The 57,671-nt window shown below is 31.4% G+C and carries 54 protein-coding genes and 1 riboswitch; of the genes, 32 read left to right on the forward strand and 22 right to left on the reverse strand.

Features of this window, described 5'->3' with window-relative positions:
• Positions 1 to 190 precede the first annotated feature (190 nt).
• The 7 genes from uxaC to Q0V67_RS02005 all read left to right on the forward strand — a co-directional run bounded on the left by uxaC (position 191) and on the right by Q0V67_RS02005 (position 7,779).
• Entirely contained in the window at positions 191 to 1,597 is a 1,407-nt protein-coding gene (gene uxaC, locus Q0V67_RS01975; protein ID WP_297596527.1) for a glucuronate isomerase, read from the forward strand.
• A gap of 9 nt (positions 1,598 to 1,606) precedes the next feature.
• Positions 1,607 to 2,653: a mannonate dehydratase gene (gene uxuA / locus Q0V67_RS01980; protein WP_297596529.1), complete on the forward strand. Its 1,047-nt coding sequence runs from the start codon at positions 1,607 to 1,609 to the stop codon at positions 2,651 to 2,653.
• A gap of 24 nt (positions 2,654 to 2,677) precedes the next feature.
• Positions 2,678 to 4,168, forward strand: coding sequence for a mannitol dehydrogenase family protein (locus Q0V67_RS01985; protein ID WP_297596531.1), 1,491 nt, complete (start codon positions 2,678 to 2,680; stop codon positions 4,166 to 4,168).
• 17 nt (positions 4,169 to 4,185) lie between these two features.
• On the forward strand, positions 4,186 to 5,202 hold the full coding sequence (locus Q0V67_RS01990) for a TRAP transporter substrate-binding protein (protein WP_297596533.1): 1,017 nt from the start codon (positions 4,186 to 4,188) through the stop codon (positions 5,200 to 5,202).
• Complete coding sequence (locus Q0V67_RS01995; RefSeq protein WP_297596535.1) at positions 5,199 to 5,678, forward strand: TRAP transporter small permease; 480 nt, start codon at positions 5,199 to 5,201, stop codon at positions 5,676 to 5,678. The genes Q0V67_RS01990 and Q0V67_RS01995 overlap by 4 nt, the downstream gene beginning before the upstream one ends.
• Position 5,679: 1 nt before the next feature.
• Positions 5,680 to 6,984, forward strand: coding sequence for a TRAP transporter large permease (locus Q0V67_RS02000; RefSeq protein WP_297596537.1), 1,305 nt, complete (start codon positions 5,680 to 5,682; stop codon positions 6,982 to 6,984).
• A gap of 99 nt (positions 6,985 to 7,083) precedes the next feature.
• Positions 7,084 to 7,779 carry a GntR family transcriptional regulator gene (locus Q0V67_RS02005; RefSeq protein ID WP_297596539.1) on the forward strand — a complete coding sequence of 232 codons (696 nt, stop codon included), beginning with the start codon at positions 7,084 to 7,086 and terminating at the stop codon, positions 7,777 to 7,779.
• A 57-nt stretch (positions 7,780 to 7,836) separates the two neighbouring features.
• On the opposite strand, the gene Q0V67_RS02010 is transcribed toward Q0V67_RS02005, so the two are convergent.
• Positions 7,837 to 8,214, reverse strand: coding sequence for a RidA family protein (locus Q0V67_RS02010; RefSeq protein ID WP_297596541.1), 378 nt, complete (start codon positions 8,212 to 8,214; stop codon positions 7,837 to 7,839).
• A gap of 14 nt (positions 8,215 to 8,228) precedes the next feature.
• Entirely contained in the window at positions 8,229 to 9,203 is a 975-nt protein-coding gene (locus tag Q0V67_RS02015; protein WP_297596543.1) for a sugar phosphate isomerase/epimerase, read from the reverse strand.
• A gap of 141 nt (positions 9,204 to 9,344) precedes the next feature.
• Here Q0V67_RS02015 and Q0V67_RS02020 point away from each other — a divergent pair, with 141 nt between their 5' ends.
• From Q0V67_RS02020 to Q0V67_RS02040, 5 genes are all read left to right on the forward strand, one after another.
• Entirely contained in the window at positions 9,345 to 10,598 is a 1,254-nt protein-coding gene (locus Q0V67_RS02020) for an MFS transporter (protein ID WP_297596545.1), read from the forward strand.
• Between the two features lie 24 nt (positions 10,599 to 10,622).
• Positions 10,623 to 11,909 (forward strand): sodium:alanine symporter family protein, encoded by a 1,287-nt coding sequence (locus tag Q0V67_RS02025; protein ID WP_297596546.1) that lies wholly within the window; start codon positions 10,623 to 10,625, stop codon positions 11,907 to 11,909.
• 9 nt (positions 11,910 to 11,918) lie between these two features.
• On the forward strand, positions 11,919 to 12,677 hold the full coding sequence (locus Q0V67_RS02030; protein ID WP_297596548.1) for a DeoR/GlpR family DNA-binding transcription regulator: 759 nt from the start codon (positions 11,919 to 11,921) through the stop codon (positions 12,675 to 12,677).
• Between the two features lie 37 nt (positions 12,678 to 12,714).
• On the forward strand, positions 12,715 to 13,569 hold the full coding sequence (locus Q0V67_RS02035; protein ID WP_297596550.1) for a YitT family protein: 855 nt from the start codon (positions 12,715 to 12,717) through the stop codon (positions 13,567 to 13,569).
• Between the two features lie 82 nt (positions 13,570 to 13,651).
• A complete protein-coding gene (locus tag Q0V67_RS02040; protein WP_297596552.1) occupies positions 13,652 to 14,854 on the forward strand; it encodes a M14 family zinc carboxypeptidase in 1,203 nt (400 codons plus the stop codon).
• Positions 14,855 to 14,910: 56 nt separating this feature from the next.
• On the opposite strand, the gene Q0V67_RS02045 is transcribed toward Q0V67_RS02040, so the two are convergent.
• The 4 genes from Q0V67_RS02045 to Q0V67_RS02060 form a co-directional block, all read right to left on the reverse strand.
• Positions 14,911 to 15,702, reverse strand: coding sequence for a mechanosensitive ion channel domain-containing protein (locus Q0V67_RS02045; RefSeq protein WP_297596554.1), 792 nt, complete (start codon positions 15,700 to 15,702; stop codon positions 14,911 to 14,913).
• Positions 15,703 to 15,738: 36 nt separating this feature from the next.
• Positions 15,739 to 16,029 (reverse strand): DUF2769 domain-containing protein, encoded by a 291-nt coding sequence (locus tag Q0V67_RS02050; protein ID WP_297596556.1) that lies wholly within the window; start codon positions 16,027 to 16,029, stop codon positions 15,739 to 15,741.
• Between the two features lie 94 nt (positions 16,030 to 16,123).
• Positions 16,124 to 16,726, reverse strand: a complete 603-nt coding sequence (locus Q0V67_RS02055; protein WP_297596558.1) for a lysine exporter LysO family protein — start codon at positions 16,724 to 16,726, stop codon at positions 16,124 to 16,126.
• Positions 16,723 to 17,010, reverse strand: a complete 288-nt coding sequence (locus Q0V67_RS02060; RefSeq protein WP_297596568.1) for a LysO family transporter — start codon at positions 17,008 to 17,010, stop codon at positions 16,723 to 16,725. The genes Q0V67_RS02055 and Q0V67_RS02060 overlap by 4 nt, the downstream gene beginning before the upstream one ends.
• Before the next feature lie 440 nt (positions 17,011 to 17,450).
• Between Q0V67_RS02060 and Q0V67_RS02065 the strand changes: the two genes are divergently transcribed.
• From Q0V67_RS02065 to Q0V67_RS02090, 6 genes are all read left to right on the forward strand, one after another.
• Positions 17,451 to 18,827 carry a tyrosine phenol-lyase gene (locus Q0V67_RS02065; RefSeq protein ID WP_297596570.1) on the forward strand — a complete coding sequence of 459 codons (1,377 nt, stop codon included), beginning with the start codon at positions 17,451 to 17,453 and terminating at the stop codon, positions 18,825 to 18,827.
• Between the two features lie 109 nt (positions 18,828 to 18,936).
• Entirely contained in the window at positions 18,937 to 20,469 is a 1,533-nt protein-coding gene (locus Q0V67_RS02070; protein WP_297596572.1) for a sodium:alanine symporter family protein, read from the forward strand.
• A 109-nt stretch (positions 20,470 to 20,578) separates the two neighbouring features.
• Positions 20,579 to 21,823 carry a hypothetical protein gene (locus Q0V67_RS02075; protein WP_297596574.1) on the forward strand — a complete coding sequence of 415 codons (1,245 nt, stop codon included), beginning with the start codon at positions 20,579 to 20,581 and terminating at the stop codon, positions 21,821 to 21,823.
• Between the two features lie 21 nt (positions 21,824 to 21,844).
• Positions 21,845 to 22,690 (forward strand): S1-like domain-containing RNA-binding protein, encoded by an 846-nt coding sequence (locus Q0V67_RS02080; protein WP_297596576.1) that lies wholly within the window; start codon positions 21,845 to 21,847, stop codon positions 22,688 to 22,690.
• Between the two features lie 12 nt (positions 22,691 to 22,702).
• Positions 22,703 to 23,467: an IclR family transcriptional regulator gene (locus Q0V67_RS02085; RefSeq protein ID WP_297596577.1), complete on the forward strand. Its 765-nt coding sequence runs from the start codon at positions 22,703 to 22,705 to the stop codon at positions 23,465 to 23,467.
• Positions 23,468 to 23,609: 142 nt separating this feature from the next.
• Positions 23,610 to 25,721, forward strand: a complete 2,112-nt coding sequence (locus Q0V67_RS02090; protein WP_297596579.1) for a glutamine synthetase III — start codon at positions 23,610 to 23,612, stop codon at positions 25,719 to 25,721.
• A gap of 50 nt (positions 25,722 to 25,771) precedes the next feature.
• Here Q0V67_RS02090 and Q0V67_RS02095 read toward each other — a convergent pair whose 3' ends face one another.
• The 6 genes from Q0V67_RS02095 to Q0V67_RS02120 form a co-directional block, all read right to left on the reverse strand.
• Positions 25,772 to 26,701 (reverse strand): NAD(P)/FAD-dependent oxidoreductase, encoded by a 930-nt coding sequence (locus tag Q0V67_RS02095; protein WP_297596581.1) that lies wholly within the window; start codon positions 26,699 to 26,701, stop codon positions 25,772 to 25,774.
• Positions 26,702 to 26,711: 10 nt separating this feature from the next.
• Positions 26,712 to 27,338 carry an MBL fold metallo-hydrolase gene (locus Q0V67_RS02100; protein ID WP_297596583.1) on the reverse strand — a complete coding sequence of 209 codons (627 nt, stop codon included), beginning with the start codon at positions 27,336 to 27,338 and terminating at the stop codon, positions 26,712 to 26,714.
• 27 nt (positions 27,339 to 27,365) lie between these two features.
• A complete protein-coding gene (locus tag Q0V67_RS02105) occupies positions 27,366 to 28,007 on the reverse strand; it encodes an O-methyltransferase (RefSeq protein WP_297596585.1) in 642 nt (213 codons plus the stop codon).
• On the reverse strand, positions 28,007 to 29,308 hold the full coding sequence (gene rsmB / locus Q0V67_RS02110) for a 16S rRNA (cytosine(967)-C(5))-methyltransferase RsmB (RefSeq protein ID WP_297596587.1): 1,302 nt from the start codon (positions 29,306 to 29,308) through the stop codon (positions 28,007 to 28,009). The genes Q0V67_RS02105 and rsmB overlap by 1 nt, the downstream gene beginning before the upstream one ends.
• 24 nt (positions 29,309 to 29,332) lie before the next feature.
• Entirely contained in the window at positions 29,333 to 30,316 is a 984-nt protein-coding gene (locus tag Q0V67_RS02115) for an AIR synthase family protein (RefSeq protein ID WP_297596589.1), read from the reverse strand.
• Positions 30,317 to 30,412: 96 nt separating this feature from the next.
• Positions 30,413 to 32,077 carry a formate--tetrahydrofolate ligase gene (locus Q0V67_RS02120; RefSeq protein WP_297596591.1) on the reverse strand — a complete coding sequence of 555 codons (1,665 nt, stop codon included), beginning with the start codon at positions 32,075 to 32,077 and terminating at the stop codon, positions 30,413 to 30,415.
• Between the two features lie 186 nt (positions 32,078 to 32,263).
• Between Q0V67_RS02120 and Q0V67_RS02125 the strand changes: the two genes are divergently transcribed.
• The 3 genes from Q0V67_RS02125 to Q0V67_RS02135 all read left to right on the forward strand — a co-directional run bounded on the left by Q0V67_RS02125 (position 32,264) and on the right by Q0V67_RS02135 (position 35,254).
• Positions 32,264 to 32,857 carry a sigma-70 family RNA polymerase sigma factor gene (locus Q0V67_RS02125; protein WP_297596593.1) on the forward strand — a complete coding sequence of 198 codons (594 nt, stop codon included), beginning with the start codon at positions 32,264 to 32,266 and terminating at the stop codon, positions 32,855 to 32,857.
• 62 nt (positions 32,858 to 32,919) lie between these two features.
• A complete protein-coding gene (locus Q0V67_RS02130; protein ID WP_297596595.1) occupies positions 32,920 to 34,407 on the forward strand; it encodes a YjjI family glycine radical enzyme in 1,488 nt (495 codons plus the stop codon).
• Between the two features lies 1 nt (position 34,408).
• Complete coding sequence (locus tag Q0V67_RS02135) at positions 34,409 to 35,254, forward strand: YjjW family glycine radical enzyme activase (RefSeq protein ID WP_297596597.1); 846 nt, start codon at positions 34,409 to 34,411, stop codon at positions 35,252 to 35,254.
• Positions 35,255 to 35,266: 12 nt separating this feature from the next.
• Here the strand turns inward: Q0V67_RS02135 and Q0V67_RS02140 are convergent, their stop codons facing one another.
• The gene (locus Q0V67_RS02140; RefSeq protein WP_297596599.1) at positions 35,267 to 37,549 is read right to left on the reverse strand and encodes a patatin-like phospholipase family protein; all 2,283 of its coding nucleotides are present in this window, start codon (positions 37,547 to 37,549) and stop codon (positions 35,267 to 35,269) included.
• On the reverse strand, positions 37,546 to 38,835 hold the full coding sequence (aroA, locus tag Q0V67_RS02145) for a 3-phosphoshikimate 1-carboxyvinyltransferase (RefSeq protein WP_297596601.1): 1,290 nt from the start codon (positions 38,833 to 38,835) through the stop codon (positions 37,546 to 37,548). Before aroA ends, Q0V67_RS02140 begins: the two co-directional genes overlap by 4 nt.
• A 180-nt stretch (positions 38,836 to 39,015) precedes the next feature.
• Here aroA and Q0V67_RS02150 point away from each other — a divergent pair, with 180 nt between their 5' ends.
• From Q0V67_RS02150 to Q0V67_RS02165, 4 genes are read left to right on the forward strand one after another with little or no spacing between them, the layout of a single operon-like run.
• On the forward strand, positions 39,016 to 39,201 hold the full coding sequence (locus Q0V67_RS02150) for a DUF896 domain-containing protein (protein WP_297596603.1): 186 nt from the start codon (positions 39,016 to 39,018) through the stop codon (positions 39,199 to 39,201).
• 14 nt (positions 39,202 to 39,215) lie between these two features.
• Entirely contained in the window at positions 39,216 to 40,604 is a 1,389-nt protein-coding gene (gene asnS / locus Q0V67_RS02155; RefSeq protein ID WP_297596757.1) for an asparagine--tRNA ligase, read from the forward strand.
• A 19-nt stretch (positions 40,605 to 40,623) separates the two neighbouring features.
• Positions 40,624 to 41,652 (forward strand): alpha/beta hydrolase-fold protein, encoded by a 1,029-nt coding sequence (locus tag Q0V67_RS02160; protein ID WP_297596605.1) that lies wholly within the window; start codon positions 40,624 to 40,626, stop codon positions 41,650 to 41,652.
• A 2-nt stretch (positions 41,653 to 41,654) separates the two neighbouring features.
• Positions 41,655 to 41,921, forward strand: coding sequence for a hypothetical protein (locus tag Q0V67_RS02165; RefSeq protein ID WP_297596606.1), 267 nt, complete (start codon positions 41,655 to 41,657; stop codon positions 41,919 to 41,921).
• 41 nt (positions 41,922 to 41,962) lie between these two features.
• Here the strand turns inward: Q0V67_RS02165 and Q0V67_RS02170 are convergent, their stop codons facing one another.
• The 5 genes from Q0V67_RS02170 to Q0V67_RS02190 all read right to left on the reverse strand — a co-directional run bounded on the left by Q0V67_RS02170 (position 41,963) and on the right by Q0V67_RS02190 (position 46,483).
• The gene (locus Q0V67_RS02170; RefSeq protein WP_297596608.1) at positions 41,963 to 43,162 is read right to left on the reverse strand and encodes a bifunctional 3,4-dihydroxy-2-butanone-4-phosphate synthase/GTP cyclohydrolase II; all 1,200 of its coding nucleotides are present in this window, start codon (positions 43,160 to 43,162) and stop codon (positions 41,963 to 41,965) included.
• 16 nt (positions 43,163 to 43,178) lie between these two features.
• A complete protein-coding gene (locus tag Q0V67_RS02175; RefSeq protein WP_297596610.1) occupies positions 43,179 to 43,835 on the reverse strand; it encodes a riboflavin synthase in 657 nt (218 codons plus the stop codon).
• Positions 43,820 to 44,917 (reverse strand): bifunctional diaminohydroxyphosphoribosylaminopyrimidine deaminase/5-amino-6-(5-phosphoribosylamino)uracil reductase RibD, encoded by a 1,098-nt coding sequence (ribD, locus tag Q0V67_RS02180; RefSeq protein ID WP_297596612.1) that lies wholly within the window; start codon positions 44,915 to 44,917, stop codon positions 43,820 to 43,822. The genes Q0V67_RS02175 and ribD overlap by 16 nt, the downstream gene beginning before the upstream one ends.
• 1 nt (position 44,918) lies before the next feature.
• The gene (gene ribE / locus Q0V67_RS02185; RefSeq protein ID WP_297596614.1) at positions 44,919 to 45,392 is read right to left on the reverse strand and encodes a 6,7-dimethyl-8-ribityllumazine synthase; all 474 of its coding nucleotides are present in this window, start codon (positions 45,390 to 45,392) and stop codon (positions 44,919 to 44,921) included.
• 70 nt (positions 45,393 to 45,462) lie between these two features.
• Positions 45,463 to 45,589: riboswitch (FMN riboswitch) on the reverse strand.
• Between the two features lie 63 nt (positions 45,590 to 45,652).
• Positions 45,653 to 46,483 (reverse strand): N-acetylmuramoyl-L-alanine amidase, encoded by an 831-nt coding sequence (locus tag Q0V67_RS02190; protein ID WP_297596618.1) that lies wholly within the window; start codon positions 46,481 to 46,483, stop codon positions 45,653 to 45,655.
• Between the two features lie 156 nt (positions 46,484 to 46,639).
• On the opposite strand from Q0V67_RS02190, the gene Q0V67_RS02195 reads away from it, so the two are divergent.
• Both Q0V67_RS02195 and fusA read left to right on the forward strand, forming a co-directional pair.
• A complete protein-coding gene (locus tag Q0V67_RS02195; RefSeq protein WP_185875956.1) occupies positions 46,640 to 46,915 on the forward strand; it encodes an HU family DNA-binding protein in 276 nt (91 codons plus the stop codon).
• Between the two features lie 120 nt (positions 46,916 to 47,035).
• The gene (gene fusA, locus Q0V67_RS02200) at positions 47,036 to 49,096 is read left to right on the forward strand and encodes an elongation factor G (RefSeq protein WP_297596621.1); all 2,061 of its coding nucleotides are present in this window, start codon (positions 47,036 to 47,038) and stop codon (positions 49,094 to 49,096) included.
• A gap of 58 nt (positions 49,097 to 49,154) precedes the next feature.
• Here the strand turns inward: fusA and Q0V67_RS02205 are convergent, their stop codons facing one another.
• From Q0V67_RS02205 to Q0V67_RS02215, 3 genes are all read right to left on the reverse strand, one after another.
• The gene (locus Q0V67_RS02205) at positions 49,155 to 50,120 is read right to left on the reverse strand and encodes a magnesium transporter CorA family protein (protein ID WP_297596623.1); all 966 of its coding nucleotides are present in this window, start codon (positions 50,118 to 50,120) and stop codon (positions 49,155 to 49,157) included.
• Positions 50,121 to 50,140: 20 nt separating this feature from the next.
• Positions 50,141 to 51,235: a DNA polymerase III subunit beta gene (locus Q0V67_RS02210; RefSeq protein ID WP_297596626.1), complete on the reverse strand. Its 1,095-nt coding sequence runs from the start codon at positions 51,233 to 51,235 to the stop codon at positions 50,141 to 50,143.
• A gap of 111 nt (positions 51,236 to 51,346) precedes the next feature.
• A complete protein-coding gene (locus Q0V67_RS02215) occupies positions 51,347 to 52,375 on the reverse strand; it encodes an extracellular solute-binding protein (RefSeq protein WP_297596628.1) in 1,029 nt (342 codons plus the stop codon).
• 158 nt (positions 52,376 to 52,533) lie between these two features.
• Here Q0V67_RS02215 and Q0V67_RS02220 point away from each other — a divergent pair, with 158 nt between their 5' ends.
• The 5 genes from Q0V67_RS02220 to pepV are packed head-to-tail and all read left to right on the forward strand — an operon-like array spanning position 52,534 to position 57,661.
• On the forward strand, positions 52,534 to 53,298 hold the full coding sequence (locus Q0V67_RS02220) for an RNA methyltransferase (protein WP_297596630.1): 765 nt from the start codon (positions 52,534 to 52,536) through the stop codon (positions 53,296 to 53,298).
• Positions 53,299 to 53,315: 17 nt separating this feature from the next.
• Positions 53,316 to 54,095: a Cof-type HAD-IIB family hydrolase gene (locus Q0V67_RS02225; protein WP_297596632.1), complete on the forward strand. Its 780-nt coding sequence runs from the start codon at positions 53,316 to 53,318 to the stop codon at positions 54,093 to 54,095.
• A gap of 26 nt (positions 54,096 to 54,121) precedes the next feature.
• The gene (locus Q0V67_RS02230; protein WP_297596634.1) at positions 54,122 to 55,402 is read left to right on the forward strand and encodes a serine/threonine protein kinase; all 1,281 of its coding nucleotides are present in this window, start codon (positions 54,122 to 54,124) and stop codon (positions 55,400 to 55,402) included.
• The gene (locus Q0V67_RS02235; protein WP_297596636.1) at positions 55,392 to 56,267 is read left to right on the forward strand and encodes a VacJ family lipoprotein; all 876 of its coding nucleotides are present in this window, start codon (positions 55,392 to 55,394) and stop codon (positions 56,265 to 56,267) included. The genes Q0V67_RS02230 and Q0V67_RS02235 overlap by 11 nt, the downstream gene beginning before the upstream one ends.
• A 2-nt stretch (positions 56,268 to 56,269) precedes the next feature.
• Entirely contained in the window at positions 56,270 to 57,661 is a 1,392-nt protein-coding gene (gene pepV, locus Q0V67_RS02240) for a dipeptidase PepV (RefSeq protein ID WP_297596638.1), read from the forward strand.
• Positions 57,662 to 57,671: the final 10 nt, after the last annotated feature.

Raw genomic sequence — 57,671 nt, forward strand, 5'->3', positions numbered from 1 at the left:
AATTGAAAAGTATTGTTTTATCAATGAGTTCATAAATTTTATGGGCTCATTTTTTTACGATTACAAGACATAAAATGCTATAATTGTTTTAAAAACATAAAAAATATACAATAAAAACTATTGACAAAAATAAAAAAAAGTAATATTATTCTTGTATACAAGTAATACAAATTAAATTATTGGAGGGAATATGAAGCCTTTTATGGATAAAAATTTTCTACTGAAAAATGATATAAGTAAAAAATTATATTTTGATTTTGCTAAAGAAAGTCCGATATTTGATTATCATTGCCATCTTAATCCAAAGGATATAGCTGAGAATGTAGGGTATGATAATTTAACTCAAATCTGGTTATATGGGGATCACTATAAGTGGAGAGCTATGAGATCAAATGGAGTTGATGAAAAATATATAACTGGAGACGGGACAGACTATGAGAAATTTTTAGCATTCGCAGAAACGATGGAGTATGCTTATGGAAATCCTATTTTTCATTGGTCGCATTTAGAGCTAAAAAGATTTTTTGGAATAGAAGAGGTTTTAAATAGAAAAAATGCTAAAATTATTTGGGATAAAGCTAATGAACTCTTGAAAACAGAAGCGTTTAGAGCCAAGAAACTGATAGAAAATTCAAGAGTTAAAGCTCTTTGTACAACAGATGATCCAGTAGATTCTTTAGAGTATCATCTAGAAATTTTAAAAGATGGAGATTTCCATGTGAAAGTATTACCAACTTTTAGACCAGATAAAGCTGTTTTTATAGAAAAAGATGGGTATCTAGATTGGATATTTAAATTGGAGAAAGTATCTGAGATAAAAATAGATAGTTTTTCAAAACTAATGAAGGCTTTAGAATATAGAGTAGAATTTTTTAAAAGTGTTGGTTGTGTTGTGACAGACCATAGCATAGAGGAACCGTTTTTTATTTTAGATAGAGAAAATCAGATTGAAACTATATTTAAGAAGGTTTTATGTGGAGAAAAAATTTCAAAAATAGAGATTGATATATATAAAACAAAGCTTTTTATCGAACTGGGAAAAATATATCATAAGAATGAACTGGCAATTCAAATTCATATGGGAGCTTTAAGAAATAATAATGATAGAATGTTTGATAAATTAGGAGCGGATGTGGGGTTTGATTCGATAGCAGACTATAACTATGCAGCCAGTTTATCTAAAATTTTAAATGAACTGGAAAGAGAGAATAAGCTTTCAAAAGCAATAATATATTGTCTAAATCCTAAGGACAATGAAGTGCTAGGGACTATGATTGGAAATTTTCAAAACAGTGATGCTCCAGGTAAGATTCAATTTGGCTCTGGCTGGTGGTTTAATGATCAAAAGGACGGAATGATTCGCCAGATGACAGCATTGTCACAACTAGGATTACTTAGAAGGTTTGTAGGAATGCTTACAGATTCGAGAAGTTTTTTATCGTATACAAGACACGAATATTTTAGAAGAATTCTTTGTAATTTAATTGGAACTTGGGTTGAAGAGGGAGAAATCCCTTATGACGAAGAGATACTTGGGGATATGATAAAAGAGATTTGTTATGAGAACGCAAAAAATTATTTTAAGTTAGATATATAGGGAGGAAAAGTGAAGTTATCGTTTAGATGGTATGGAGAATCAGACCCAGTTACTCTGGAGTATATAAGACAGATACCGACTATGGACAGCATAGTAACAGCAATATATGATGTTCCAGTAGGTCAGGTATGGGGTCTTGAAAAAGTGTTGAAATTGAAGAGAACTGTTGAAAAAGCAGGATTAAAATTTGATGTTATTGAAAGTGTTCCTGTGCACGAGGATATAAAATTAGGAATAGGAAATAGAGATGAATATATAGAGAACTATAAGGAGAACATTAGAAATCTTTCAAAGGCAGGAGTAAAAGTTATATGTTATAATTTTATGCCGGTATTTGATTGGACTAGATCTCAATTGGACAAAGAGTTAGAGGATGGATCTACGGCACTTGTGTACTATAAGGATCAAGTGGATAAACTAGACCCATTAAATAGCAATCTTTCACTCCCTGGATGGGATTCAAGCTATACAAAAGAGGAATTAGCAGAACTGTTTGCTCAGTATAAAAAACTTGGAGAGGAAGGTCTTTGGGAAAACTTAGAGCATTTTTTAAGAGAAATAATTCCTGTTGCTGAGGAGGAGGGTGTAAAAATGGCAATTCATCCGGATGATCCACCTTGGCCAATATTTGGACTTCCTAGAATAATAACAAAGGAAGAGAATATAGATAGATTTTTAAATCTTGTGGATAGTGAGTATAATGGATTGACTCTTTGTACAGGATCTCTAGGGTGTGCCAACTTTAATAATATGGAAAGATTAGTTGATAAGTATAGCGCTATGAATAGAGTTCATTTTATGCATGTGAGAAATGTAAAGTTGTTGGAGGATGGAGTTAGTTTTGAAGAATCAGCTCACTATTCTGGTTGTGGATCTTTGGATATTGTAAAAATTCTGCAAATTCTTCACAAAAATAAATTTATAGGATATCTTCGTCCAGATCATGGAAGAATGATATGGGGAGAGACTGGAAAACCAGGGTATGGTCTATATGATAGAGCTTTAGGAGCTAGTTATATCACAGGTATATGGGAAACTTTGTCTAAATTAAGTTAAAATAGATAAGCTAAAGGGAGATATATGTTAAAAAATATAGATGTTATAAAAGAAAATACAGAGAAAACTCCAAAATGGTTACATTTTGGAGCTGGAAATTTATTTAGAGCTTATATGGGAAAGATTCAAAATGATCTGCTAGAAAAAGGGTATGAAGATACTGGAATAATTGTTGCTGAGAGTTTTGATACTGAGATTATAGACAAAGTTTATACACCATATAACAATGTGACTATTCTGACAACACTGGATAAAAGTGGGGAGTTTAAAAACGAAGTTATAGAGAGTATTGTTAAATCCATAAAAGCAACAGATGAAAATTTATCTGTACTGGAGGAGATTGTAAAAAATTCATCTTTACAGATGATAAGTTTTACAATAACTGAAAAAGGGTATAACTTGGCGGGGATAGAGTCGCCAAAACATGTTATGAATCTAATAGCACATCTGCTTTACAAAAGATATAAAAATGGAAAATTCCCAATAAGTTTAGTTAGTATGGATAACTGTTCTGGAAATGGGGATAAAGTAAAAGAGGCTGTTCTTACAATAGCTAAGATATGGAATAGTGCTGGAGTTGTTGAGAATGACTTTATCGCTTATTTAGAGGATGAAACAAAGGTTGCATACCCAATAAGTATGATAGATAAAATAACTCCGAGACCATCTGAAGTTGTAAAAAATCAGCTTGAAAACTTAGGATATAGCGACATGGAGATTGTTGTAACTGGTAGAAATAGCTATGTGGCACCATTTGTAAATGCTGAGATTCCAGAATATTTTATAGTTGAAGATAAATTCCCAAATGGGAGACCAGCTTTTGAACATACGGGTATATTTTTGACAGATAGAGAAACAGTTGAAAAAACTGAAAGAATGAAGGTTACAACTTGTTTGAATCCGCTTCATACAACACTTGCAATATTTGGATGTATATTAAACTGTAAATCAATATACGAAGCTGCAAGTGATGAAGATTTAAATAGAATTATAAAAAATGTTGGATACAACGAGGGGCTAAAAGTTGTTGAAAATCCAGGGATAATTGATCCTAAAGCATTTATAGATGAAGTTATAAATGAAAGGTTTTTAAATCCATTTATACCAGATCAACCAGAAAGAATAGCTACAGATACTTCACAGAAAATGGGGATAAGATTTGGTGAGACAATAAAAGCTTATAGAGATAGTGATACATTGGATGTAAAAGATTTAAAATATATTCCTTTAGTTATAGCTGGATGGTTTAGATATCTATTGGGTGTTGATGATTGTGGAGAGTTGAGATCGATAAGCAGTGATCCGATGTTAGATATGCTCACAAAAGAGTTAGTGGGAATAAAATTTGGTGAGAAAGAGAGTTACTCAAAAGGGCAGTTAAAAAATCTTATGAAAAATAAGGAGATATTTGGTGTTGATTTAGAGGAGGTTGGACTCTCAGATCTAGTAGAGATGTATTTTATTGAGATGTTATCGGGAAAGAATGCAGTTAGAAATTTATTAAAAAATAGCTAACACGGAGGGAGTGTAAAGTGAAAAAGTTTTTATTAAGTTTTATAATTTTATCGAGCAGTTCATTTTTATTAAGTTCTTGTGGGAAGGGTGAATCCAAAGAGATAGTGAGAATCTCTCACAATCAATCAGCAACTCACCCAACAAACATTGGGCTTATCGCATTTGAAAAATATATTGAAGAAAATTTAGGGGATAAATATGACGTTCAAATATTTCCAAATGAACTCTTAGGTTCTCAAGTAAATACTGTGGAATTGACACAGACAGGTGCAATAAATTTTACTGTAGCAAGTAATGCAATACTAGAAAGTTTTGATGATATATATCAAGTTTTTAATCTGCCGTACCTATTTACTAGTAAAGAACACTATCATACTGTAATGGATGACAGTAGCATAATAGATCCAATATTTAAATCTACAGCTAAATCAGGTTTTGAAGCTGTTGCTTGGTTGGATGCTGGGACGCGAAACTTTTATACAGTTAAAAAACCAATTGAATCTCCAAAAGATTTAGAGGGATTAAAGATAAGGGTTCAGCAGAGTGCTTCAAATATAAGAATGATGGAATTATTTGGAGGATCAGCAACACCTATGGGATTTGGAGAAGTTTACACGGCTCTTCAACAAAGTGTTATCGATGGAGCAGAAAATAATGAACTGGCATTGACAAGCAATAAACATGGAGAGGTATGTAAATATTATTCTTATAATATGCACCAAATGGTTCCAGACATTGTGATAGGAAACCTTAAATTTTTAGAGGGATTATCTTCAAATGAAAGAGATATTTTCAACCAAGGTTTTCAAATAATATCAAAAGTTCAAAGAGAGGCTTGGGGAAGCTCAGTTGAAAAGGCTATCGAACAAGCCAAAGAGATGAATGTAACGTTTATCTATCCGGATGTTTTGGCTTTCCAAGAAAAAGTATTGCCTCTTCACAATGAAGTTCTTGCGGGAACTCCCAAGCTTAAACCAATATATGATAGTATTCAAAAGGTTGGGAAAAATCTTATTGTGGAGGAGAGCAAATGATAAAAATAAGAGAAAATTTGGACAAGATTTTGATGTCAATATGTGTTACGTTGTTTATGTTTATGACTGTGGTTGGAACTTATCAGATAACGTCAAGATATGTATTTAAATCTCCAAGTACGGTATCGGAAGAGTTAATTTCTTACTCTTTTGCTTGGACTGCGATGTTAGCAGCAGCGTACATTTTTGGAAAAAGAGATCATATGAGAATGGGATTTTTTGTGGAGAGATTCAGCAAAACAAATCAAATATACGTATCTATTTTGGCTGAGATAGCAGTGTTTTTATTTGCAGTGGGAGTTTTGTTAAAGGGTGGAATCTCAATAACAATTTTAACTATGACACAAACAACTCCAGCATTGAGAATCTCCATGGGATATGTATACAGTATAATTCCAATATGTGGAGTAATAATTTGTATCTATAGTGTATTGAATGCAGGGGATCTTTTTAAAAAGTTGAAAGGGGAGATGTAGGATGGTATTAACAACAGCATTAATTATGTTCACAGTATTGATAATAACACTGTTATTAGGGTTTCCTATAGCTATAAGTATAGGGTTGTCATCAATTTTAGCAATACTTCCATCATTGGCATTGGACAATACATTGATAACAGGTGCTCAAAGAATATTTTCAGGGATATCAAATTTTACTCTAATAGCGATTCCTTTCTTTATCTTAGCTGGAAACATTATGAATCAAGGTGGAATAGCTAAAAAATTGGTTGCTTTTGCCCAATCTTTAACAGGGAAAATACCGGGATCTTTAATGCAGACAAATATTCTTGCAAATATGATGTTTGGAGCCATATCTGGGTCATCAGTAGCGGCTTGTGCAGCTATGGGTGGGATTCTTTTACCTATGGAGGAAGAGGAAGGGTATGATAAAAAATTAGGTGCTACTGTAAATATAGCAACGGCTCCAACTGGGCTTTTAATACCGCCTTCGAACTCTTTAATTGTATACTCTTTGGTGAGTGGTGGAACATCAGTAGCAGCTCTTTTTATGGCTGGCTATATCCCGGGAGTTTTATGGGGGCTAGGATGTATGCTGTTGACGTTTGTTTTAGCTAAACAAAGGGGCATGAAAGGGAATGCCGGTTTGAAGTTGAAAGTTATTTTAACAACATTCATAGATGCAATACCATCTTTGGCTTTAATTGTTATTGTAATAGGTGGAATTATAAAGGGGATATTTACACCTACTGAGGGTTCGATAGTAGCTGTTGTGTATAGTTTATTACTCTCTATGTTTTTCTATAAAACTATCACTTTTAAAAGTTTAGTAAAAATATTTGAAGAGAGTTCAAAAATGACAGGAATTATAGTTTTTTTAATAGGAGTTTCTACAATTATGTCATGGGTTATGGCATTTACAGGTGTTCCTCAAGCAATATCAAATTTGATACTTGGAATTACAGATAACAAATACTTAATTTTGCTTTTGATGAATATCCTTTTGCTATTTGTTGGAACTTTTATGGATGTAACTCCAGCAATACTGATATTTACACCGATATTTTTACCAATAGTAAAATCTTTTGGTATGAGCTCGGTGCAATTTGGAATAATTATAGTATTTAACCTATGTATAGGAAATATAACTCCACCTGTTGGAAACACTCTGTTTGTAGGGGTAAAAGTAGGAAAGTTAAAAATAGAAGATGTGATGAAAGAGTTAATGAAGTACTATGTTGTGATTATTATTGTTTTACTGATGGTAGTATATATTCCAGAATTATCACTTTATCTACCAAGGTTGTCAGGCTTAATAAAATAATTGAGATATTTTAGGGAAAGAGACTGTAAAAAAGTCTCTTTTTTTCTTAAAGTATAGTATAATATATGAATATAATAGAGAAGAGTGTAGGGGGATTTTATGGTATTGTTAAATGCAGAGAAAAAGAAAAATGAAAATACAAGACAATATATATATAGAGTTTTAAAAGAGAATATAATGAATTTAAATTTAGCTCCTGGAGAGATGATAGGGGAGATAGAGCTGGGAAAAGTTTTAAATGTGAGCAGAACACCAGTAAGAGAGGCTATTGTAAAATTATCAGAGGAAAAACTATTGAATGTTTTCCCTCAAAAGGGGTCTTTTGTTTCAAGAATAAATCTAACCTTGGTGGAGGAAGCTATATTTTTAAGAGAGATGTGTGAAGAAAAGCTTCTGGAAATGGCATGTAGGGATGAACATAAAGAAGATCTTATTGAAAAATTAGAAAAAAATATTGAGTTTCAGAAGGTTGTAATAAATTTCAAAGAGAATCTACATGAGTTTTTTATACTGGACAATGAGTTTCATAGTTTAATATTTGATCATTACAACAAGAAAAATATTTGGAAAAGCATTAAAAGACTTTCTACACATTATGATAGATTGAGGCTGCTGGATGCTTTAGAAAAAACAAATTTAGAAAAGACATTGAAGCAACATATTGAGATACTAAATATTATTCGTGAAGGAGATAGCAAGAGTATAGACATGCTTTTAACAAAGCATCTTTTAAATTTCAAAGATGTAATTGAGAAATTCATGATGAAATATCCAACATATTTTTGTGAAAAATAATTCGAAGAGATATTAAAAAGGAGCTGGAAAAAATTTCCAAGCTCCTTTTTATAAGTGTTATTTAACTGCAATAACCTCAATTTCAACCTTAACATCTCTTGGTAATCTAGCCACTTCAACACAAGCTCTAGCAGGTTTCACCTCACCTAAATACTCATTATAAATCTCATTTATAGCGGTAAAATCATTCATATCCTTAATGAAAACTCCAGCTTTAACAACATCTGATAAAGAGTAGCCAGCAGCTTCAAGTATAGCTTTAACATTTTCTAAAGATTGTTTTGTTTGCTCTCTTATATCCTCTGAAATAACTGCCATCGTCTCCGGGACAAAAGGAATTTGTCCAGAAACATAAAGCGTTCCATTGGCCTCCACAGCTTGAGAGTATGGTCCGATTGCCGCAGGGGCTTTTTCTGTATTGATTATTTTATTCATGTTTTTTCTCCTCATTATCTACAGTATTTATCTCTTAAACTTTTTAAATAAAGGTAACCTTTTTGAGCTCCTTCCAATTGGTCTTGTAACATTTTATCAAGTGTTGTTTCATCTACAACTTTATGTGGATAGTAGTACTCTAAAGGTTTAATAATTTTTCTGTCATATGGGGCATCCTCAATTTTAAAGCATCCCTCTCCAACCTTATTAACTCCACCAGCTCCGGGTTCTCTTTTAAAGTTTGTACAGTATGGAAAACACATCTCCATATTGATTCTCTCTAGAGGAGAGTTTTCAACCATTATTTTAAAACACTCATCTAAATCAATGTTTCCTGTTCCGGCAGGAACACCACAAACAACATATCCGTAAGTACTGTCATCATCTTTAATAATAACATGGTCTTTGAAATGAGTTGTATAAGTATATTTAGCCATTTTTTTAGCAGCTTCCACAGGTTCTTCCCAAGCCATCATAGCATTACCAAAATCATAATGAAGACCAACCCAGTGTGAATTAACCTCTTCAATAATTTTGATTAACTCATCCGCAGTCTCATACTCGTGATTTTCTAAAGCGATTTTAATTCTATATTTTTTTAACTCTGGAACAATATTTTTTAAATCTTCAGTCGTTTGTCTATATGTTGTTGCATCAAACTTATCAAACTTGATATAAGTTCTGATGACATTAGCACCAATATGATGAGCAACTCTAAGAGCTCTTTTTAATTCCATTTCTGAAGTTCCATTTGTATCAATTTCAGCATAGAGACCATATTGTTTAATCTCATCTCTGATGGCATCTAGGTTCTCTGGAGTGTCTTCTCCCATTTGACCTAAATCAGCATCAATTCCCCAACCAGGTATCATGTTTAACTCAACACCTTCAAACCCCATATCGGCAGCCTTTCTTATAAAATCTAAAACGTTCATTTTTCCATATTGAAAAAATAAATGAAAACTTTCTGTTTCTATTCCTATTTTCATGTTGTTCCTCCTAAATTTTTTAACCGTTATTAGTATTATATAAGTTTTTTGCAAAAAATCAAGCTTTAAAATAAAAAAAATTGACACACAGATATAAAAATGATATAAACATTACATAAAACTAATAAAAACGGAGGAATAATGACAAAAGAACAAAGCTTTAAAAAATGGTTTACTTTTTTTATTTTGGTTTTAGGAGCGGGAAGTATATATAAGCTACCTTTTCTAAAATCAGTTTTTTACGGACAGATGCAGGAGTTTATGGGATTGAGCCATACAGAGATAGGGACGTTGATGTCAATCAATGGATTTGTGACTACATTTGGATTTGGAGCGGCAGTTTATTTTTCTGATAAAATATCTAAGAAGAAATCACTTCCAATCTCACTTATTTTAACGGGAGTATTAGGACTCTATGTAGCTTTATTTTTTCCTGGATATAAGCAACTGATGATAGTTTGGATATTATTTGGATTCACTTGTGACATGATGTACTGGCCAGTTCTTTTAAAATCGGTTAAATCTCTTGGAGATGACAGTGAACAAGGAAGACTGTTTGGATTTTTGGAGACTGGAAGAGGTATTGTAGATACGGTTGTTGTATCTATTGGATTGTTTATATTTACATATTTTGGGTCATCTCTCTCATCTTTTAAAGCTTCAATAGTTTATTTTTCGATAGTAGTAATTGTAATCGGAGTTTTAAGTTATTTTTGTTTGGAAGACGATAAGATTATAAAAAAATCTTCTGAAACAGGAGGAAAACTAGACTATAAAACAGTATTGAAAATGCCTGAACTTTGGATGATTGCTTTTAATGCTTTCTCGGTTTATTCAGTATACTGTGGATTAACTTATTTTATGCCCTTCCTTAAGGATATTTACAAAATGCCTTTAACACTAGTTAGTGCTTATGGTATAATAAATGCCTACGGCTTAAAGATGGTAGGAGGACCTATCGGAGGGATAATGGCAGATAAAAAATTCAAATCTCCAACAAAGTATTTGAAATATTCATTTTTACTTGTAGCAATATCTTTAACTGGATTTGTTTTACTTCCTCATGAGAGTATGAATATATATATTGGGGTTATATTGACACTGCTTATAGGAGTAGTTATATTTTCTCAAAGAGCCATATTTTTTGCTCCAGTTGGAGAGATTAATTTACCGGAAGAGATATCAGGTTCAGCTATGGCAATGGCAAGTTTTGTAGGGTATGCACCAGCAATGTTTTTATATTCAATATATGGAAACATTTTAGATAGATTCCCAGGCATGGTAGGATATAAAATGGTATTTTTAAGTATGATATTCTTTGCAGGAGTAGGATTTGTTTTAAGTTCTATACTTTACAAAAGAATAAAACTTAGAAAAGAGAAAGAAACGATATAAAAATAGTCGGATTTGAGGTGTTAAATGGCTCACATAATAGAAGGGGTAGCTAATTTTATTTGGGGGGAGTGGCTGATATATATAATATTAGCCACAGGATTTTTTTTCAGTTTTAAATTGAAGTTCATTCAAATTAGAAAATTCAATTATATATTTAAAAAATTTTTTAATCAAAAAAAAAATCAAGAAAGCAATACAATAAATTCTTTTCAAGCCATTATGTCTGCGTTGGGAAGCTGTGTAGGGAATGGAAATATTATAGGAGTAGCCACAGCTATAATAAGTGGAGGTCCAGGAGCTTTATTTTGGATGTGGGTATCGGGAATTTTAGGGATGTCGATAAAATATGCAGAGATATATTTAGGGATTAAATATCGTGAAAAAAATCAAGATGGAGATTACCAAGGTGGACCGATGTACTACTTGAGTAAGGGGACAAAATTTAAATTTTTTGGTGGATTCTATGCTTTTTTTTTATTAGTACAAAACTCTGGTGGAACTTTAGTTCAGGGAAATGTAATAAAAGATGTGTTGCATAATTTTTTTAAAGTTGAAAGTATCATAACTTCATTTGTACTTTTGATTGTGACATATTTTATCATAAGTGGTGGATTTAAAAGATTGGCGAAGGTCACTGAAAGGCTAGTTCCGTTTATGACTTTATTTTATATATGTGGATGTATGTTTATAATATTTTTTAATTATGATAAAATATTTTATGTATTCGAAAATATTTTTAAATCTGCATTTAATTTCAATTCGGCATTAGGTGGAGCATTGGGGTATAGCGTTAAAGATGCACTACGTTTTGGTATTGCTAGAGGAGTATATTCAAATGAAGCGGGAGAGGGAACTGTAGCCATTTTTTATTCAAAAATAACAGATGTAAACTTAAAAGAAGATTCGCTTTATGGAATAGTGGATGTATTTATTGATACAATTTTAATATGTACAATGTCAGGAGTAGTTTTACTGATAACAACAGACTTAGCTTTAGATTTAGAACCCACTCATACAATGATAGGAGCTTTTGAAAGTGTAAATTACTTTTTTAAATATATCTTAGGTGGAGTTATGATACTCTTTGGATTTTCGTCGATGTTGGGACAGTGGTTGTTGGGAAGAGAATCTTTTAAGTATCTGACCAAACGTCTGGATTGTAAAGTTTATGATTACATTTTTTTATGTGGAGTTTTTGTTGCTCCTATGTTTTCATCAAAAACAATTTGGTATATTCAGGATATATGTTTGACAATGATCATACTTCCAAATATTTATGGGTTAATAGCATTATATAAAGAGATAAAGTAGGTGTAAAAGATGTTAAAAGAGGAACGTAGAAGTGAGATATTGAAAGAGTTAGAAGAAAGAAAAGTAGTAAAAGTTTTAGAATTATCCAATAAATATGATGTTGGAATTGAAACGATAAGAAGAGACTTAGATTGCTTGGAAAAATTAGGAAAAGTAAGAAAAGTTTATGGAGGAGCAGAGCTTCCAGATGAAAATTCAGAAATAATTAACTATGCGGAACGATTGACAATAGAAGTGGATGAGAAAAATGAGATTGTAGAAAAAGCGGTAGCTTTGATAGAGGAGGGGGATTCAATATCTTTAAATGATGGATCTACAACTTTATTTTTAGCAAAACTTTTAAAAAAGAGATTTGAAAAATTGACAATTTTAACAAACTCTCTGGACATCGCTCAAGAGCTTTTAGATGCAAAAGGGTACGATGTAATAATGGCAGGGGGCTTTTTGTCGCATGAAGAGAGGGCATTTTTTGGAGTGTATTCAGAAGCTATTATAAGTAACTTTATAATTGATAAAGCTTTTATAGGAGTAAGTGGAGTATCACTATGCAATGGAATTACAGATATGTCGACATCGGAAGCAAATATCCAAAAAAAATTTATTGAGAATTCAAAAGAAAGTTTTATTCTTGTGAATAGCTCAAAGATAGAAAAAGACTCACTTGTCAAGGTATGCCCTTTAGATAAAGTAAATACTTTTATAAGTGATTCTAAAGTTAGTGGAGATATACGTTTGTCATATAAAAATGAAGGCATAGAGATTTTATAACACTATATCATTCAACAGCTGAGGAGAGGTTTTAGAGATGGGAAATTTGTTTATAGTTTTGTTTGGATGTTTAGTACAGGCATTTTCAATCACTTGTATATTGAAACCAAATGCTCTTGTTGTAGGAGGGATGACGGGACTATCAATGTCTATTTCGAAGATCATAGAAATAAATTACACATATATTTACTATATTATTTGTATGGGAATACTTCTTTTAGCGAAATATACACTTGGAAATAAAGAGTTAAAAAAAATTTTGATTCTTTCTTTAACGTATCCTTTAATTTTGATTTTTATGAATAAAATAAGTTTTAATTTTATGGAAGGAACAGAAGACAAAATTTTGATTTGCCTATATTATGGGATATTTATGGGAATTGGAACAGGATTGGTATTAAAAAAAGGTTTTTCTCAAGGAAGCTCAGATACTTTAGCCAAAATATTGCATAAAAAAATATTTCATTTTATGGAATTAAGTCAAGTTTTGTTGATTATAGATATAACAATTTTACTTTTGTCGGGAGCTATTTTTGGAAAAACAGCAATTTTGTATGCAATTATAATGCAGATGGTATACAGCAAAACTATAAGTGTTGTAAGTTTTGGATTTGGATCATCTTTGGTAAAAGTAGTTGTAATAAGTGAGAAGAATGAGGAAATTTCAGGATATATTTTGAACAATATGCAAAGGAGTTACAGCATAGGTGTTGTTTATGGTGGAGAAAAAAGATTGAAAAGAGAGAAGCTTATACTTGTATGTTCTTTAAAAGAGGGGATGCTTTTAAAAGATTACGTGAAACAAATAGATGAGGGGGCTTTTTTAAATATAGTTCCAACTATAGCTGCTTGGGGAAAAGAGGATGGACTTCAAAAATTATATGAAAGATAGTAAAAAGGAATTGTAAAATGTTGATTGTATTATGTAATAAGAAAATTAAAAATAGGATAGAAAAGAGAAGGGTGGTGGATTTGTGAAACGATCAATATCTATATTGAATTTAATTTTAATAAATCTTATTATTGGAAGGACAAGTTTATCGAATAATGGACTAAATTATAAAGAACCTGAAAGTGTCAAACAGTTTTTTAGAGATCCGGGAGTTACAATACCAACCCCATCAATCGAGGGGGGAAGAAGTGAGTTTACAACCCAAAAAGAGATGTTGGATTATTTAGGGAACATCCATACAACAAGTAATACAACAGTTGTGGATCTTTTAGGACCAACTGACAATAAAAATTATCTGCCAGTATTCTTGATATCTAAAGACAAATCTTTGACTTTTAAAGATATTCATGAAACTGCAGTGGATGGAAAGCCTATAGTTATGTTGATTGCTCAGCAACATGGAAATGAACCTATGGGATGTGATACTCTTTTAGCAACTGTAAAAAGGGTAGCAAAAGGAGACTTGAACTATATTTTGAATAGGGTAAATATAATTGTTATGCCTAGAATAAATCCGGATGGAGCAAAAAAATTTACAAGAGAATCTGGTGAAAAAATTGATATAAATGGTGACCACAGTGCTCTTGTAAGTGTAGAAGCTCAGGCCGTTAGTTATATCTACAACAAATTTAAACCAGAAGTTTTTATTGATATCCATGAGTATATATCTGACTTGAACTCATACTCCCATATTTTAAGTGGTGGAGCTGTTCCCTACTATGATTTGCTGATTTTAAATCCAACTAATCCAAACTATTCCAAATCTTTAAAAGAGGTATCAGATAAGACGTTGTTACAACTTAAAGAGACGCTTAAACAAAATGGATATACGTCAAATTATTATTATAATCCATTCATAAAGCCAAAAAAAGGCGAGCCTTTAACACTCTATAGAGCAACTGGAAGCGCTAAATTAGCTAGAAATAACTATGGATTAAAAGGGAGTTTATCCTATTTGATTGAGCTAAGAGGAAGGCAGATAGGATTTGAAAATGTGAGGAGAAGATTGAAGAGTGGAATGTTGTCCGTAGAGATATTATTAAAGGATACATATGCTAATTCTGATAGAATAAAAAAGGTTGTTGAAAATGAAAAAAATCGTCCTCATAACTCGGAAAAGATTTCGTCAGAGATTGTAAAGGAAAAAAGCTCGATAGAACTGATAGATACAAATATGGGGCAAGTAGTTTCACAGCCAGCTCTTATCATAAGAGAGAAGATGTAACGGATAAATAAATTTAATGAAAAAGTTGCAACTCTGCAACTTTTTCATTAATATCATTAGATTTCATACGATTCATAAGGAAACCTGATTCCTTCCCTATCAAAACTCTTTTTAACCTCTTCTTGAATATCAGCATTAAGATCTCTAAAATTTTCTTTTAAAGTCCAAACTCTAACAATGAATTCAGCAGCAGAATAAGTCTCTTTAGAAAATTTAACAAATATATCTTTGTCTTTTAAAACTGAAGGGTGATTCTTAACAACATTAAAAAGAACCTCTTTAACTTGATCTATTGAACAAGTTTTTTCAGCAAAAAAAACAAAATCAGCTCTTCTTTCAGGATTTGCAGTTACAGTTGTTACAGCGGATGATGAAAGTTTTCCGTTAGGGATTATTATCTTTTTGTTGTCGGCACTATATAGTATCGTATATAAGAAAGTTATCCTTTGAACTACGCCTTCTGAACCACATGCTACAATAAAATCCCCCTTTTTAAAAGGTTTTGTTAAGAGTATCTGGATTCCACCAGCAATATCAGAAAAATTACCTTTTAGGGCTAATCCAACTCCAATACTGACAGAGGCAAGAACAGCAATAAAGGATGAAAGTTGTAATCCTAAAATTTCTATGATATTAAAAAAATATAAAATTATTATAAACGAAGTCAAAGTTGGAATCAGAAAGCTAATTAATAATTCATCAGTTCTATTTTTTCTTAAAATCTTTTTTAAGAAATTAACAGAAAACTCTTTGACTGGCTTATAGGATATGTATAGTAGAACTATATATATAATTTTTTTTAGTACTACCAAAGAATATTTAGCTATAAATAATGTAATATTTTCCATGAAAAAAGCCTCCACAAAGTTGGTTATTTTTTAAATCTATTTTATACAATAGTAAGATTTATCAAGACAATAAGTTTTATAAAGTTCGCATTTATTACAGATACATTCTTTCTCTTCAGTTATACATTCACTTTTTCCAAATGCACAAAAAAGACCATCTAAATGTTTTATTTCTTCGAAATTCTTATGATGTTTCATAATTTCAAACATATTTTTAGGCATTTCTTTTAGTTTACATCCAAGAGTATAAGATTTACAGTGCATACAGATACATTTTTTTAAATTTTCTAAAGATTTTTCAACCACCAAAACTTTTTTTTCGTCCATTAAAAATCCTCCTTTTTAGTCTATGATCTAGTTTTAATATACTCTTTTTTTACTAAAATCCTTTATTTTACTAATTATGAAGTGTTAAAAAAAGTTATCTCAGATTAAATATGTTCACAATAAGCGGAACTAAAATTGGAACAGATGAAGTTAGGACAACTCCTGAAAAAAATGCAATAATAGAGATATCTGATGTATTGCTTCTATTTATAACAGGAAGAAGAGTATCCATTGCGGTAGCTCCTGCAACTGAAACCGATTCAAAACTTCCAAAAGACTTTGCAATGAAAGGAATAGTAATTATCGCAAGTACTTCTCTGAAGATGTTGCTTAAAAAGGCTATACTACCTAATTCAGCACTTATTTTGGATAGCTCTATAGCAGATAAGGAATACCATCCCAATCCAGATGACACCGCTAGAGATTCACCAAGAGAAATAGGAAGAATAAAAGATCCGATTAATCCTCCAATCAAAGAACCAATAATTGTGGATATTGGTAAAAACCATATCTTTTTTCCATATTTTTTTAAATCTTTAAACACACTCGAATTGTCCCCAATATCTATTCCAACAAAGAAAAGTAATAAGCAAAGACCAATATCAATAAAAATATCTGAATTAGCAGTTATAAAAGGTGATTTGAAAAATAATCCTAAAATAACACCAATAAAAATAGAGATAGATATCCCAATCATTTAATTCCCCCCTCCTTTTTAGTACGAAAAAAAAGTTTTGTAATCAAGATACTTCCAAAGATTGAAAAAATAGCAATTATAAGTGCTTGAAAACCAAGACTTGGAAATTCGCTGACAATTTTATCATCACTTCCAATTTTATATCCCATGACACCCAATAGAAAAAACAAAGAAAAAGATTGTAAAATTCCAGTTTTAGCTTTAATTTTTAAAGGAATAATTTTATATTTACTTAAAACGAATCCAAAAGAAATGATTGCAATGTAAAGAATAATTCTGATCATTATACCCCTCCTGTTAACCGTATGATGGAGATTTTACCATACAGACAACATCTAAATCAAACTATTATAATAATTTTGATAAATAAACTATTAAAAGGTTGATTTATTAGTTATAAAAGGAGAAAAAATAAAATAGAGTGATATAAAAATATAATTTTAAAAAAAATAAAAAAAATATTTTTTTTATTTTTTTTAAAATATCAAAAACTTGTAGCTATTATTTAGTGTGATAAAATATTAAAAAGAATAAAAAACAAAAGAGTAAAAAAAACAACCTAAAATAGGATGTTTAAATTATACTGACGGTGAAAAATATAAATTTTTTCAAAATAAAATAGTAGTAGGTAGAAATTGATTCAAAAATAAGACATATTGACATAAAAATAAAAAAGAGGTATATATAGTATCAACAAGATTAATAATATTCCAAGGAGGAGAAAATGAAAAGAAACTTTGCACCAGAACCTTATAAAATTAAAATGGTAGAAAATATGGCTATGCTGAATAAAGATGAAAGAAAAGAAGCGATAGAAAGAGCAGGTTATAATACATTTCTTTTAAGATCTGAGGAGTGTTATATCGATTTATTAACAGATTCTGGAACAAATGCTATGAGTGATGCTCAGTGGGCTGGTCTTATGTTAGGAGATGAAGCCTATGCAGGAAGTAGAAACTTTTATCATTTAGAAAAAACAGTTCAAGAGTTATTTGGATTTAAACATGTTGTTCCCACACACCAAGGTAGAGGAGCAGAGAATATACTTTCAAGTTTAATGATAAAGCCAGGGCACTATGTGCCAGGAAATATGTATTTTACAACTACAAGATTTCACCAAGAGAGAAACGGAGCAACGTTTAGAGATATTGTTATAGATGAAGCACATGATCCAAGTATAGAATTACCTTTTAAAGGGAATATTGATTTGAATAAATTACAAGCTTTAATAGACGAAGTTGGAGCTGAAAATATACCCTATGTTTGTCTAGCGGTTACAGTTAATCTAGCTGGAGGACAGCCAGTTTCAATGGCAAATATTAAAGCTGTATCTGAATTATCTCATAAGAATGGGATTAAAATAATGTATGACGCAACACGTTGTGTAGAAAATGCATACTTTATAAAAGATAGAGAGCCTGGATATGAAAACGTATCGATTAAAGATATTGTGAAAGAGATGTTCTCATATGGGGATGGATGTACAATGAGTGGAAAAAAAGATTGTTTGACCAATATAGGTGGGTTTTTATGTATGAATGACTATGAACTTTATTTACAGGCTACAGGTATGGTTGTACAATTTGAAGGGATGCCAAGCTATGGAGGACTGGCAGGAAGAGATATGGAAGCAATGGCAATAGGGCTGCAAGAAGCTGTAAATTATGAGTATATCAGCCATAGAGTAAATCAAATAAGATATTTAGGAGAGAGATTGGATGCAGCAGGAGTTCCAATGGTAAAACCTTATGGTGGACACGCCATATTCTTGGATGCAAAAGCTTTTTTACCACATTTAACTCAAGATCAATTCCCAGCACAAGCACTAGCTGGAGCAATTTATGAAACATCAGGAGTTAGAACTATGGAAAGAGGTATCATATCAGCAGGAAGAGATGTGAAAACTGGAAAAGATCACCATCCTAAATTAGAAACTGTAAGACTGACAATTCCAAGAAGGGTTTATACATATGCTCATTTAGATTTTGTTGCTGACGCGATAATAGAATTATACAGAAATAAAGAACAGATAAGAGGTCTTAAATGGGAGTATGAACCATCTTGTCTAAGATTTTTTACAGGAAGATTTTCACAAATATAGATACTAACAGAATACTTAGAAAAAAATATCCTAAAGGTAAAACTTTAGGATATTTTACTCTAAAAATACCTACAGAACTTCTTACATAAAAAAAATTGAGGAGGTAATTATGGGTTTTATAGATTCTATGTTAGCACCATTAAAAACAGTAGTGAGTTCGTTGAATGGATTTTTGTGGGGAGATATAATTCTTTTTAATGTGGGAGAAACCAATATAGGTTTAAGTCTATTGGTATTGATGTTAATACCAACGGGGATATATTATTGTATAAAAACAAGAATGTTATCTTTTAGGTTGTTTCCAGAAATGATAAGAATTGTTTTGAAAAGCAAGACTACAAATAATAAAGAGGCAATATCGGGACTTCAGGCGCTATTTATAGCTACAGCATCAAGAGTTGGTATGGGGAATTTAGCTGGAGTTGTAGCAGCCGTTTCATTTGGAGGACCTGGAGCTATATTTTGGATGTGGGTAGCGGCAATAATTGGCTCAAATACTGCATTTATAGAGAGTACTTTAGCTCAAATATATAAAGAAAAAGATCCTCTTTATGGTGGTTGGAGAGGGGGCCCTGCATATTTTATGAACAGGATGCAGGTGGTGGTTGAAGCTAAAAGTAAGGATCCATTTGAAAACTCTGTTGAAAAAGATTCAGATTTAATTTCGAGAACCGAGGAGAGATATTATAAGAAATCTTCTAGTTTTAGATTGTGTGGAATTTTATTTGCAATATCAGGACTGATAACATGGGTAGGGATAACACAGATTGTATCAAATTCAGTTTCAGAATCATTCACAAACGCTTTTGGAATAAACCCTTTGTACACATCAATTGGAATGACTCTATTAGGAACTATTGTACTATTTGGTAAGGGACACAAAGATAAAATAGCAGATGTCTTGAATAAGTTGGTTCCGATAATGGCAATACTCTACTTTACGCTGACTCTATTTATCTTAATAAAAAATATTGGTGCAGTTCCTGCAATGTTTGCAGAGATATTTGAGCAAGCTTTTGGTGCAAGACAGATTGCAGCAGGAGGATTTGGGGCGATATTGATGCAGGGAGTTAAAAGGGGATTGTTTTCAAATGAGGCAGGAAGTGGTTCGGCACCGTGTGCCGCCGCTGCGGCAGATGTTGAGCACCCAGCACAACAGGGTTTAATTCAAGCTTTGGGAGTGTTCATAGACACTTTAGTAGTTTGTAGTTGTACGGCGTTTACAATGCTATTGGCACCTCAAAGTGTGAGAGAGGGAAAGATGGGGATGGATCTTTTACAGAGCTGTATGGATTATCATATAGGTTCTATTGGAACTCCATTGGTGGCATTGATATTATTTTTATTTAGTTTCAGCACATTTTTAGGGATATTGTTTTATGCACGTTCGAATGTTGCTTTTCTTTTTGGAGATAAAATGATAGCTCAAGATGGATATAAAATATTTGCATTGGCTATGATGTTTGTTGGTGGAATGGCACAGTATTTATTTGTTTGGGAGCTAGGAGATTTAGGTGTTGCACTGATGACTGTATTCAATATAATAGCGATTATTCCTATGTCTAAGATAGCTCTTGATTCTTTAAAAGAGTATGAGGATATATATATTAAGGATAGGAAAGTTTTGGTAGAAGGAGAGTAGAAAAATTTAAATATCCTAAAGGTATACCTTTAGGATATTTTTTAATTGTAAAAAAATGGAAAATTTGATACTCTATAATAAACAGTCTTATTATTTAAGGGGGATGAGTATGTTTTTATCACCGGGGGAAAAAATACTTAAATATAGGAAACACTATAGAATAACTCAAGAGGAATTAACCACAGATAAAATTTCTAAAACATATTTAGGGATGGTAGAAAATGGAAAAAAAAGTTTAAGCAAAAGAGCTGGAATAATTCTTTTTAAAAATTTAGAAAAAAGATTAAGAAATAGTGGAGTAGTTTTTAATTTAACATATGATGACCTCATGGAAAGTCCTCAAACTCAAGCTCAAAAATATTTAAATAATATTTTACAAAAAAAAGATTGTTTAAAAAAAAGTAAGTGGATTATAGAGGAAGCTATATTAAATTTGAGTTCGGCAGAACAGAAAGAATATTTGTTGAAAATAGCTAGTTTTTATTTAGAAGAAGGGGAACTAAATGAAGCTAGAAGAATATATGTCAAATTTTTTCAAAGAGTTTCGGAGTTGAAAAGATATGACAGCGAATTTTTGAAGTTTTTAGAACTGAGTGTAAAATTTGAAAAATACGAGACAATAATTTTAGTTTTTAAAAAATATGAGGATGATTTTAAAAATCTAAAGTTGAGCAAAGAGATAGAACAGGTATACTATTACTATGTGCTCTCCCTTTGGAAACTTGGAGAGAACCATATTTTAGAGGAAAAAGAGTTGCTGTTTCTAGAAAATTTGAAATCAAAAGATGTCAAAAAACAGATATTTAAAATTTTAGGTGAGATAAATTTAAAAAGTAAAGAGTATGAGAAAGCTTTCAATATATATAATAATCTTTTAAAAAAAACTATAGATTTAGATGAAAAATTGGACTTAGTCTACAGATTGGCTGAGCTTTATATTCAGAGTCAAAATTATATAGAGCTAAAGAGTATATATTTAAAGTTAAAAAAAATTAAAGAAAAACATTTGGAAGAAAGCAGTATGAAAAAATTTAAATTACTCTATACATTAGGAAAAATAGGTGAAATTCTTAATAGAAAAGTAGAGAGTAAGGAGCATTATATCGAGGCATTAATTATTGGAAAAGGGATAGATGTCCCTTTGAACCAAGTTATAGAAATAATAGTAAGTTTATTTAAAATGTTTGAAAAAAGTGATTACTACTCTTTGGTGAGTATTGAAAAAGAGTATCTAAGAATACTTGAAAATTATGAGGATTATAAGCCGGTTATTAAATTAATGGAATATTACTATAATAACTATCCTCAAAAGATGGCAGAAAAATTTAATATATTTAATAACTATTTGGAGTAAAATAGTGAGGAGAAGAGCAATATGATAAAAGTCGGAAAAAGACAACCAATGAAAATTAATAATTTTAGCAGTAAAGGGGCATATTTAGATGCTGGAACTGGAGATGAGATGGATAACATACTTCTTCCTAGTAATGAGTTAGAGGGAAGAGATTTAGATGTCGGTCAAGAGTTAGACGTAATGATTTATAGAGATTCAGAGGATAGACTTATAGCTACACTTAGAAAAACAGCGTTGACAGTTGGAACAATAGGGAAGCTTCATGTAACAGATGTAAATCAAAAATTAGGAGCATTCTTAGATTGGGGATTAAAAAAGGAACTATTACTTCCATATTCTCAAATGGATGGAGATGTAAGAGCTGGAGATGAAGTTCTAGTTGGTATATATGAGGATAGTAAGGGAAGACTTTCTGCAACAATGAAGATATATAGCTTCTTAATGCCAAATAAAGATTATAAAAAGAATGATTTTGTAGAAGGAACAGTATATAGAGTAAACCCAGAAATAGGAGTTTTTGTAGCTGTAGACGACAGATACTTTGGACTAATTCCAAGTAGTGAATGTTTCAAAAAAATGTCTGTTGGAGATAAAGTTGAAGCTAGAGTAATGAGAGTTAGAGAGGATGGAAAAATCGATCTAGCTTTAAGAGAACTTGCATTTATGCAAATGGATAAGGATGCTGAGGTTATTGTTGCAAAGATGAAAGTGCTAAAAACACACTTCAGATTTAATGATAATAGTTCACCTGAATCTATAAAAGAGTATTTTGGAGTGAGTAAAAAAGCTTTCAAAAGAGCTTTAGGTAAGCTTTTAAAAGAGGGAAGAATTGAAAAAACTCCAGAAGGGACATTTATTTTAAAATAAAAGGGAGTTTTCATGGAAGGAAAAACAATACAATCGATTCAAAGGGCAATTGACATAATGAACTGTTTCAATGAAAATGTGCATGAATTATCATTAAAAGAGATCAGTGAGGCTGTAAACTTGAGCAAAAGTACAGTTCATGGAATAGTTTCAACTCTTTTAAAAAATTCATACTTAGAGCAAAGTGAAAAGAATAGTAACTATTCTTTAGGACCAGCTTTTATAGAAAAAAGTTTTATTGTAAATGAGGATGTATTGATAAAAAATGTGGGACATAAATATTTAACGGATATTTCTGAACGTTTTTCTGTTACTGTGAATCTATTTTTATTTAAAAGAGAACACCTAAAGTTGATAGATCGTGTCCAATCGGATTCTATGTATTACACGATAAGCACATCAGTAACAAAAATACCTTTAAATGCATCATCATCTGGAAAATTAGCTTTGGCATACTCAAAAGATGTGAATATTGATAAGATATTCAGCAAGGATTTATTGTACAAATATACAAACAGTACGATAATAGATAGAGAGACTTTGATGCAGGAGATTCATAAAATAAGAGAGAATGGCTATTCACTTGAAAGATCTGAGGTTGAACTGGGGATATATTGTATTTCAGTACCTATTTTTAAAGTGAATAATCAGTTTGTGGGGACTATCTCAATAATGGCGACTAGAGAAAAACTTATGCTTATTTTACCTGATTTAGCTCCAAAAATGGTATCTATAAGTAAAAAAATATCCTATAAATTAGGTGCGAGAGAGGAATGAAAATTCCTCTTTTTTTTATTTATTTTCACTGACTGTAAAAATAAAATTGACAAACATGGAAAAATAGTATATTGTTAATATAACAATTTTTTATTGGAGAACAACGTTCGACAATGTAGAACGCTAAAATAGGGAGGAATTAATGAATAACATGCTGGATATTTTTGGAGAGTTCTGTTTTACTGAGGATAAATTAAAAAGCAGAATACCTGAATCGTTTTTTAAAGAGTTCAAAAAAGTTCAAAGTGGTGAAAAAACTTTATCAATAGAACTGGCAGACTCAATAGCGAATGCAGTTAAAAGCTGGGCTACAGAAAATGGAGCCACACACTTCACACATTGGTTTCAACCTTTAACTGAGTTGACAGCAGAAAAGCATGATTCATTTATATCGCTCTCATCAGATGGAAGTTGTGTTTCACAATTTTCTGGAAAAGAGTTGATTAAAGGGGAGGCTGATACATCATCATTTCCGAATGGAGGGGTGAGATCTACGTTTGAAGCAAGAGGATATACCGCTTGGGACGCAAAATCGCCAATGTTTTTGAGAGGAGAGGGATTAGCAAAATCTCTTTATATCCCAACAGCGTTTATAGGCTACAATCAAATGGCGCTAGATAAAAAGGTCCCACTTTTAAGATCGATAGATTTTATATCTGAACAAACTTTAAAATTAAAAAATATATTGGATCCAAGTGCTGGAGTAAAATCTATAAACAACACATTGGGACTTGAACAGGAATATTTTTTAATAGATAAGAAGTTTTGGGAAAAACGTCAGGACTTGATGTTGTCGGGGAGAACGATTTTTGGTTCATTACCTCCGAAAGGACAGGAATTAAATGATCATTACTATGGAAGTATCAAGGAAAAAGTTGAAAGAGTAATGAATGAAATAGATAAAGAGTTATGGAAGATTGGGATAATGGCAAAAACAAAGCACAATGAAGTTGCTCCAAACCAATTTGAATTAGCTCTTATGTTTACTACAGCAAATGTGGCGGTGGATCAAAATCAATTGACTATGGATGTAATAAAAAAAGTGGCTGATAGACATGAATTGAGTGCACTCTTACATGAAAAACCTTTTAAAGGGGTAAATGGATCTGGAAAACATTGCAACTGGTCACTTTCGACAGATTTAGGAGAGAATCTTTTAGATCCTGGATCACTCTCAAAGGATAATTTACAATTTTTAGTTTTTATGATGGCGATACTAGAGGGTATTGACAGATATTCAGATGTTTTAAGAGCGTCGTGTGCAACACCAGGAAATGATCATAGATTGGGAGGACACGAAGCTCCACCAGCAATAATATCTGTTTTTATAGGAGAGGAATTAGAGGATATACTAAAAAATTTAGAAAATATAGTTTCAGTGAATGAGTCTAAGGAAAATATGAAGTTTGGAGTTAAAAATTTCACAAAAATTCCTAAAGATATATCGGATAGAAACAGAACATCTCCATTCGCTTTTACGGGGAATAAATTTGAATTTAGAATGCCAGGATCGAGTGCTTCAGCATCAACTCCCACATTTATAATTAATACTATTGTAGGAACGGTTCTTAAAGAGTATGTCGAAATATTGGGTGGGAGTTCAATAGAGAGTAAAGATATGGCTATAGTTAATCTAATAAAAGATAGATATGAAAAGCATAAAAGAATAATATTTAATGGAAATGGTTATGATGATGCTTGGAAAAAAGAAGCTGAAAAAAGAGGGTTGAAAAATTTAAGAAATACACTAGAAGGATTAAAAGTGTATAAAGAACCTAGAATAGTGGAGCTTTTTAAAAATGCTAAAGTACTGAGTCCAGAGGAGTTAGAAGCTAGATACTCTGTGTATTGTGAGCGTTATATAAAGCAGATAAATATAGAGGGAAGCTCAATGATTAGAATAGCAAGAAATGAAATATATCCCGCTCTAATGGAGTATGCAGGGAAAATATCTAAGAGTATTCTATCGATCAAAGAAGTTCTAGGGGATGATGAATTTTTATTTGCAGATAAAGCTCACCTTATAAAACTTTTAGCGGGTAAAAATCGTTTGAAAGATTTTTTAGCTCAATTAGAATCACAGTTAGTGGTTGCAAATGAAGTGAATGGGTTATATGAAAAGGTTCTTTATTTGAATGAAAATATAATTCCAATATTGAATTGTTTAAGAGATATAATAGATCTTTTAGAACATCAAGTGGAGAAGAAAACTTGGCCAGTACCAACATATGAGGATATGTTGTTTAGACTGTAGATATAAAAAAAGCTCCTTCTGTGAAATTTTTACAGGAGGAGCTTTTTCTCTTATTTTTGATGAGCTTTTTTTAAAACATACTTAATGGCTTCTAGAGCTGCTATAGTACCGTCAGAAGTAGCTGTAGTAACTTGACGTACAACTTTAGATCTAACGTCTCCTGCGGCAAAAACACCCTCTATAGATGTGTGCATATATTCATTTGTAACGATATAGCCTTGAGCATCAAGAGGTGCAACCTCTCCATAAAGTTCTGCTAAAGATTTGGTACCTAAATATAAAAATGCAAACTGTGATTTAAATGTTGTGATCTCTCCGTTATGGGAAACAACAAGCTCTTCAACATATTCATCACCTTTAATCTCTAAAAGTTTAGATGAGTAGAATATTTTAACCTTTTCATTAGATTTTAATACATTCATAATAGATTCATCACAGTGATGACATTCGTCCACGATAAATATATTTATCTCTTTAGAGTATTTTGTTAAAAAAAGAGCCTCTTCAGCAATTTCCTCACCACTTCCAAAAAGAGATACGGTCATATTTCTTGTGAAAGCTCCATCACAAGTTGCACAGTAAGAAACACCTTTACCTAGATATTCCTTCTCACCAGGAAGTTTTTTACTTTCATTTTTAGCCCAACCAGTGGCAATAATGACAGATTTTGTTTTGAAATTATCCCCATCAGTTTTAACTATTTTATGTTCTCCAGAAAAATCAAAAGCTAAAAATGTTGCATTGACATATGTAACATCAAAATCTAGAGTTTGTTTTTTCATAAGAGATTGAATCTCTTTACCTGTTGGTGAACCCGCAATTCCGGGATAGTTTTCTATTTTATGAGCCATAAGAAGGCTTCCAACCTCAGGTTTTTCAAGAACTAGAACAGACAGACGAGCTCTCCCAGCATAAAGAGCGGATGCCAAACCAGCAGGTCCACCACCAATGATAACAACATCATAAATTTTATTTTTCATATTAAGCCTCCTAAATCATTCCTTGGGATTTTAATACTCTTTTTTCTTCTCCTAGCGTTGTAGGTTCAGAATGGGCACTATACACAATAGTATCTTCGGGAAAGTTCTCACAAATCTTTTTTAAACTTTTTTGTAGTTGTGACAAATTCCCAGTTGGAAGATCAAATCTTCCATAACTTCTTCTAAAAAGTGTATCTCCAGAAATCATTATTCTAGCATCACTGTTATAGAAGCACTTAGAGCCAGTAGTGTGACCAGGAGTATCAATCACTTCAAAACCAAAAATAGAATCTCCTTCTTTGATAGGAGTAAATTTACCTGTATAAATAAAATCATACCCTTGGATAGCATAAGAGAGATTTAAAGAGGCATCTGACAAAAATTTCTCCTCCTCTTTTCCAATATAAAGAGTTGCATTCGGGAATAGTTTAGTTATTTCGTTTATACCACCTATATGGTCTCCGTGACCATGTGTTAAAATAACATTTTTAAGCTCAAGATTATGTTCTTTTATAAAAGATAGAATCCCTTGCAGTTTAGAATCACTACAATCAAATAGTGAAGCCTCATTGTTTTCATTCCAAACTAAGTAGCAGTTTGTCATGTAACTACCCAAAGGAAAAGTTTTAATTTTCATCAAAAATACCTCCAAAAATCATATGTATTATTTTGTAATTTTGTGACGCACAAGCCCTACTCCATCTCCAAATGGAAGTAAAACAAAATTGTGGTGAGCATATAAGTAATCAATAAATTCATTTAATCTTCTAACTATTGTCTTAAATCTTTTCGGATACTCTTTGTATAGATACCCTCTAAACATGATATTATCTATAAAAATTATACCGTTCTCCTCTAACCTTTCGAAAGAATCATTGAAGAATTCCATATAATGACCTTTGGAAGCGTCTATAAAAATAAAATCGAACTTTTCATTGAGCTTTTTAATCTCTTGAACCCCATCACCTAGAATAGCATGGACACTTTGTTCAAGACCAGCTTTTTTAAAGTTTTCAAGAGCTTGACGGTATCTAATTTCATCAATTTCAATAGTTGTCAATTTTCCACCGTTTGATTTGGCAATCTCTCCCATAATAGTTCCAGAATATCCAATGGCTGTTCCAACCTCTAAAATATTTTTAAATTTATGACTTTCCACAAGGAATTTTATATATTCAGCGACCTCTTTAGTTACAATAGGAACATTGTGCTCTATTGCAAAAGCTTCCATCTCAAGGATTAAAGGGTCTGTTTCTTTTATTTTACTAACAATATATTCGTTAGCATCTTTTAACTCATCTAACATTATTCAAAATCCTTTCTAAGTTTAATTATATAGAAATTATCTAAAATTTCTTCGGTATAATCAATTAAAAATCCACCAATAGAATCAAATCTTCCGTTTATATTTGAAGGAATTTCAAATTTTACAACAGAGAAATTTTTATGGTTATTTAAGAATTTTTGAATGTTATCTGTATTTTCTTCAGAGAATATAGTACATGTACTATATACTAACTCTCCACCAACTTTTAAAGAAATTGCAGAGGAATCTAAAAGTTCAGTTTGTAGTTCTGAGAGTTCCTTAACATTGATCATATTTTTATTGTAAAGAGCCTCAGGTTTCTTTCTAAGTACTCCGTATCCACTACAAGGAGCATCAACTAAAATTTTGTCAAACTTTTGTCCCTGTTCTTTAAGTTTACGTGCATCTAACTTTATAGGTTTTACATTAGTAACACCAAGTTTTTGAAGATTTTCCTCAATCAGTTTGATTTTATGTTGATGAATATCAAGAGCAAAAATCTCTCCTTGGTTATTCATAATCTCTGCCAATACAGCTGTTTTACTTCCAGGAGCACTACAAGTGTCCACAATTTTTTCACCAGGTTGTGGATTTAAAATTTTAGCTGCTAAATATGAAGAAGCATCTTGGGCTATAATTTTTCCATCTTTAAATTCCTCGGTGTGAAGTACAATTCCTGAATCTATATAGTAAACAGAATCTACTTTTTTGATGATCTCTATTCTCATTGATTTTAAAAGTTCTTCAAATTGAGCTTCAGTATACTTCAACTTATTAACTCTAACACTCATATATGGAACCTTTTTTAGAGATATCAAAAGCTTTTCAGTTTCAGAACCGTACTCGCTTTTAATTTTATCGTAGAACCATCTAGGGTAAGAGTAAAGTATATCCAGTTTGTCCTCGTTTTTTAAAGTTTTTATTTCGTCGTCTTTTTCTCTTAAGTAACTTCTGATAACTCCATTAACGAATTTACCTACAGGGGCTCCAAACTTCTTTTTAGCCAGTTCTGTAGCTTCCCACGCTATACCTTTATCGTCACTATCCATAAATGTAGCTTGATAGATAGATATTTTTAATAGGTTTTTTAGCCAATTTTTTTTAATAGATTTTGTTCTTTTTTCAAGTTGGTAGTTCAAGTAGATTTCATTTCTAATTACACCGTAGAAAACTTCTGTAATAAAACCTCTCTCTCCTCTTCCTAAATTATTTTTTGAAAAATACTCATTCAATAGAATGTTTGAATATTTTCCTTTTTCAACTTCACTTAAAAGTCCAATAACTCTTTGTTTTATATTCAATATACACATCTCCTAACTATAATATTATACTACTTTATAAAGTTCATCACTTTCTGGTGGTTCAATAAAAATATGTTTTTCACCTTGGATAAGAATTTTGTCCTTAGATTCGGTGAATGCTCCAATATCAAATGCTTGAATATTATTATTTTTTAGCTCTTCTAGAAGAGGTCGTGAATTTTCTTTAGATGTAACAATAAGCATTGTACCACTAGATATAAGTCTTAACGGATCGATTTTAAAGTATTTACAAATCTTTTTAATAGATTCATGGATAAAAATATCTTTAAAATTAATTGTTATGCCCAGATTATAAAAACAACTAGACTCCCAAAGGGCACCAAGCAATCCACCTTCAGTGACATCGTGCATACCTTTAGCAAATCTGTTTGCAATAACCCCATCTTTTACAACACTTGTATAATCTAAGAGATTTTTAGCACTTTCAACAAGAGATTGTTCAAAGTTTTCTAAAAGTTCCTCCTCTTTCTCAAAGGCTATAATGCCAACCCCTTCAATACCAACTCCTTTAGTGATAATAATTCTATCTCCAGGAATCACTTTTGTTTTAGATTTAAAATCTTTTTTATCTCCAATCCCTATAGAGGTGGCCGAAATAATTGTCTTATTTACAGCGGTTGTAATCTCTGTATGGCCACCAATAATAGTGACACCGATTTTATTGGCTTCCTCTTGAGCTTCTTTCATAATTTCAGCGATTTCATTTTTTTGCACATGTGGGGGAGCTAAAATTGTTAACATAATTCCAACAGGTGAAACACCCTCTGTAGCAATATCGTTGCAGTTGATGTTGATGGCTAATTTACCCAATCCATTATTTGTACCAGTTATAGGATCTGTAGATAGGTAAATAACTTTTTCATCCACTTCGATAGCGGCACAGTCACTTCCAATTTCACCAGAAGAGATAACACAATCGTTATTATTTTGGATATTATTGAAAACTAATTCTTTTAAATCTGAAATTGTAAGTTTACCAACTTTCATAATTCCCCCTCGATGTAATAGTATTTTATAATATATTATACTATATTTTCCAGAAATAAAAAACCCTCACTTAAAATAAAGTGAGGGTTAAAATTTTTAGAACAATCCAGTTATAGTTCCGTTCTCATCTATATCGATAAGTTCAGCAGCAGGAATTTTAGGTAAACCAGGCATATCGATAATACCACCGGCCATAGCTATTATAAATCCGGCACCAGCAGCTAATTTAATGGTATCAACATCCACAGTAAAACCTGTAGGTCTTCCTAAAAGATTAGCTTTATCTGAAATAGATTTTTGAGTTTTAGACATGCATATTGGAAGATTTCCATAGCCAAGTTCTTCAAGTCTTTTGATTGTTTTATTGGCACCAGCAGAGAATGTAACTCCATCCGCTCCGTATATCTCCTTACATATTTTATTGATTTTATCTTTTATAGGTAACTCTAGATCATAAAGAGGTGTATAGTTATCTTTGTTTTCATCAAGCTTTTCAATAACTAATTTAGCTAATTCCTCTCCACCCTCTCCACCTTTTGCCCAAACTTCGCAAAGAGCAACAGGTGCATCCTGTTTTTGGCAATGAGTTTTGATAAGTTCAATCTCAGCATCAGTATCTGTAACAAACTTGTTTATAGCTACAACTACAGGCAGGTTGAATTTTTTTATATTTTCAATATGCTTATCAAGATTAGCTAAGCCAGCTTGAAGAGCATTGAGATTTTCTTCGTTTAAAATTTTTGCCCCACCGTGATGCTTAAGGGCTCTAACAGTCGCAACTATAACAACACAGTTAGGTTTTAAATTGCCTTTTCTACATTTTATATCTAAAAACTTTTCAGCTCCAAGATCAGCAGCAAAACCAGCTTCAGTTATTGCAATATCTGAAAGTTTAAGAGCTAATTTAGTAGCTAATAAAGAGTTACACCCGTGTGCAATGTTTGCAAAAGGTCCTCCGTGAATAATAACAGGAGTATTCTCTAAAGTTTGAACTAAATTTGGCTTTATAGCTTCTTTTAAAAGAGCAGTAACAGCTCCAGCTATTTTTAAATCATTTATTGTAAGTGGTTTGTCACTGTAATCATAACCAAAAACCATCTTACCAATATTTTCTTTTAACTCTTTCAAAGAATTAGAAAGACAAAGTGTAGCCATTATTTCAGAAGCTACAGTAATTTGGAAAGAGTCTTGTCTTGGATATCCATTTGCTTTTCCACCCAATCCAACAACAATACTTCTTAAATTACGATCGTTCATATCTACAACTCTTTTCCAAGCAATTTTGGTGTTGTCAATATCTAAACTATTTCCTTGAGTTATATGGTTATCAATACAAGCTGATACAAGGTTATGAGCCACTCCAATAGCATGAAAATCTCCAGTGAAATGAAGGTTTATATCCTCCATGGGAATAACTTGTGAAAAACCACCACCGGTAGCTCCTCCCTTCATTCCGAAAACTGGACCTAGAGAAGGCTCTCTAAGAGCAGCAACAGATGATTTCCCAAGTCTATTCAAGGCCTGTGTCAATCCAACAGTAACAGTTGATTTTCCTTCTCCAGCAGGAGTTGGAGTAATAGCGGTAACCAGAACTAATTTACCATCCTCTTTACTTGATAGATGATCTAAAAGTGAAAGATTTAGTTTTGCTTTATACTTACCATAAACATCAAAATAATCATCTGAAATATTTAACTTTGATGCTATTTCAGAAATTTTTAATATATTTGCTTCTTGTGCGATTTGTATATCTGTTTTCATTAACCCCTCCTAAATTTAAAAAAATAAACTGCTAATTGTATCAATTGTACATTAAAATGAAAAAAAAAGAAAGAAATATATATAAATAAAAATTGATTTTTTTTGATATAAATAGTATATAAAATACTATGAAGAAAATTTTAATAAAATTGTAAAAAAATTAATTTTTAGTTCAAGGGGGCACTGATGATTAATAAGGAGGATGTTTTATTAGCAAAGCAAGGTGATGTAGAATCAATGGAAAAGATAGTTACAGAGTATAAGAGTCTGATCTATATGAGAAACAAGAACTTATTCTTGAAGGGAGCGGATAGAGATGATCTGGTTCAGGAGGGGATGATAGGACTCATGAAAGCGATAAAATCCTTTGATGAAAATAAAAGTGCTTGTTTTAGTACTTTTGCATCTCTTTGTATCAAGAGACAGATAATAACTGCGGTTAAAAATTATAATTCGGAAAAAAACAAAAAGCTAAATGCCGCTATTCAAGGAGAGGGATATTCTGAATTAGAGGATATTATCAAGTACAGCAGTCCATCTTTAAAATATTATACACCTGAGCAGATAATATTGGGGAAGGAACTTGTAAAATTACTGAATGGTTTTTTGAAAGAAAACTTGAGTGGATTGGAAAAAGAGGTTTTTTCTGAAATGACAAAAGGGTATGGATATTTAGAGATTGCAACAATAATAAACAAAGATCCTAAAACGATAGATAATTCTATTCAAAGAATAAAGAAAAAAGTTGTAGTTTTTTTAGAAAACTATAATAAAAGTTGACAAAAATGGTTGAAATTGAATATAATAAGTGAAATTTGTATTTTGTATTAAGAGGAGAAAAGATGATATTAGAAGCAATCAAGAATCAAAATATAACTTTCGAGCAAAAAGTTGTTACTTTAGCAAGATTAGCTGAGGGAAGCATAGAAGTTTTGAATAAAAGTGAAAGTTTAAAAAAATATATTGAAGATGGAATCATATGTGATTTATTTGAAGGGAATGCCCCTTATAGACCTAGATATATCGTTCCAGATTATGAGAAGTTCATGGAACAGGGGAGTAAATTTTTAAATATAGAAAAACCAACCAATATATGGGAAGCCGTTCATGGTCTATTAATACTTTATAAACATGTTCCATCTATAACAACAATGCCGGTCTATTTAGGAAATATAGATTATTTATTAGAACCATTTGTAGAGAATGAAAAGGAAGCGTATTTAGCGATAAAACTATTTTTAAAACATGTGGATTCAACTATAACAGATTCTTTTTGTCATGCAAATATAGGTCCTAGAGAAACAAAAGCCGGATCTTTAATACTGAAAGTGATGAGAGAGTTAGAACTACCAACTCCAAATTTGACAATAAAATACAGTGAGGAAACAAGTGAAAAAATAGCAATAGAAGCGATTCAAACAGCTCTAGTGACAGCTAAACCAAGTTTTGCAAATGATAAAATATTCAGAGATGATTTTAAAGGAGAGTATGGAATTGTAAGTTGTTACAATGGATTAAAAGTTGGTGGAGGAGCAAACACTCTTGTTAGAGTTAGACTTGGAGGATTGTCAAAACTTGCAAGTTCGAAAGAGGAGTTTTTAGAAAAAACTTTACCTGAAGTTTCTAAAGAGATGTTAGAATATATAGATGAGAGATCGAGATTTATAATAGAAGAGAGTGGATTTTATGAAAGTAGTTTTTTAATAAAAGAGGGACTTTTAGAAAAAGAGAAGTTTACAGGATTGTTTGGGTTTGTAGGTCTTGCAGAGTGTGTCAATAATCTATTAGGTGCTCAAGCACAGGAGGATAGATTTGGATATTCAGAGGCTGCAAATGAGTTAGGACTAGAGATAGTAAAAAAGATGTCTGAGATAGTAAAAAATCATAAAACTCCATATGCAGGAGAATTTTTTGGAAATACACATCTTTTACATTCACAAGTTGGAATAGATACCGATAGAAATGAAAGCCCAGGCTGTAGAGTTCCGGTTGGAGAAGAGCCCGAGATGTTTGAACATATAATGAAATCAGCTCCATTCCACCAGTACTGTCCAAGTGGGATTGGAGATATATTCGTTTTTGATGAAACGTTTAAAAGTAATCCAGAAGCAATTTTAAACATAATAAAAGGAGCTTTCCAAAACAATATGAGATTTTTCTCTCTCTACAGCAGTGAATGCGATGTAATAAGAGTTACAGGATATCTTGTAAAAAAATCTGAAATGGAGAAGTTAGATAAAGGTGAGCAAGTTTTAAGAGATACAACTATTTTAGGAAAAGGTGCTAGAGATAATGCAAAAGCTTTGGCAAGAAAATTAAGAAGTGAATAGGGTGTTATCAGCTAAAATTAATAAAATAATAAAATTTTCTAATGTTGATGGACCGGGAAATAGGATGGCTATATTTTTTCAAAAATGCAATTTTAATTGTGAGTATTGTCACAATCCAGAAACTATAAAAGAGTGTATCAATTGTAAAAAATGTATTGAAGTATGTGAAAGTAAAGCTTTAAGTGAAGAGAATGAAATTATATGTTGGGATAATAAAAAATGTTGTGATTGTGATCAATGTATAAAAACTTGTCCGATAGATTCCTCGCCAAAAACAATAAAATACTCTATAACAGACCTTTTACAGGAGATTGAGAGAGTGAAGTTTTTTATAAAAGGGATAACTGTGAGCGGAGGAGAAAGTTCTTTAAATTTTGAATTCATAACTGCTTTATTTAAAAAAGTTAAAGAGTTATGGCCTCATCTGGATTGTTTTGTGGATACAAATGGAGGTGTAGATTTCCAACTGGAAGTATACAAAGAATTTGTGGAGACTACAGATGCTTTTATGCTGGATATTAAAGCATGGGATTTAGAAGAACATAGAGCGCTTACTGGAGTGAGCAATGAAAATGTAATAAAAAATTTAATTTATCTAAAAAGTATAAATAAACTATTTGAAGTAAGAACAGTTGTTGTAAAAGATGTTTTAAATAACGCCTTGACTGTAAAAAATGTATCTAAAATAATTTCAGATGGAGCTATAAGATATAAAATCATAAAGTATAGATCTTTTGGAGTTCGATTAGATAGAGCCGAAAAGTTAAGGTCTCCTTCTAAAGAGGAGCTAATGGAGTTAGAAAAATTAGCGAAAAGTTTAAATGTAAAGAGCACCCTAATAATTTAGGATGCTCTTTTTTTAATCAAACTTATATCCAACACTAAATTGAAAAAGAAAATCGTGTGAATTTTGAGCTTTAGATACATTGAATTTAATAGGGCCAATTAAGCTTAAATAACTTAAACTAAGACCTCCACCTTGAGAATAATCTTTCCAGAGAAGAGAATTCTTTTGACTGTTAAAATCTTCATCGAGATACTTATATGTAGCAATATCCCAGTTTAAACTAAGATATAGGTTCTCTATAAGTTTGTGTTGTACTCCAAGACTAATTCCAAAAAGAGAAGAAAGATATTTTTCTTGAAAATAGTATCCACTGAAAGAGAATTCATTTTGGGAGAGATCATCGGAGATTCCACCGAGTTTAATATATTTATCGGGCAAAACATCTTCACCACTTACATTTCCACCAAATAGCTTAGATGTAAAACTTGTATTTGATGTAATTGGTAAGTAGCCAGATAAAAGGTAGTTAGAGGATAAAAAATTAAGGTTATCTTTTCCTAAATTTCCACCCCATCTCTGAGATATATCCCCTTTAAATCCACTGGAAGGGAATGAGATTGAATTTGTTTTATCCCAGTTGATATTGAAGAAAACATCTCCATAACTTTTAGAATATTCGATTTCAGAGTCAAATATACTTTTTATTTCAGAATCTAAAGAGCTGTAGTTTAAAGAAGCTCCATAAGAGAGTAAAAATAGATTGGAGTATTGTGTAACAACCGCACCTTCAAGTTTTATAACTTTGCTTTTGTAACTTCCAATCTTATCTCTATTGTGATAGAGGAAAAAAGGATTTTCATTGTAGCTAAGACTACTTAAAATCCCTATTTTATTTGAAAGACCATAGTAGGAAAAGTTTTTTAAGTCAAGACCTAAATAATCTCCAAAAGTAGCTTCAATGGTGGAAAGGCTACCAAACTTTCCAGAAGAACTTATATCGGTTCCAATAGAAAAAGTAGTTCCATAATCAGTTTGATAATCAAATCCTAATCCAATAACATTGGTAGGATTTTCTTCTACCTGTAATTTAAGAGTATTTTCATCAAAAGTATAGTAAATTTTATTTACAAAATTTAAACTGTAAGCTTTTAGCATCAAATCTTCTAAGCTGTCCGGGCTCATATTCTTTTCCAAAGAGTTAGCAAAAACAGTTTTTATAATCTCTTTATGATTAGGATTGTGAGATTGATTAGATATAACAACACTCTCTAAAGTAAAGTTTTTTTTAGAGTTTTGAATTTTTGAATCAGAAGCTTTAGCAGGACCAAATGCTAAAATTTTAGAAAGTTCTCTTTCAGCAGCTTTCTCTCCTAAAAGTTCGATGTCTTTAAAATCTTTGAAATCTGTTGTTTTATAGCTTGAAATATCAGGTGTTATAAGGATAGTAGCAAGATCTCTTTGCTTTTTAGTAGAACCGGTACTTTGAATAGCAACAATTTGATCCGCAACACTGAAGATGTCATAGTTCTCTTTCTTTTGAAGAGATGTCCCAACGTCCACTCCAATAACAATATCAGCACCAAGATTAAAAGCATCTTCAACTGGAAGGTTACGAGACAGTAAGCCATCAACATAGTAGCTATCCCCAATTTTTACAGGATCAAAGATAGTTGGGATAGAGATACTAGCTGTAATAACTTTTGCCAAATCACCACTGTTAAAAGCTTTTGATTTACCTGTGTTGAGGTCTGTTGCAATTATTTGAAGCGGAATCGGAAGCTTATTAAAATCTTTTATATTTTCAGCATTCCAAAGTAGATTTTTCAATTTTAAGTATATTCTTTGAGTGTTTTTTAAACTTTTAGGTAGGGCAAAATTTAAAAAATCATCATATTTTAAAGAAAGATTATAGTTTTTCATAAGAGATCTTTGATCAATAGATATATCGGCTTGATTTGGACTATCATTGAAAGTATCTTGCCAGTTAATATCTAAAACAAGTTTTTCAATCTCATCTGGGGTATAACCAACAGAGTAGAGTGCACCAATCAATGCCCCCATGCTAGTTCCAGTTATATAGTCAACTTTAATATTGTTTTTTTCTAAAGTTTTTAAAACACCAATATGTGCGAATCCTTTAGCACCACCGCCACTCAAAACCAATCCTATTTTAGGTTGTTTTGTTTCTTTTTTAAATTTTTCTATTTTCTGTTTTTCTAATTGTTTTATCTCTTTTTCTAATTGTTTTATTTGATTTTTTAATTTTTGAATCTCTATCTCCTCAAAGGAGTCATTTGCAAAAGAGGAGATACAAAGATATAGAAATAAAGAGACTACAGCAAGGTATCGACTCATTTTAAATCCTCCCTATAAATTTTAGAGAATTCATTAAAAAAATTAGGGAATGTTTTAGATACACACTGTGGGTCTAAAATTTTGATATTTGGAACTTTAAGCCCGATTAATGACAGTGACATCGCCATTCGGTGGTCATCATATGTTTCTAAAGTAGTACCAACATATTCAGAGACTGATTTGGGGATAATTTCAAATCCATCTTGTGATTCTAAAAAAATACCATTCAATTTCAAAATTTCATTTTTTAAAGCCGAGATACGATCCGTTTCTTTAATTCTCATATTTTCGACATCCCACACTTTTGTTGGAGAAGTTGCAAAAAGAGCAACTGCAGCAAGAGTTTGTGCAACATCTGGGATATCGTTCATGCTGAGACTGATACCTGAATAATCTTCAATTCCTTTAACAGTGATAGAAGTTTCTGAAAAGTTTAGGATTTTTAATCCCATTTTAACAAGAACATCTAAAAACTTTGAATCTCCTTGAATACTATGTTTAAAAAAATTGTTTAAGGTAATTTTTGAATTAGAGATTAAAGCCATCGCGAGAAAATATGAAGCTGAAGACATGTCCCCTTCAATAGTATAACTCTCGATTTTATACAGAGATGGGGATATAAGTACGCTCCTGTTATCTTTTTTAAAGATTGCTCCAAAATCTTTCATCATGGACAAAGTCATATCAATATATGGCTTGGATACGATTTTTCCAATAAATTTAATAGTGATAGATTCTTCAAAATAGGGTGCAGCCATGAGTATAGATGAGATATATTGGCTGCTTTTACTCCCGTCAATCTCTACAACGGGGCACTTTACACCGGAAGCTTGAATTTCAATAGGAGGGTAACCGTATTTTTCAAGATACCTTATTTGTACTCCTAACTCAGAAAGAGAGTCTACTAAATCTTTAATAGGACGATCATTCATTCTGTTATTTCCGTACAGGATAGCATTTCCACTCCCAGTTGCTAGATAGGAAGCCAAAAATCTCATGGCAGTTCCAGCATTTCCTACATAGAGATTAAGGTTTTCAAATTTAGGATTTTTATTTCCAGTAATTTTTAAAGTTTTTTCATTTTCGTTTAAATCAATAGTATTACCAAGTTGCTTTAAAGCTTCTATCATATATATTGTATCATCACTTAAAAGTATATTTTTTAAAAAAATAGTTTCTCCAGAAAGAGCTGAAAGAATAAGTGCACGGTTAGTAATAGATTTAGAACCAGGTATATCAACAATGAGATCAAAGTTTGTTTTGGGTTTGGGTTCAAAAAAATTCATTAAAAATTTCAACTCCTTTTAAATTTTTGTTAGTTAAATTATATCAATTTTTATAATAAAATAATACAGTAAAAAAATCTTTTTAAAATACAACCAAATTGACAAAAAGTTAAATAAACGGTATAATTACTCTAAAAGTTTAATGAGGCTGTATTTATAGTATAGTTTTGGAGGAAACAGATGGAAATGAAAGATATAATAGAAATGGTAAACTATTTTTCAGCAATGGCAAGGAAAAGAGAGCTAACGCCAGAAGAACAGCTTGAAAGAGCTAAATATAGAAAGATGTATTTAGAACAGTTTAAAGCACAAGTGAAGCAAAAGTTAGATTGTATAGAAATCGTAGACGAAAATAAAATGATATAGGGGGCCACCAAATGATGAAACAAGTAGTAAAGTCTCTTTATAGAGAAACAGAAAAGCATTTAGATACAGAGGTAGTACTGTCTGGATGGGTAAAAAAAATAAGATCACAAAAGAATTTTGGATTTATAGAGCTTAATGATGGAAGTTTTTTTAAAGGGGTTCAAATTGTATTTGATACAACTTTAAGTAATTTCGATGAAATTTCAAGACTATCTATCTCATCTTCTATTATTGTAAAAGGAAAAGTTATAAAATCTGAGGGAGCAGGACAGACGTTTGAAATTAAAGCTATAGAGATAGAGATATTTCAAAAAGCAGATTTAGATTATCCGTTACAAAATAAAAGACATTCATTTGAGTTTTTAAGAACGATAGCTCATTTAAGACCAAGAACAAATACTTTCTCAGCAGTATTTAGAGTTAGATCTGTACTGGCATATGCTATTCATAAATTTTTCCAAGAAAATGGATTTGTTTACACTCACACTCCAATAATAACAGGTTCCGATGCAGAAGGAGCTGGAGAGATGTTTAGAGTTACAACTCTAGATTTAAATGATGTTCCAAAAACTACAGAAGGGAAAGTGGATGTATCTAAAGATTTCTTTGGAAAAGAGACGAATTTAACTGTAAGTGGACAGCTAAACGGAGAGACATATTGTTCTGCATTTAGAAATATATATACATTTGGACCAACTTTTAGAGCGGAGCAATCAAATACTTCAAGACATGCTGCTGAATTTTGGATGATAGAACCAGAAATAGCATTTGCAGATTTAGATGCTAATATGGAATTGGCTGAAGCTATGGTTAAATATATAATCAAATATGTTATGGATGAGTGTCCAGAAGAGATGGAGTTCTTTAACCAATTTATAGAAAAAGGATTATTTGATAAATTGAATCTTGTTTTAAATAGTGATTTTGGAAAAATTACATATACAGAAGCTATCGATATCTTATTAAAAGCGGATAAAAAGTTTGAATACCCTGTTTCTTGGGGAATAGATCTTCAAAGTGAGCATGAAAGATACTTATCAGAAGAGCATTTTAAAAGACCAGTATTTGTAACAGACTATCCAAAAGATATAAAAGCTTTCTACATGAAACTTAGTCAAGATGAGAAGACCGTAAGAGCTATGGATTTATTAGCACCAGGAATAGGGGAAATAATAGGTGGATCTCAAAGAGAAGATAATATAGAGATTTTAGAAAGAAGAATGGCTGAAGTAGGACTAGAGAAGGAAGATTATGGATTCTATTTAGATTTAAGAAGATTCGGAAGTTTCCCTCACTCAGGATATGGATTAGGATTTGAAAGAATGTTAATGTATATAACAGGAATTACAAATATTAGAGATGTAATACCGTTCCCTAGAACTTCTAACAATGCAGAATTTTAATTCTTAAGAAGGCGGAGAGATGATAATTGAGATGCTGGTTTCTCTACTAGTTCTTACAATAGTATTTTATTTTGTGACTTATCCATATAATTTTAAATTAAATAGAAAATTGAAGAGAGTCTTAAATTTTTCAGAAGTTGAAAAAATTCCTGAAAAAAAAGTGAAATATTTAGAATTTTCAAAAGAACAGTTAGATGAACGATTAATTTTGGAAGAAAAGTTTTATAAAAGTTCATATACAAAAGAAACAATGAGATATTTGATCTTAAAGCCAAGGGAGTTAAAAGGAACACCTTTGTGTTTAGTCCTATATCATGGGATTAGAGATAAAGCTGAAGATTGGATATATAAAGCAAAACTTAGAGAAAATTATTTAACATTAAAAGAAAAGGGAAGAGTGGAAGATATAATTTTCATTCTTCCTGATTCCGGTTTTAAAGGAGAAAGTTGGTATACAAATTTTTATAAGGATGACAATCATAAATATGAAGAATTTTTTTCAAAAGATTTAACAGATCTAATAACGAAAAAATATCCAGATTCTCCAAAAGGGATTGGAGGATTTTCTATGGGTGGTTATGGAGCTTTGAAAATTGGTTTGAAAAATTTAGATTCATATGATGTAGTCGCAAGCTTTTCAGGGGCAATTAGTCTTATAAGGATGAGTATAAACAGAAGAGTCATGAGGATATTTAGATATCTATATGTACCAAGATTTTTATTTAATGATGTAAATAAAGCTCATTTTGTTAAAGTGTTTAGTCCATGGGGATATAAGATATTAAAAAATGACCCATATAGTATAATAAAAACAACGGATCCTGAAAAATTTAAGGATAAAAAGTTTTATTTGAGTGTAGGATCAGAAGATAAAAAACCATATCTGATGTTTCACCAATGGTTAGATGTTGTGGGTAGAGCTAAAAAGTACAACTTAGATTTTAGAGGGAAGATATACGAAAATGAATATCACACATGGGAGTATATTTCCAAAGATATATATAATTTTTTAATATTTTTTACAGATGAAACTAAAAAGAGGAAGTAATTATGAAAAAATATCTTTTATTGTTAGTTATAACACTGATTTCAGGGTGTATGTCTCTAGGTGTTAGTAAAGAGTATAAAAGCTATCAAAATGATTTTTATAAATTGGTTTCCAATCCGTTTAAAGAATCTCAGAGACGGGAGTTAGAGAATCAATTTAAGAGTTTGAAAAAAAGGGTCCAGAGTGGGGACTATTCAAAAAAAGAAAAAATGATTTTGAGTAAAGATATAGATTACTATTTAATGGTTTTAGAAGATTTGAAAGATTAAAAAAGCTTGAGTTTTTACTCAAGCTTTTTTAATTCAATTTTTTAATCTATTTTTAAAAAATGGTTCATTTTTTCTTTTTTAGTTTTTAAATAGTAAGAGTTACATGGATTGGGTGGAAATTCTATATGGGTACGGTTGGTAATATTTATTCCATATTTTTCTAGATCGTTAATTTTTTTTGGGTTGTTTGTCATCAAGTTGATACTTTTGATATCAAGAAGTTTTATCATTTGTGCAGCAACAGCAAAATCTCTCAAATCGGGTTCGAACCCTAAAAGAGTATTGGCTTCAACAGTATCTTTACCTTGAGATTGTAAATTGTAAGCTTTGATTTTATTTAAAAGTCCTATACCTCTTCCTTCCTGTCTCATATATAGAAGAACTCCAGAACCGTTTGTAGCAATATTTTCAAGAGCTTTGTCAAGTTGACTTCCACAATCACATTTTAAAGAACCAAAAGCATCCCCAGTTAGACATTCAGAGTGTACTCTAACCAAAACATTTTCTTTGTTTTTGATGTCTCCAAAAACTAGAGCTACATGCTCTTTAAAATCAAGAGTGTTGGAAAATCCAATCATTTTGAAAGTTCCGTGCTTTGTTGGAAGGGGTGCATCACAAACTAATTCTGTTTGAAATTCGTTTGTTTTTTTATAATCAATAAGAGCTTCAATTGTAATAATTTTCAAATCATGCTCTTTACAAAATAATAAAAGATCAGGGACTCTAGCCATAGTTCCATTTTCATTAATAATTTCACAGATAACTCCACACCCTTTAAAACCGGCTAATTTAGCTAAATCAACAGAAGCTTCAGTATGTCCAGGTCTTTCTATAACTCCGCCATTTTTAGCTATAAGAGGGAAGATGTGTCCGGGTCTTCTAAAATCTTTGGATTGAGTTGCTCTAAAAGCTAAATCCTTTATAGTGTTGAAACGATCCTCCACAGATATTCCTGTAGTTGTGCCAATAAAAGAATCAACAGACACCGTAAAAGCGGTTTGATGTTGGTCATTATTATTAAACGTCATGGGTAAAAGTCCAAGTTCGGTAGCTCTTGTTTCTTCAACTGGAACACAGACAAGTCCACGACCATATTTTATCATGAAGTTGATATTCTCTTTTGTGATATTCTCTCCAATACCAACCAAATCTCCTTCGTTTTCTCTATTTTCATTATCTACGACAACTATAAGTTTTCCATTTTTTAAATCCTCTATAGCATCTTCTATTTTGTTAAACATTTTACCTCCTTAAAATTTAGAAAAATCCATTCTCAGCTAAAAAACTTTTTGAAAGGGTTGATTTAGATTTTTTGTCAGCTGAAATTTTAGAAAAAAGCATTTTTTCAACATATTTTCCAATAAGATCAGTTTCTATATTTATAAAATCTCCAACTTTTTTTAAGTTGAGAGTTATATTATCTTGAGTGTGTGGAATAATTGAAACTGTAAAGTCTGTTTCTGTTAAAGTCGCAACTGTGAGACTTGCACCGTCTAAAGTGATACGACCTTTAAAAACAACATATTTCATAAAAAAAACAGGAATTTTAATTGTAAATTTTTTAGCAAAGCCATCATTTTTAATAGAGATTATCTCTCCAAAACAATCAACATCTCCCGTAACAAGATGCCCACCTAGGAAAGATTGGAGTGTGACAGATTTTTCTAAATTTACAAGATCTCCTATCTGAAGTTGTTTTAAAGTTGAAACATTGAGAGATTCATTCATAATATTAGCGGAGAAACTATTGGAACTAATTTTAGTGACAGTTAAGCAAACACCATTAGTAGCGATACTATCCCCAATATTTGCACCAGCAATCACTTTACTACAAGCAATTTTTATATTAGCTCCTTGATGAGTCGTATCAATAGAGATAATTTTACCTAACTCTTCAACTAAACCGGTAAACATCCATCCTCCTTGTAAAACTCAAATCCGACATTGTTATCATATAAATTTATTTTTAAATTTTTCAATTCTAAAGCGTCCTGTATATAAGTGGGTGTAAAGCCATCAATAAAAGGGATTGCTTTTGAATCTCCAATTATTTTAGGAGCAACAATAAACTCGCCGCCATCATATAGATTTTCTTTAAAAAAAGCTGATATAATTTGACTTCCACCTTCCACCAAAATAGAGTCAATTCCAGTATTACCAATTTTTTTTAAAATCTCCAAGACAGATTCACCTTCAAAGGTATGTATAAAAGTAATAGAGTACCTATCTTTAAGAAGGGTATATTTTTCAGAACCCACATGTCTATCATCAGTAACAACAATAGTTTTTTTGTCATTATTATTATAAATTATATTACACTCTTCTGGAATAGTCAAATTTCTATCAAATACGATTCTATAAGGATTTCTTCCATTGGGGAGAGAGCACCTTAAAGATGGATTATCTTTGGCTACAGTGTTGGATCCAACAAGAATTGCAGAGAAGAAATTCCGATAGTTTTGAACTTTTTCTCTGGCAATAGAGTTTGTAATCCATTTAGATGAAAAATTCTTAGTGGCAATCTTTCCATCAAGAGTGATTCCAGTTTTTATAAATATAAAAGGGATTTTCTGCTGTATATATTTGAAAAAAACTTTATTTAAATTTTGAGATTCTTTTTCAAGAACTCCAACAAGAACTTCAATACCAGCGGCTTTTAGTTGTTCAATTCCCTTTCCACGAACAAGAGGATTGGGGTCCAAAGTTCCGATAACACATTTTTTTATTTTTGAATCTATAATTAACTGAGTACATGGGGGTGTTTTTCCAAAATGTGAACAGGGTTCAAGAGTTACATAAATAGTGCTCCCCTCAGTAATTGTAGCATTTTTAATTGCATTTACTTCAGCGTGAGGACCACCAAAAATTTGGTGGTATCCTTTTGCTAGTAAGATATTTTCTTTAACAATAACAGCTCCGACTAAGGGGTTTGGATTGACAGAACCGATCCCTTTTTTAGCTTCATCTAGAGCTAATCTCATATAATATTCATGCATTTTACGCCTCGGATATACTTTTAATAAGATTGACAGTTTCGATAGCACCAATACCTGCATCAAATCCTTTATTTCCAGCTTTTGTACCAGCTCTTTCGATAGCTTCTTCAATCGAATTAACTGTTAAAACTCCAAATATAACAGGAATTCCCGATTCAAGAGAAACAGACGCAACCCCTTTAGATACTTCTGAACAAACATAGTCAAAATGTGGTGTAGCTCCTCTAATAACAGCTCCAAGAGTTATAACCGCATCGTATCTGTTGGTTTCCACCATTTTTTTAGCTATAAGAGGGATTTCAAAAGCTCCTGGAACCCATGAAACATCTATATTATCCTCCGAAACAGCATGTCTTTTAAGAGCATCAATAGCCCCTCCTAAAAGTTTAGATACAATAAATTCATTGAATCGGGCACAAACAATCCCCACTTTTAAATTTTCTCCTAAAAAATTTCCTTCATAAGTTTTAACCATAATTACGTCCTCCTCAAATTTTTTCGTAAAAAAAAACCGAAGATAGACTTCGGGCGTAAGTAAATACAAAAAACCACTTCTTTCATCCAGACTATACTGTCGGTTTTGGAGTTTCACCAAATCAAACCCGAAGGTTTCGCGGACTATAACCGCCGGTAGGGAATTGCAAAGATGCTCACCCTGCCCTGAAGCTTATCTATTTTATTTGGTTTATATATGGCGATTATAAATCAATAATCGCCATTTTGTCAATAAAAAAATTATTTATATTTTTTATTTAGTGCTTTTAGTATCGCAAAAGTCTCTAAATCAAAGACTCCATCAATTTTTCTAGATCTAAAGTGCATTTGGAAAGCTGAGATAGTTTTTATACTTTCTAAATCCCATGTGTTGGTTAAGGATATATCATAACCATATTTTCTTAACTCTTTTTTTAAGTCAATAATAGAGTAAGAATCAAATAGTTTCGGTGAGTAAAATTGGTAAAAATCTTTTGTGTTATACCAAGCTCCGACTCCGTATTTATCGTGAAGATATTTCCAAGGGAATTTAGGACCAGGATCCATTTTTCTAGTTGGAGCAATATCAGAGTGACCTAAAATATATTTAGGATTTATTTTATATTTCGCAGTAAGTTCTTTTAGTAACATACCGATTTTAAAGATTTGAGCATCGTTATATGGTAAAAAAATGTTTTTATCGACAACTCCATTTTTTAAATCAGTAATTTTTGATCTATTAGCATTGGAGTAACCAAGGTTTGATATTTCAATACCAATAGAGTTATCATTTAGATTTTTATATCCATCAAATGAACTTACGCCAGCATGCCATGCTCGTTTTGTATCTGGAACAATAGAATAAACATCATCACTTCGGTTTTGTGTTACCAAATAGTGAGAACTGACATTATTTTTTGTCAATGCAGTTATCGATCGTTCATCATTTAGAGCTGTGTAGTGTAAAATAATAAATCTAACCCTTTCGTTTTGGGAAACCGACTTATATTTAGATGAATTAACGCTATATCTTAGCGATGTGCACGAAGATAACACAAGAATAAAAAATGAAAAAATTATTTTTTTAAGCATACATGGATCACCCTTTCTTTTACTATATTTTAATTATATACTAAAATATCAAAAAAATCCAAAAAAACCTAAAAAACATTTGAAATTAATTGGTTTATATGATATAAATGACTGTACTTAAATACAATAATAGAAGCATTTTAGGAGGAAAATATAATGACAAAAAAAGAATTCGCAAAAGTATTATTTGAAAAAGGTGTATTCACTTCAAAAGCTGAAGCAGAAAGAAAATTAGATTCAGTTCTAGTTACAATAGAGGAAACTTTACAAGCTGGAGAAGAAATCAACTTTATCGGATGGGGAAAATTTGAAGTAGTTGAAAGACCAGAGAGAGTTGGAAGAAATCCTAAAACTGGAGAAGAAATCAAAATAGAAGCTAAAAAGACAGTAAAGTTTAAAGCTGGAAAGTCTTTAGTAGACAAAATGAACTAATATTTAATTCAAAAACCGAGATGAAAATCTCGGTTTTTTTATTTTACCCTTGACTTATTAAGAATTATTGGCTATATAAATACTAATACAAAAATCTCTTAAAAATCGGGAGGAATAAATATGATTAGTTATGATATGAGTGAAATAAGAAATATAACTCTTTTGGGTCATCGTGGTAGTGGAAAAAGTAGTTTAGTAGAGGCGATGCTATACATATCTAATACAACCCCTAAAATGGGAAGTGTGGACTCTCAGACAAGTATATCAGATTTTGATAAGGAGGAAATGAAACAAGGGTTTTCAATAAATACATCAGTTATACCATTGGAGTACTTAGGACATAAGTACAATATTTTAGACACACCAGGTTATTCAGATTTTTTTGGTGAGGTTACATCGGCTTTAGCAGTTTCGGGAGGAGCTGTTTTAGTAGTGAATGGTGCAGCGGGAGTTGAAATAGGAACTGAGAGAGCTTGGAGAATCTTGGAAGAAGCAGATATTCCCAGAATAATTTTTATAAATAAAATGAATAAAGGTGTACATAATTATGAAAAACTTCTCTATGAGATGAAAGAAAAATTTGGTAAAAAAGTGGCTCCGTTTTGTATTCCTATCGGATTTGAAGAGGAGTTTAAAGGATTTGTGAATGTAGTTGATTTGAAAGGGCGTGTTTTCAATGGTGAAACATGTGTGGATGCGGCAATTCCAGAAGATATAGATATAACTGAAGTCAGAAATCTTTTATTGGAGGCGATAGCTGAAACCGATGAAAAATTGTTGGAAAAATACTTTGCAGGAGAAGAATTTACAGAGGAAGAGATTAAAATGGGTCTTCATAATGGGGTTGTGAATGGAGAGATTGTCCCAGTGATTATTGGGTCGGCTAGTAATGGTATTGGGGTTCGGACACTTTTTGAGATGCTTTATAATTATCTTCCAACACCAAAAGAGATGAATGGTGGAACAAAAATTGGCTATTCCTTAGATGGGGAAAATAGGATTGAAAGAAAAGTCTGTGAAAAAGAGTTTTTTTCAGCAGTTATTTTCAAAACAATTGTTGATTCATATATGGGAAAAATATCTCTTTTTAAGGTTAATTCAGGAACGGTAAAAAAAGACGATGAAATATTAATAGGAAATAAAAATATAAAAGTTAAAGTGGGGGCGGTCTCGTTTTTTAGAGGTGGAAAACAGATTTTAGCAGAGGAGATTAAAGCTGGAGATATAGGAGCTGTAACAAAGCTACCAGATGCCCAAACGGGAGATACGCTGTGCGATAAGGACAATCCAGTAATTTATAAGGTAATATCTTTTCCGAAACCATGTCTATATATGTCGATTGTTCCTAAAGAAAAATCAGACGATGACAAATTGAGCAGTTCTTTGCAAAGGTTATCTGATGAGGATCCATCTTTTACCATTAGCAGAAACTTTGAAACAAAGGAGTTGATTGTGGGTGGACAAGGAGAAAAACATTTAAATATTATATTGAATAAACTACAAAATAAGTTTGGAGTAAACGCTATACTAAAAGAACCTGAGATTTCATATAGAGAAACAATCAAAAATTCTGTTGAGGCTCAAGGAAGACATAAAAAGCAATCGGGAGGAGCGGGGCAATTTGGTGAAGTATTTATAAAATTTGAACCGGATGGACAAGAATTTTCTTTTCATGACAATATTCATGGCGGAGTTGTTCCAAGAACATATATCCCAGCAGTTGAAAAAGGGTTGCTGGAAGCTAAAAATAAGGGGAGATTAGCAGGTTATCCAGTTATAAATGTAAAAGCGACATTGTATGATGGATCCTATCATCCTGTGGATTCTAATGAGCTTTCTTTTAAACAAGCAGCTATTTTAGCTTTTAGAAAAGGAATGGAAGAAGCTAAATGTGTTTTATTAGAACCGATTGTAAAAATGGAAATAGCAGCTCCAGATGAATACATTGGAGACATTATGGGGGACATGAATAAGAGAAGAGGAAAGATTTTAGGAATGGAGCCAATGGCATATTCAGAGCAGTTATTGACAGTTGAAGTTCCAGAGAGTGAGATTTTGAAGTATGCGATAGATTTGAAATCTTTAACTCAGGGAAGAGGTAGATTTGAATACAGATTTTTAAAATATGAAGAGCTACAGGACAACTTAGCTCAAAAGGTAATTGAAGTTAGGAAAAAATAGAAATAAAAAACAACTCTGAGCAATATAGTTCGGAGTTGTTTTTTATTTCTATATTCATTTAAAAAAGTTCTTTTTTAAATAAAATCCAAGTGATAGCTATTCCAAATAGGACAGCAACAAGTACAACCCATAGAAAACCGTAGGTATCTGTGGCGAAAGGAACTCCACCAACGTTCATTCCCCAAAGCCCTGAAACAACTGTGGGGATAGCAAAAACAATAGTTATAGAAGTAAGTTTTTTCATAACTATATTCAAGTTATTTGACATTACAGTTGAAAAAGCATCTCTTGTACTACCAAGAATACTGGAATATATATTCGCCATCTCAATAGCTTGTTTTGTTTCAATAATAACGTCTTCAAGAAGTTCTAAATCATCAGGATATCTTTTTACGATTTCTGTTCTCATCATTCTTTCTAAAACTGCTTCATTAGATTTTAAAGAGGTTGTAAAGTAAACCAAACTTTTTTCTAATTCAAGAAGAAGCATTAACTCTTGATTTCTAAGATTATTTTTAAGTTGTCTTTCAATATTATCACTGATTCTTCCAATTTGCTTAAGGTAAAGTAAAAAATATGTAGAATTTCTAAACAGCATTTGAAGAATGAATCTAGTTTTTTTAAAAGTGAAGAAACTTTTAATTCTCCCTTGAATAAACTCTTCGATAAGAGCTAATTTAACTGTGGATACAGTCAAAATATGGTCGTTTAAAAGAATTATACCTAAAGGAACTGTTGTAAAAGAACAACGGTTATTATCATCGTGTATAGGAACATCGATAATAACCAAGATAATGTCATCATCAATTTCTAAACGGGCTTTTTCTTCCTCGTCTAGGGCAGCTCTGATATGTTCTTCTGGAATATCAAAGCTGTTTGTAACAACTTTGATCTCCTCTTCAGTTGGATTGGAAAGATGAATCCATGTGTTTTTTTCGGTTAATTTTTCGACCTCTAAAGTTTCAGAGATAGAAAAAAGCTTTTTTTCTAATATATCATTATGACTTTTATAAATTTTTATCATATAACCACCTTAAAATAAAATTAATCTCTAAGGGCAAGAGGCATCAGTATATATTTGTATGAAAGATTATTAGTTTCTGTAACCTCAAACATTGCTGATGAAGAGTTTCCCTTTATGAATATATTGTTATTTAAGTTTTCGATGAAATCATAAAGAAATTTGATATTTAAAGAACACTTAAAATCGTCACCAGTTTTAATCATATTTACTTTTTGATTTATTTTGGCTTTTCCAGAAGAAGCGGAGATGCTTAGTTTATTTCCTTTAAACTCTAAAATAGCTCCGTTTTTAGCTTCATTACTTGTTCTAGCAACAGTTAGAACTTTCTTTAAAGCACTTTTAAACTCGGTATAGTTAAACTCAATCTCTTTACTGAAACTATTCCCACAAAGAATAGCATCAAAATTAGGGAATGGGAGAGTAGTAACCTTAGTTAAAAAATATGAGTTATTCCATATAAAGATAAGGTTTTCTCCATTATAACCGATACTGATATCTTCATTGACGTCTTTAATCAATTTACAAAGAATATTAACAGAATCAAGCGGAATAGAAAAATCTTTATCAATAAAAGCTTTATTCGTAGTTTTCAAATATGTCAATCTATATGAATCGGTTGAAACAAAAGATATTCTATCCTCTTTAAAAATAGCTCTAATACAATTGATTGCTAAATTTTCACTGGAAGGAGCTGCAGAAAATTTTGTTTTTTCAAAACCTCTATAGAGTTCTTGTGATGAAATTTTACTTACCTCTTCTAAGATAGGAAGTTCCAAATTCTCAGGGAAATTATCATAAAATAAAAGGGTAAATTCTGCTAGATGTATAGATAATACCTCACCTTTAGAGGAAAGAGTAATAAAGTCATCATCCAAAAGTTTTATATATTCTAAAGCGAGATTGGGTTTGAAAACCACAATACCATTTTCTACTGTTTCGCAAGAGAGAGTTTTTATATAATTAACATCTAAATTTGTTCCTGTGAAAGTAACTTTTCCATTGTTAGATTCAATCTTTAAACCTGATATTATAGGTTTAACAGGATTATCTTTTAAAATATTGATAAATTCAGAAAAAATTTCAACTAACTCATTTCTTTTTATATTAAAATTCATAGGTATCCTCCTAAATAAGTCTTTTCCAAAATTATACACCAAAAGAGGAAGTGTTACAAGAAATAAAAAAAGCTTAACTCAATAACAGAGTTAAGCTAAATAGTTCACATATTAATCGATAAGAATTTGTTGCCAATATTTACTTTGAATATCAAGAGTATTTTTAATATCCTTTAAAATTACAGTCTTTTCAAGATCATCAACAGAATAGATTGGTTTAGTTGTCATAAGTTCTCTTGCAGGAATATTGATTGACGGAATTCTTAGGTGATCAGCAATCAGTTTGTAATTTTCAGGTCTTTGAACAAAATCTAAGAATTTATATGCTGCTTCTTTATTTGGTGCAGATTTAGGAATAACAAATGAATCTATATAAGCAGTTCCACCCTTTTCTGGAATAATAAATTCAGTAGTTTTTAACTGTTCCTCTGTAAGCTCGTTTAGAACATTATCTGGATAGCACTGAACAACCCAGAAATCTTCACTGGCAAAACCTTTACCAAAAGATTCAGAATCAAATTTAGCGATATTTTTCTTCCACTCTTTAACAAGATTTGCAGCTTCAGCTATATGTGCTTCATCAGTAGTAGTTTGAGGGTATCCCAAAGTACCAAGAGCTGATGTCATAACCTCTCTCATATCATCAAGAAGAGTCATTTTTCCATTATATTCAGAATTATTATATATCGTGAAATCCTTAGGGAAATTCTTAACATATTTAGTGTTTACCGCAATAGCAGTAGCTCCCATAGCGAATGGAAAAGCATATTCGTTATTTTTATCAAAATATTGAAGTTTTTCAAGAACCATTGGATCTATATTATTTAAAGATGGTAGTTTTGCTTTATCTAATTTTTCAATCATTCCATCATTCATTAAAATTTCAGCGTAGTCAGTAGAAGGAGTTAATATGTCGTAACCAGTTCCACCAGCTTTAATTTTAGCAAACATCTCTTCATTAGATGAGTAGATATCTTCCACCACTTTAATACCTGTTTCTTTTTCAAAATCTTCATAAATTTTTGTGGGAATATAGTCCGCCCAACCATAAAGATAAAGAGTATTTTCATTTTTTTGTTTCTCTTTTCCACAACTAGCTAAAAGAAAAACCAAAGATAGTAAAGTTAGTAATTTTTTCACTTAAACCTCCTAAATATATAATTTTTACAACTATTAAAAATTGTATTATATTTTTTATATATAGTCAAGAATATCTTGAAGTATTATTACACTGGAAAATAACTGAAAATTAATGTATAATCATGAATGAATATAGACTAAAAATAGGAGATGTAAAATTGGAATTTATAACAAGTAAAGAAAATGAAACGTTTAAAAATCTAAAAAAATTGAGAACTAAAAAATATAGAGATTCTGAAAATATGTTTTTAGCGGAGGGAAGAAAATTTTTAGAATTTGAGGAAACTCCTCATGTTATTATTTTTAAAGAGGGTGTATCAGAAGAAATTTTATGTTCTGCCAAGAAGCATATGTGTAGAAAAATAACCTTACCGGAAAAACTTTTTAAAGAATTAACATCTCAAGAAAACTCCCAAGGTGTGATAATATGTTACAATTCAAAACAAGAGTGCCTAGATAAATTGGGAGATAATATAGTTGTATTGAATAGAGTTTCAGATCCAGGAAATTTAGGAACTATAATAAGAATAGCCGATGCTGCTGGATTTAAAGATATAATTTTAACAAAAGGAAGTGTGGACTGCTATAATGAAAAAACGGTAAGAAGCACAATGGGATCAATACTCGCAATTAATATTTTATATTTCGAAGAGGAAAGATTAGTTTCATTTTTAAAAGATAGGGACTACAAAATAGTTGTAACCGCTTTAGAAAAGGATTCTATTCCATATACTAAACTAAATTTAAGTGAAAAAAATGCTTTTATATTTGGAAATGAAGGGGATGGAGTCTCAAAAGATATTATAGCTCTAAGTGATGAAAAAGTGATAATTCCAATTTATGGAAGTGCAGAATCGTTAAATGTTGCGATGGCAGCCGGGATTGTTCTGTATGAAGTCAGAAATAAATTAGAAAACAAATGATGGAAGTTGGGGGAGATATGATAAAATTAATTGTCACTGACATGGATGGAACATTTTTAAATGATGAAAAAAAATTTTCGGATGAATTTTGGGGTATCTATGAAAAGTTAGATCAAAAGAAAATAAAATTTGTAGTTGCTAGTGGTAGACAATATCAAAATTTAAGGAAAAATTTTGCGAGAATAAAAGAAAAAATAGTTTTTATAGCTGAAAATGGAAGTTACGTGATAGAAAACGAAGAAGAGATCTATTCACGAGTGTTGTCTGAAGATATAATTAAAAAATATGTGGATTTAGGTAGAAAAATACCGACTACAAATTTAGTTTTATGTGGAAAAAAATCAGCATATATAGAATCAACTGATTCTGATTTTATAAAAGAAGTAGAAAAATATTATGAGGAAAAAAAGATTGTTAAGAGTTTACTAGAAATAAAAGATGATGAGATAATAAAAATTGCATATTGTGATTTGACGGGGACAGAGAAAAATGTTTATCCATATTTAGAAAATGAAATAGATTGTCAAATTGTTGTGTCGGGTGAAATTTGGCTAGATATAAGTCACTTGGAATCAAATAAAGGGATAGCTTTAGGAGTGTTACAAAAAAAATTAGGAGTAACGGTTGATGAAACAATGATTTTTGGGGACTACTTAAATGATTGTGAGATGCTCCAAAGGGGAAAATACAGCTTTGCTATGGAGAATGCTCATGAAAAAGTTAAGAGTGTTGCAAATTTTTTAGCTAAAAGTAATAACGAAAACGGGGTTCTTGAAGAGTTGAAAAAAATTATTTAATCCTAAAATGGAGGCGGGTTTAATTTATGAGAAGATATCTAAAATTTGTTTTTATATTTTTAATGAGTGCAACTCTTTATGCAGCATATGATTTTCCAATGAAGAATCCATATGTTGCCACAATAATAGGAAGTTCTAAAATTATGACTGCAGGAGTGCCGGAGAGTGTGCCTGTAAAAGAGTATAAAATTGAACTTGGAAGAAGTAAAAAAATACCAGAAAATCTTTGGTATGAGAGAGGTTTTAAATTTTCGTTGAGCAAACAAAAAGGGAAAGCCCCATTAATTTATGTTCTTTCAGGAACAGGATCAGCATATAATTCTGTTAGAACGCAAAATTTCCAAAAAATATTTTATGAAGCAGGCTATCATGTGTTGACTGTAACATCTGTATTTAATTCAAATTTTGTTTTGAATGTTTCAAATAGTCAAGTTCCAGGAGTGTTGATACAGGACGGTTTAGATCTGTATAATGTGATGGGAGATATGCTTAGTAAAGTAAAGAAAGAGGACAATCTTCAGATTACGGATATATATTTAATGGGATACAGTATGGGGGCAACACATTCAGCAGTACTATCTTATTTAGATTCTTTGGGGAAAGATTTTAATTTCAAAAGAGTTTATATGGTAAATCCTTCAATAAATTTATATTACTCAGCTAAAGTCTTGGATGATATGTTGGATAAAAATATAGAGAACAAAGCCCAAATTGGCGAGGTTGTCGATGAAGTTATAGATGAAGTGAAAAAGAATATATCTCCGACAGATTTAGAAATTACAGAGGAGAGTATCTATTCAATATTTGAAAAACATGAACTTTCAAATAAAAAGATGCAAATTTTGATAGGCTTAGCCTTTAATTTAACATCGATTGATTTGAACTATATTGTTGATCAAATAAATGGAACACATGTGTATTCTAAGACTGTACCGGGGAAATTTTCAAGGATGTATCCATATTTTGAGGCTATAAATTTTGCAGATTTCAGTGATTATTTAGAAAAGTTAGCCTATCCTTATTATTTAAAAATATTGGGAGGAGATTTAACATTTAATGATATGGTAAAATATGGAAATCTTCGAATTCTTAGAGAGTATTTAAAAAATGAGAAAAAGATAGTGGCTGTGACAAATGAAGATGATTTTATTCTTTCACCAAAAGATAAGGCGTTTATAACAGATACCTTTTTAGAAAGAAGTTTAATATACCCTTACGGAGGTCATTGTGGGAATATGTTTTATCAAACAAATGTCGATAAAATGTTAGAATTCTTGAATAAGGGGGTATTTAATAATGAGTTGTAAAAAAATGACATTGATAGTAAGTTTTGCTCTGTTAATAGGTTGTTCTTCCACCGAAAAAAAATTAGATACCACTCAAAAAGAGAGCAGAAAAAATTCGGGAATAATAGAAAAAGTTGCAGTAAAAAATAAAGAATATTTAAAGTTAGATTTAGGAAAAGAGGTAGTGCCCCAGCCGATTATTTCGACGGGAGAGGTTATTCAAAAAAAAGAGGTGAATGGAACTAAATTTATTGAAGTTTATGATCCTCTAGAGCCTTTAAATAGAAGAATATATTATTTCAATTATTATTTAGATAAATATGTATTGATACCAGCTGTAAATGTTTATGAATTTATAGCGCCTAACATGGTTCAAAAAGGGGTTTCAAACTTCTTTTCTAACCTTCAAGATATTAGCACATTTATAAATTCACTACTTCAACTAGAAGGAAGAAAAGCTACAATTACATTGGCTAGATTTGGTATAAATACAATAGTAGGTGTTTTAGGGTTGTTTGATGTAGCCACAAGAATGGAGTTGCCAAAAACATATGAAGATTTTGGATTAACTTTTGCAAAATATGGTGTTGGAAACGGACCATATTTAGTTTTACCTGGTTTTGGACCATCAAATTTGAGAGATACAACAGGAAAGAGTATAGGAGCAGCAACAATATATAATATAGATCCATATGACTCAGTTGGAGTGGATGTAAATAATTGGGGAGTAGCAGCGGTAGATGCTGTGAATATAAGAAAAGAAACCAAAAAGTTTAGATACTATGGAACGGGAAGTCCGTTTGAGTATGAGTATGTAAGATATTTCTATACAAAATATAGGGATACATTAATAGGTATAAACGATGTTAACGGGAGAGGTGAATAGTTTTGAATTTACAAGAGTTTGTTTTAAATTACAAGGATGATGTGGTAAAATCAATTCAGGAATCAGTAAGGATTAAGAGTGTGCAAGAAGCGCCATTAGAAGGAATGCCTTTTGGAGAGGGAGCGGCAAAAGCTTTAGAACACATGTTAAATTTAGGGGAAAAGCTAGGATTTAAAGTGGAGAACTTTGATAACTATGCAGGTCATATCGATTTTGGGGACGGTTCTGACGAAGAGATGATAGGAATTTTAGGTCATGTGGATGTAGTGCCTGAGGGAAAAGGTTGGGACCACCCACCCTATGAGGCTAAAATAGTGGATGGAAAGATGTATGGAAGAGGTGTTCTAGATGATAAAGGACCTACAATAGCAGCTCTTTATGCATTGAAAGCCATAAAGGACTCAGGAGTGAAACTGAATAGAAAAGTAAGAGTGATTGTAGGAGCTAATGAAGAGACAGGATGGGGGTGTATGAATCACTATTTTGGAAAATTAAATATGCCACAACCAGCGATGGCATTCACACCAGACTCATCATTTCCAGTAACTTTTGCAGAAAAAGGGATACTCCATCTTATGCTATCTAAAGAGTATTCAAATGAGTTGAATTTCTCAATAAATGGTGGAGTAGCATTTAACTCTGTTCCAGATTCAACAGTAGGGATATTCCCGCTATCAATGAAAAGTGAGATATTTAATAACTTAGATAGATATAACGAAGGGAAAGAATATAAAATATCAGCCTCAGAAAAGGATGGTAAGATTGAGATCGTATCTTTAGGAAAAGCATCTCATGGTGCAAGACCAGCGAATGGATACAATCCAATTTCAGCACTGTTCTCATTCTTATCGACTATAGAAATTGAAGATGAGCAGCTAAAGAATTTAGTTGAGTTCTTTGCTGAATATATAGGGATGGAATACTCGGGAGCTAGCTTAGGAATAGACTTTAAAGATGAACCGTCAGGAGTATTGACTTTAACAATTGGAAAAATAGAGTGTTCTGAAAAAAATATGATGTTTGGATTTGATATCAGATATCCAGTTACTTATAAAAAAGAACAAGTACTTGAAGAGATTGAGAAAAGAGCAAAAACAAAAGGGATAGAAGTGACAGTAAGATCTGCCAAAAATCCGCTTTATGTTCCAAAGGACAGTTTCTTAGTAACAACATTGATGGGAATATATAAGGATATTACTGGAGATGTAGATGCAGAACCTGTTTCAATTGGTGGTGGTACATATGCTAGAGCTGTGACTAATGGAGTTGCGTTTGGAGCATTATTAAAAGGTCAAGAGGACAATATGCATCAAAAGAATGAATATTTGGAGATAGAAAAGTTGGATACTTGGTTAAAAATATATGTTCAAGCAATCTATGATTTAGCTAAATAAGTGTATTAAA

It is taken from the genome of uncultured Cetobacterium sp. (genome assembly GCF_947072685.1).
GTDB lineage: Bacteria > Fusobacteriota > Fusobacteriia > Fusobacteriales > Fusobacteriaceae > Cetobacterium_A.

What these genes read in the sequence shown, in the direction of transcription:
- Q0V67_RS02080 (WP_297596576.1), top strand. Translation starts at nt 21,845, where the DNA reads ATGATAAAAGTCGGAAAAAGACAACCAATGAAAATTAATAATTTTAGC.
- Q0V67_RS02210 (WP_297596626.1), bottom strand. Translation starts at nt 51,235, where the DNA reads ATGAATTTTAATATAAAAAGAAATGAGTTAGTTGAAATTTTTTCTGAA.
- Q0V67_RS02020 (WP_297596545.1), top strand. Translation starts at nt 9,345, where the DNA reads ATGACAAAAGAACAAAGCTTTAAAAAATGGTTTACTTTTTTTATTTTG.
- Q0V67_RS02000 (WP_297596537.1), top strand. Translation starts at nt 5,680, where the DNA reads ATGGTATTAACAACAGCATTAATTATGTTCACAGTATTGATAATAACA.
- Q0V67_RS02115 (WP_297596589.1), bottom strand. Translation starts at nt 30,316, where the DNA reads ATGAAAGTTGGTAAACTTACAATTTCAGATTTAAAAGAATTAGTTTTC.
- Q0V67_RS02175 (WP_297596610.1), bottom strand. Translation starts at nt 43,835, where the DNA reads ATGTTTACCGGTTTAGTTGAAGAGTTAGGTAAAATTATCTCTATTGAT.
- Q0V67_RS02045 (WP_297596554.1), bottom strand. Translation starts at nt 15,702, where the DNA reads ATGGAAAATATTACATTATTTATAGCTAAATATTCTTTGGTAGTACTA.
- Q0V67_RS02170 (WP_297596608.1), bottom strand. Translation starts at nt 43,162, where the DNA reads ATGTTTAACAAAATAGAAGATGCTATAGAGGATTTAAAAAATGGAAAA.
- Q0V67_RS02225 (WP_297596632.1), top strand. Translation starts at nt 53,316, where the DNA reads ATGATAAAATTAATTGTCACTGACATGGATGGAACATTTTTAAATGAT.
- Q0V67_RS02095 (WP_297596581.1), bottom strand. Translation starts at nt 26,701, where the DNA reads ATGAAAAATAAAATTTATGATGTTGTTATCATTGGTGGTGGACCTGCT.
- fusA (WP_297596621.1), top strand. Translation starts at nt 47,036, where the DNA reads ATGATTAGTTATGATATGAGTGAAATAAGAAATATAACTCTTTTGGGT.
- asnS (WP_297596757.1), top strand. Translation starts at nt 39,216, where the DNA reads ATGAAACAAGTAGTAAAGTCTCTTTATAGAGAAACAGAAAAGCATTTA.
- Q0V67_RS02010 (WP_297596541.1), bottom strand. Translation starts at nt 8,214, where the DNA reads ATGAATAAAATAATCAATACAGAAAAAGCCCCTGCGGCAATCGGACCA.
- Q0V67_RS02060 (WP_297596568.1), bottom strand. Translation starts at nt 17,010, where the DNA reads ATGATCAGAATTATTCTTTACATTGCAATCATTTCTTTTGGATTCGTT.
- Q0V67_RS02005 (WP_297596539.1), top strand. Translation starts at nt 7,084, where the DNA reads ATGGTATTGTTAAATGCAGAGAAAAAGAAAAATGAAAATACAAGACAA.
- Q0V67_RS02105 (WP_297596585.1), bottom strand. Translation starts at nt 28,007, where the DNA reads ATGTTAGATGAGTTAAAAGATGCTAACGAATATATTGTTAGTAAAATA.
- Q0V67_RS02205 (WP_297596623.1), bottom strand. Translation starts at nt 50,120, where the DNA reads ATGATAAAAATTTATAAAAGTCATAATGATATATTAGAAAAAAAGCTT.
- Q0V67_RS02230 (WP_297596634.1), top strand. Translation starts at nt 54,122, where the DNA reads ATGAGAAGATATCTAAAATTTGTTTTTATATTTTTAATGAGTGCAACT.
- Q0V67_RS02100 (WP_297596583.1), bottom strand. Translation starts at nt 27,338, where the DNA reads ATGAAAATTAAAACTTTTCCTTTGGGTAGTTACATGACAAACTGCTAC.
- ribE (WP_297596614.1), bottom strand. Translation starts at nt 45,392, where the DNA reads ATGGTTAAAACTTATGAAGGAAATTTTTTAGGAGAAAATTTAAAAGTG.
- Q0V67_RS02050 (WP_297596556.1), bottom strand. Translation starts at nt 16,029, where the DNA reads ATGGACGAAAAAAAAGTTTTGGTGGTTGAAAAATCTTTAGAAAATTTA.
- ribD (WP_297596612.1), bottom strand. Translation starts at nt 44,917, where the DNA reads ATGCATGAATATTATATGAGATTAGCTCTAGATGAAGCTAAAAAAGGG.
- Q0V67_RS02035 (WP_297596550.1), top strand. Translation starts at nt 12,715, where the DNA reads ATGGGAAATTTGTTTATAGTTTTGTTTGGATGTTTAGTACAGGCATTT.
- Q0V67_RS02065 (WP_297596570.1), top strand. Translation starts at nt 17,451, where the DNA reads ATGAAAAGAAACTTTGCACCAGAACCTTATAAAATTAAAATGGTAGAA.
- Q0V67_RS02025 (WP_297596546.1), top strand. Translation starts at nt 10,623, where the DNA reads ATGGCTCACATAATAGAAGGGGTAGCTAATTTTATTTGGGGGGAGTGG.
- Q0V67_RS01995 (WP_297596535.1), top strand. Translation starts at nt 5,199, where the DNA reads ATGATAAAAATAAGAGAAAATTTGGACAAGATTTTGATGTCAATATGT.
- Q0V67_RS02150 (WP_297596603.1), top strand. Translation starts at nt 39,016, where the DNA reads ATGGAAATGAAAGATATAATAGAAATGGTAAACTATTTTTCAGCAATG.
- Q0V67_RS02055 (WP_297596558.1), bottom strand. Translation starts at nt 16,726, where the DNA reads ATGATTGGGATATCTATCTCTATTTTTATTGGTGTTATTTTAGGATTA.
- Q0V67_RS02030 (WP_297596548.1), top strand. Translation starts at nt 11,919, where the DNA reads ATGTTAAAAGAGGAACGTAGAAGTGAGATATTGAAAGAGTTAGAAGAA.
- Q0V67_RS02085 (WP_297596577.1), top strand. Translation starts at nt 22,703, where the DNA reads ATGGAAGGAAAAACAATACAATCGATTCAAAGGGCAATTGACATAATG.
- Q0V67_RS02165 (WP_297596606.1), top strand. Translation starts at nt 41,655, where the DNA reads ATGAAAAAATATCTTTTATTGTTAGTTATAACACTGATTTCAGGGTGT.
- Q0V67_RS01985 (WP_297596531.1), top strand. Translation starts at nt 2,678, where the DNA reads ATGTTAAAAAATATAGATGTTATAAAAGAAAATACAGAGAAAACTCCA.
- Q0V67_RS02140 (WP_297596599.1), bottom strand. Translation starts at nt 37,549, where the DNA reads ATGAGTCGATACCTTGCTGTAGTCTCTTTATTTCTATATCTTTGTATC.
- Q0V67_RS02190 (WP_297596618.1), bottom strand. Translation starts at nt 46,483, where the DNA reads ATGCTTAAAAAAATAATTTTTTCATTTTTTATTCTTGTGTTATCTTCG.
- uxaC (WP_297596527.1), top strand. Translation starts at nt 191, where the DNA reads ATGAAGCCTTTTATGGATAAAAATTTTCTACTGAAAAATGATATAAGT.
- Q0V67_RS02130 (WP_297596595.1), top strand. Translation starts at nt 32,920, where the DNA reads ATGATATTAGAAGCAATCAAGAATCAAAATATAACTTTCGAGCAAAAA.
- Q0V67_RS02015 (WP_297596543.1), bottom strand. Translation starts at nt 9,203, where the DNA reads ATGAAAATAGGAATAGAAACAGAAAGTTTTCATTTATTTTTTCAATAT.
- Q0V67_RS02125 (WP_297596593.1), top strand. Translation starts at nt 32,264, where the DNA reads ATGATTAATAAGGAGGATGTTTTATTAGCAAAGCAAGGTGATGTAGAA.
- aroA (WP_297596601.1), bottom strand. Translation starts at nt 38,835, where the DNA reads ATGAATTTTTTTGAACCCAAACCCAAAACAAACTTTGATCTCATTGTT.
- Q0V67_RS02195 (WP_185875956.1), top strand. Translation starts at nt 46,640, where the DNA reads ATGACAAAAAAAGAATTCGCAAAAGTATTATTTGAAAAAGGTGTATTC.
- Q0V67_RS02235 (WP_297596636.1), top strand. Translation starts at nt 55,392, where the DNA reads ATGAGTTGTAAAAAAATGACATTGATAGTAAGTTTTGCTCTGTTAATA.
- Q0V67_RS02075 (WP_297596574.1), top strand. Translation starts at nt 20,579, where the DNA reads ATGTTTTTATCACCGGGGGAAAAAATACTTAAATATAGGAAACACTAT.
- Q0V67_RS02120 (WP_297596591.1), bottom strand. Translation starts at nt 32,077, where the DNA reads ATGAAAACAGATATACAAATCGCACAAGAAGCAAATATATTAAAAATT.
- Q0V67_RS02160 (WP_297596605.1), top strand. Translation starts at nt 40,624, where the DNA reads ATGATAATTGAGATGCTGGTTTCTCTACTAGTTCTTACAATAGTATTT.
- Q0V67_RS02070 (WP_297596572.1), top strand. Translation starts at nt 18,937, where the DNA reads ATGGGTTTTATAGATTCTATGTTAGCACCATTAAAAACAGTAGTGAGT.
- Q0V67_RS02090 (WP_297596579.1), top strand. Translation starts at nt 23,610, where the DNA reads ATGAATAACATGCTGGATATTTTTGGAGAGTTCTGTTTTACTGAGGAT.